Origin of the sequence: Paenibacillus glacialis, from assembly GCF_001637205.1 — a bacterium.
Lineage (GTDB): Bacteria > Bacillota > Bacilli > Paenibacillales > Paenibacillaceae > Paenibacillus_AQ > Paenibacillus_AQ glacialis.
Genome location: NZ_LVJH01000006.1, coordinates 115,344 through 173,014, shown reverse-complemented (window position 1 = coordinate 173,014; position 57,671 = coordinate 115,344). Strand labels below are relative to the sequence as shown.

Genomic DNA, 57,671 nt, shown 5'->3' with positions numbered 1-57,671 from the left:
GCAGATTATGAACGACTTATAGACCCAGGTCGATTATCTGCCATTGTGATTGATACGATTACCTATGAAGCGGAATCAGAGAAGAAATTTGTTGAAACGAAGGCCATTCACATGAACATTGGTCAAAGCATTGATCTAATCAATAAAGATTGGGAAACAGAAGAAGAGACGCATTTAGGCAAAGTAGAAATCGCCGCATTTACAGATCAATACCCCATGGGAATTCGTATGGTAGGCCTAGGCGTAGGTGGGTTAAATATTATCGTCTCTGAACAAGTCATGGATCAATTAACAACGAAGAAAAGTATTAATGAAATACAGTCTTATCTTTATCTAAATAGTTCCGATCCTATGGCCACACAACAAGAAATTGAAGAGATGAAAGAGAATAATATATATGCTCATAATGTGTATCAAAAGAGACAAAAGGAAGAACAGAAGATCATGTTAATGTCGGTATTCACGTATGGCTTCATCGGATTAATTACGTTGATCTCAATAGCGAATATTTTCAATACGATATCGACGAGTATCTCACTTCGAAAACGAGAGTTTGCGATGTTGAAATCTATGGGTATGACACCAAAAGGCTTTAATAAAATGATTAATTATGAAAGTATATTTTATGGCATAAAGTCATTACTCTATGGGCTTCCAATCAGTGTTATCATCATGTATCTGATCCACAAGGGATTAGGGAATAGTTTTACCTATGAATTCTCCCTTCCTTGGATAAGTATTGGATATGCCATCGTTGCCGTATTTATCATCGTTATTTCAGCCATGTTATACGCAAGCTCCAAAGTGAAGAAGGAAAACATTATTGATGCGTTAAAACAGGAGAGTATTTAATCCTTTATTTAGTAGGTAGTAGTTGATATGAAAACCTGGTAGTCGAATTCTGCCAGGTTCTTTATTATGCTTCCTTGAACACGAATAGATAATGTCCTATAATGTGCTTATCGAAATTGCAATAAAATAGTGATGCATTTACTAAAAACTTCACTTTATATTAAATAAGACGACTTTCAATTGAATTGTTAAATTGAAGGTCGTCTTTGCTATGGATTCCTCAGACACTTTTTCAAAACCATATTTCGTCGGCAGTCTCCGTTTTCTAGCAATTTATATAAAAACGTAAAAGAATCATATATTCTCATAAAATTTATTTAATATTAATATATACAAATAATTGTAATAAATGGTATATTTGGTTTAGGGACCTATTGCACTGAAATAAATGTTGGCCAGCGTTTACTTACGTGCTCTAAACTCCCACAATATATGTACACGAGAGGATGATTTTAATTGAAAAAGAGTGCCTTATCAATTTTTCTAATGTTCTTACTAATATTCACTGTAGTTCCGTTAGCTTCTGCTGCTTCAACTTCAGATGTCAGTGTTCAAATTACAGGGCAGGGTACTTTATCCTTCTCGGGTAACTTAATCGGCGGGAATCCTGGTGTCTATGGACCTGAAGGCATATTCAAAGTTACAAATTCCAGTGGACAAGTTGTCTTCAGCGAATATCGGGCAAGCAGTACTTCTCCTGGATACTTTTCATTTAAAGTAAGTAATTTACCTAATGACACGTATACGATTACTGGAAAAGCAGAAACTCCTCATACTTCAATTAGCTTCTATCAGCCTTCATTTTGATCTGTATACGAATCTAATGCAACAAAATAAATTAAGGCTTCAATATAAGACGACTCTCAATTTGATTATTAAATTGAGAGTCGTCTTATTGTTTAGGTTAGGGGTCTCGTAGGGATGTGTGGACAATACTAGTGACCACCTATAAGCTAACCTTTCTTTTATTACCAATTACGAGGTTTATATTATGTTATAATAAAAACCACTGAGTTTACGAGAGATGGAAATGTCTTTTTTATGTGTGAATGTTAATGGTTAAGTGAAGATTCGTTTGAGAGAGGTGTACATCATGATTTCTTTTTTACTAACAGTGAAACGCCTTTTGAGCGGCATATTTCATGCGTTTAAGCTTAAAAATTTTCAAGTATTATTCTTTTTGATTGTCCTCATGCTTATTTCAGGTACGCTCTTTTATAGCAAAGAGGAAGGACTCTCCATAATGGATGCATTGTACTTTTGCGTGGTTACGCTTAGTACTGTGGGGCATCCAAGCTTTGAACCGCAGACATCCCTTGGTAAGATTTTTACCATGATCTATATTATCGTTGGAACAGGCTTGTTCTTAGGAATGATGGGTCATATTGCTTACGCGATTATTAAAAGTAACCAGAAGGAAGAAGAAGTATTTCTTCAAAAGAAAAATAAATAGGCAGGCTCCTTTTATAATGACTCACTTTTACCGCGAATTTCGCGGTTTTTTTATTGTCAGATTAACGTCACGATCTGTATAGTATTTCCGTTAAATCCCTATGTTATAATGTACTCAATTGTATTGAAACAGCTAATAGCGATGGAAGCAGGTGTCATGAATTTGAGAACAGTCGTCGTCATCGGCGGGGGAATAACTGGATTATCCACCGCTTACTACTTACAGAAGAATATACAGCATAACAACTTGGACGTTAACATCGTTCTGGTTGAAGCAAGTGATAGATTAGGTGGCAAGATCAGAACACTGCATGATGGAGAATTTACGATGGAGTCGGGTGCAGATTCTATTGTTACGCGTAAGACCAATGTCGCTCCCCTAATCGAAGAGTTAGGCTTTCAGGATGAGGTCGTTTATAACGCAACTGGGATATCTTATATCTATACTGAAGGCAAGCTTAAACAAATTCCAAAGGATTCTGTTTTTGGAATACCGCTAAGTATCGAGTCACTTGCCAAGACGGAACTGATCTCAGCCGAAGGAAAAGTGGAAGCTCTGAAAGATTTGTACACCCCGAATGATACGTTCACCAAAGATGATTCTGTGGGAGATTTCTTAGAAGCATTTTTTGGGAAAGAACTTGTAGAAAAGCAAATTTCACCGGTTCTCTCCGGTGTATATTCAGGAAATCTGGATGATCTTACGATTGCCTCAACGCTACCTTATTTAATCGATTATAAGAATGAATATGGCAGTATTATTCAAGGTCTATCCGCTAATAAAGCTAAATTCCAAGGGAATGGCGATAAGAAGTTCATGTCTTTCAAGGGCGGGGTATCTGCTCTGATTGACGAGATGGAGCATCATTTGTCTGAGGCGGAGATTATCAAGGGGATACAAGCAGAACGGGTTGAAAAGCTAGGAGATCAGTACCGTGTAACTTTAGTGAATGGCCGCACTTTGGATGCCGACATGATTGTACTAGGAACCATGCATTCCACTGCACAGGCACTACTTCAAGATGAGAGCCTGAATGAGGATTTCAATCAGTTATTTAACAGTTCGCTAATCAGCGTATACCTTGGATTCGATATCCCTGATAGCCAACTACCTGCGGATGGAACAGGATTTATCACAGCTAATAGTGATGATGTGAAGTGTAATGCCTGCACGTGGACAAGCCGTAAATGGGAGCATACATCTGAAAAACAACGTTTGCTCGTTAGACTCTTTTACAAGAGTTCAGGAACTCATTATGATACGCTAATTAAGCTCTCAGAGGAGGAACTAGTGAAGGTAGCTCTACAAGATATTCAGATCAGTCTAGGCATTACAGGTCAGCCGATAACCTACGATGTGACCAAATGGCACGATACAATGCCTAATTATCATATTCGACATCATCAGATCGTCGAATCTCTGGAGAAGAAGATGGCGAGTCACTATCCAAATGTTATCCTTGCTGGATGCTCTTATTATGGTGTGGGTATTCCAGATTGTATTGCGAACGGAGAGAAAACAGCAGAGATCATTATGGAGCAAATTAGCTCGAATACAATATAGAATGTTAATAAGTTACATGATAAGAGCCGGCAGATGCCGGCTCTTGTCATGTACTGGGAGGAGTACTGTAATATATATCATGTCCTAATCGAAAGCTTCAAATTCTTAGAGAAGGGGTTTAATCATATGGTAATACAAATGATCTGAGATATGGAACGAAGACTCCGTTACAAAACCGTGTCTTTCATATAATTTCTGAGCATTGGGATTGTCTTCGGATACATTTATCGAGAACTTATGATGTCCTTGTATACGCGCAATCTGTTCTGCTGCAGTCAATAAACTCGACCCAACACCTTGCCCACGGAATGCTTCAAGCACAGCCAACGTATCGAGATGGAATTCATCATGTTGAGCCTCAGTACTTTCAAATTCATCCTCATCATTACCAAAAAATTCCTCAACGGAAGGCTCCCACTGTTGTTGGAATTCCGTGTTCAGTTGTCCATCATACCCTAAGGCGATGCCTGCTACCTTAGCGCCTATTTCTTGAACAAGAATAAATTTGTAACTGAAATAACTCATGTCCTGAACATATAAATGTTCAATGAATGACATTACTTTATCTTTAGGGAAATTTTCAGTGAAATAGGATTGCTTGTCCTGCATAATGAAATAAATCAATTCACATACTTCATTCATATCTGTTATTTGTGCGGATCGGATCATGTTGTGCCTCTTTTCCATAGGATAAATCTATTATACGCACTATGTACTAAGACTCAAAATATACGTTTTACCGTAACATAGGAGAAGGATCATTTCTCAAGGGAAATGGTAACCACCTTAATCACTGTGTAGGGTATTAAATATGGGGCTAAAGATCATAACTTTAATCATGACCATAGGCTTTATTATCAACCGAATAAAAGGAGTGTTAAGATGCGACAAATCGTGCTCGTACGTCATGGTCAAAGTGAGTGGAATTTAGAAAATAGATTTACAGGCTGGACCGATGTTGATTTATCGGCAAATGGTTTAGTTGAAGCAAGAAGAGCCGGAGAGATTTTAAGAGACAATGGCTACTTGTTCGATGTTGCTTACACTTCAGTTCTCAAACGAGCCATAAGAACGTTATGGATTATACTTGATCAAATGAATTTGATGTGGATTCCTGTACATAAATCATGGATGTTGAATGAAAGGCATTATGGTGCACTGCAAGGTTTGAATAAAGCGGAAACGGCTACAAAATATGGGGAAGAACAAGTCCATCTCTGGAGAAGATCTGTTGATGTAAGACCACCTGCACTTGAACGAAGTGATACGAGATATGATGGCCTTGATCCAAAATATAAAGATATAGATGGCCAAGTTCCCTTAACTGAAAATTTAGAGGATACAGAGCAAAGAGTACTAAATTACTGGCATCAAGTCATTAAATCTTCGGTACTCTCTAACCAAAAAATAATCATTTCTGCACATGGAAATACCATTCGAGGACTAGTTCAATACTTGGATAACATCCCATCAGACGGTATTACAGACTTGAATATTCCAACAGGAATACCACTCGTGTATGAATTGGATGATGAATGTAAACCATTAAGGCATTACTATTTAGGAATGTAATGGATATTGGAATTTATTTCAGGTAAGTTGACTTAAGTATATTACCGGAATACAATAGTTGTATGACTATCGAACAATATTCTTTAAAAGATGATGAAAAACGGGCAAAGATTTTCAAAGCATTAGCAGAAGTGAAACGAATTGAAATAATTCGATATCTCCATCTGCATCGGGACAACAACACATGTGGATCCATCGGTGAATCGATGGGAATGGATAAATCCAATGTGTCATACCATCTCAAGATTTTATACGAAGCTGATCTAGTATCTGTCATTCGTAATGGGCAGAACAAAAAGGGTCAGCTAAGAGAAGATACGTTCACCGAATTTTTACCGGGTTTCTTGGACAGTTTATAATACGTCCGGAAACCCATCATTTTTGAATAATAATTTGAAAGTTTTAAAACTATCTAATAATTAATTCGCGTTGATAGTCACTATATTTGCGGATATTCAATTTTAGGTAAGGATGGTTGTAGTATTAAAAATCAAAATAAATGGAGTAGTGATCATATGAATCAGCAATTAACCAATAAACAAATTCTATTAGCAACACGACCAGTAGGAATGCCAACAGAACAAAACTTTGAATTTAAAGAGATTCCAGTGGCTGAAGCACAAGATGGACAGGTAGTTGTACGCACCTTGTACTTATCGGTGGATCCCTACATGCGTGGAAGAATGAGCGATGCTAAGTCATATATTCCACCGTATAACCTTAATGAAGTGATTGTTGGTGGAATTGTTGGAGAGATAGTTGAATCTAATTCGGATCTGTTCAAGGCTGGCGATAAGGTTATCGGCATGCTGGGTTGGCAGTTATATAACACAGTGGATGCTATGACTCTTCGCCAAATCGATGAGTCGATTGCTCCTGTGTCAGCATACCTAAGTGTTCTAGGTTTGACAGGTCTTACAGCTTACTTCGGTTTACTTGATATCGGTCAGCCGAAAGAGGGCGAGACGGTCGTCGTGTCGGGAGCCGCGGGATCGGTAGGTATGTTTGTCGGTCAGATTGCCAAAATTATGGGAGCTCGCGTTGTGGGTATCGCAGGTACCAATGAGAAATGCGACTATTTGAAGAACGAACTTGGTTTTGATGCAGCCATTAATTATAAAACAACAGATAACATCGGTGCTGCTTTGGAACAAGCTTGCCCTAACGGAGTCGATGTCTATTTCGACAATGTAGGTGGAGAGATTTCTGATGCAGTAATGAATTTATTGAATGATTACGCACGAATTCCGTTATGTGGAGCCATATCTTCGTACAACAGAACAGATGGAGATATGGGCCCACGTATTCTAACGAAAATGATCAAGACACGCTCCCTTATGAAAGGCTTCGTACTCGGCGATTATGCAGATCGGCAGTTGGAAGGACTTCAGGAGCTTGGGAAATGGTTATCAGAAGGTAAATTAAAATATGAAGAGACGATTGTGGATGGTTTCGATAATGCGATTGATGCATTTCTACAATTGTTCCAAGGTGCTAATATTGGCAAAATGCTAGTTAAGGTAAGCGATGCTGAGAAGTAATATAACGAATAATGGATAATAAATATAAAACACTGATTAACATATTATTATCTGATGAGCAACGCAAAGTGTTAACTAGACTTTGTGTTGCTCATTATTTTTTATATTTAACTTTGTATTTTTATTGCAACTTATGGAAAATAAGACCGTCCTATATTATAGGGGGTAGAATATGAAAAATTTTCTTTTAAGAAGTATTATGATTGTTATATTCGTATCTTTAATAGGCTGTCAGCAAAATACAACCCAAACAGAAAACCTTAATACCAAAGCAGAAGCCAAAGTAGAAACGAAAGCAGATATGGTAGGTTTTGTAGAGCCAGAACCATCGGATTGGGTGAAATATACGAAGTCTGTGAGAGAGTACATGTATTATAGAACAAAAGCAGTGGTTAACAAGGATATTAATATTCTGTGGGAACATTACCCTGAGCTAAAAGATAATACCGACCGTAAACAAGGGGTCAATATTGAGAAAGATGAGGTTGAATCCTTAAATCAAGATTTTGATTTGTTAGATGCCAATTATAATATTGAAAGTTATGAACCAATGAAAGTGAAAACAATAAATGACAATGAAGTGGTCGTTCTTATTCATGGAAGTATTATTTATTTGAGAAATGATTTCGATGAGTCTGGAGGAGAATATTTAATGAAGGTCTTCTTAGAGCTTAAGAACAATCATTGGACGGTTGTAAGAACTGACGAATACACTTTACCAGAATACAAAGAATGGTTGAAGGAAAAGGAATAGATTTAAACCTTCTGCAAAATCGTCTATTGATTGAGGTGATGGAAAGTGATATTGGTTAAGCGTATGGGTAAGACTTTGTTTTTGCTTCTTATTATGCTGGCAGTGTCCGGCTGCGGTGCGATGAACGAAGTAGAAGTAAATCCGTCTTCTCAGGGTGATGCAATGGAGTTATTTTCAGAGAATGCAGCGGAACCATGCATGGCGATTATCGACTGGGTCGATTTTCTGATGATCAATAACATTAAATATTATCAGAACTACGACGGAACGAAGGAGGTAACTGCCAAGCAACTCGGAGACAAGGTAGGTGAAGTCTCCTATATGTTGAATGAACATGCCTGTACGGATCATGTGGAGAAGAACGGGGATGCGGCATTCCTTCCGATTGGTACCGGTATCTACGCCATGAAGGGTTACAAGAAAGAGTTCCGTGTCATAGCAAACAACAAGATTTATGAAGTAGAAGATAATCCGAATGCGGCAACAATGGGTGATTTATTGGATATTAACGGAAGAGTGGAGAAAGTAAGTCTAGAAAGCGGCATGGACGGCAGTCCGATCGGCGACTTTAGCTTGGAAGCATCATCTGAATTTATACAAGAGTTGCTGCCTTTGTCGCATGTCGGATTCAATACAGTTTATGAGAAAACAAAGCATGGAAATGGCATTTTTCTGCGTGTTCACCTTCAGGATAGTACATCTTTTCGGATCGTCTATTATCCAAATGCGAATGCCTTTACAGCAGGTGCGTTCGGGACGGAAAGATTGAAAGAGTTAATCATGACTCAAAGACAACAGATTAAAGCAGCGGCTGGTTTGTAGAAGCGTAGTACCTCTCGAGAGGATTGTTTGAAATCACAAAATTGTAAATGAAGTTAGTACAATGGATAGAGAATCAGATTTATTCTGATGGCTCTATCTATTTTATTTTTTAGCTCATGAAGTAAGTAACATGATAATCTTTGAACTCGGAAAATACATCGACACAGATAAATTCACGAATATATATTGACGTGATATATATCGAACTGATATATTAATGTTGTAATAATTTTCAAATATTTCTAAATGACAAGGAGGTCCTATTGTGAACAGTCAGGATGTAATTTTGGGCATGCTCATGAAAGAATCGTTGACTGGATACGAAATAAAACAGAAATTGGAGGACGTATTCTCAAATTTCTATAGTTCAAGTTATGGAACGATTTATCCCATGCTTACCCGAATGGAGAAAGAGGAATTGATAACTAAGGAAATTGTGCTACAGGACGGGAAGCCTAACAAGAATGTTCTAAACATAACTGATAAAGGACGAGCATGTTTTAATACCTATTTAGAAGGTCCACTAGAGGGAGACAGTATAAAAAAATCGGATTTTATGATGAGGCTGTACTTTGGTGAATTTGTTGGGTATGACAAAGTGATTATCTGGTTGAAGCAAGTACAGGAGGATTCACAAAAAAAGTTAAATCAATTATGTGAGCAGTATTCGCTTCATAAAGATGAAATGCATCCAGCACAGATTATCTGCATCCAGATTGGGATAGAAGAATATAAAGCAAAACTTGAGACCATTGCCCAGGGATTGTTAAGTATGGAGCAGTTAGACCAAGAGTAGTACTCATAAACCTTAAAGAAAATGCTTACGAAGTGAGTTTTATTCGAACCATAATCAAGGAGTAGCGCTCATAAAACTTTTAGGAGGAATTGTAATGAAAACAATATTTATCACGGGTGCGTCATCAGGTATTGGAAGAACTACAGTAAAACATTTTGCAGCAAGAGGATGGAACGTAGTAGCCACGATGCGTACTCCTGAACAAGAAACTGAACTCAATAGGTTAACCAATGTTCTGGTATTAAGACTAGATGTTGAGAAAAATGATACGATTCAAACTGCGTTAGAGGAAGCGATTCAACGTTTTGGAACAATTGATGTTCTTCTCAATAATGCCGGATATGGAACGATGGGGCTCATTGAAGTGGCTACGGATGAGCAGATTAGAAGACAATTTGAAGTAAATGTGTTTGGGTTGATCAACATGACGAAAGCCATGTTGCCACATTTCAGATCTAATCAAGAAGGGATGCTAATCAATATTTCTTCTATGGGAGGCAAAGTCACTTTTCCTACGATGTCACTGTATCATTCAACTAAATTCGCAGTAGAAGGCTTTTCCGAATCCGTATCTTTTGAATTAGCTTCACAAAACATCAAAGTAAAGTTGATTGAACCAGGTGCTATTAACACGGATTTTGGTGGAAGATCAATGGAGTTCTTTTTTAATGATGCATTAACGGACTATAAGTCGTTTACTACGACATTTCTGAGTAAATTGGGAGAAATGGAAAAAGACCCAGCATACGCTTCGCCTCCAGAACTTGTTGCTGAAACAATTTATCAAGCTGCCACAGACGGTACAAGCCAATTCCGATATATTGTTGGTGAAGATGCCAAGATGCTTATTAATATGAAGGCAAATACGGATGAGGAAGAGTATCTACATAATATAACTCAGCACTTTTCTTGATCAAGACAATTATAAATTATTGTTTACAAAAGTGACCGCCAATGGATGGCGGTTTTTTTTGTTGTATTTCTAATGTGAGCTATATAATTGTTCGATCACTTTGGATCGTCTACAGATCTCGCCAAAGGTCCAATAGAAGACATGGAGCTATCCTCTTTTTGGATATGAGAGATCCCTTTAGGAGGATGTTGTAGAATACTTCCTGGTGTAGGTTTCAATCCACGAATTCCACAAAAATGTGCGGGCGTTCGTATGCTCCCCCAATATCCGTGCCTAAACCAAGTGTGAACACATGTATGCTATAGTGGCACCTTCTCCTCCAGAAGTCCTCTCCAAATTCCATAGATTATTGGTCTACCATAAATCGGGTTAAATGTTTCGCAGCCCATTAATAGTTGCATGGCATTGGTCATGGCGCCTGCTTGTTTAAGTCTTGCTACAGCGGGGTCATCTTCCTCTAACAATTTATCTTTACCTTGTATTCCCCAAAGTAGAAGGGTTTCTGCAACATGGATACTTTCTTTGATGGTTACAGGGACACCATGAAGCGGTCCTAATCGTACCCCTTTGACAACCATAATCGAGGAACTCAGTCATTTCTTGGATGCATGAAGACGATTCAAATATTAGATTGATCCTGTTAAGGTCAGTACCATGAGAATATACATTAATTTGAGTAGATTAAAAATTTGAAATAGAAGCGATCATGGGGAGAATCACTTATTTGACGATTCAACAGTGAGATAACGATTACATTAATTTCCTTTAAATATCATTATGTGACAAATGTAATAGTTAATCCCTGTTAATTAGAATATATTACCATTGGATGCGAAAGTAAAAGTAAACATAAATAATCATTAACTCAGTTACTTTCTTATAGTTTTTCAAAATGAATTATTATGAATTTCAGAAAGGTCATATTACTTTTCTGGAACTCCAGGTTAGGGAGGTAATAGCTATAATGATGGTACATATATTTGTGACAAATGATTGCAATCTGAATTGTGATTATTGTTACGTAGCATCTCAAAGAGAAAAAAAAGAGTTTAGAGTGGAATCAATTAGCAATTTAATTAGTTTTATAAATAGGATGTTGAGTCTTAACAAATCAGAAGTGGTAATATTCGATTTTTTTGGTGGCGAACCTTTACTTAACAGAGAATGTATCGAGGAAATTATTGTTCAAGCAAAAGAACGCATTTCTGTAAGGCAGAAATATATCATGACCACTAACGGTACATTACTTACTCAAAAAAATGTGGATTATATTATTAGTAATAATATAGATCTTTCAGTGAGTCTCGATGGACATCCGAATACTCATGATAAACACAGGAAATTCAAAAGTGGTATGCCATCTTGGAATCATATATCCCAAAATATTGAGTATTTATTGAAAAAGATACCACATGTAACTGCTCGTATGACTTTTGATTCGCAAACAGTTTCTGAATTGTATAATAATGTGAAGTTTTTGGAATGCGAAGGATTTAAAATAATAAAACCAATTCCGGATTTTTTTGATGAAAATTGGTCCGATGAAAATTTTGAGATACTAAAGGAACAATTTAAAAAACTTCGTCTTAATAGTAATCCTGAGATTCAAGTAAGCTTAATTAAAAAAAGGATTTTTATTCAAAGTGATTGTTCTGGTGGAGTGGATAGTTTCTCTATCAACGTAAATGGTGATGTTTATCCGTGTAATTATGCGGTTGGAAATAAAGATTTTTGCTTAGGAAATATAAGTGAATTTAATAAATTTGAATTGCACTCTTTTCATACAGATCATTCTAAAAGAAATGAGTGTAAAGGGTGTGCCTATTTTAGCTCATGTGAAAGTGCAAGATGTGTTTTTGTGAATTATAAAATGACTAATAATTTCCATACTCCGAATGGGTTCTTCTGTAGTTTTGAACGATTAATTAGTTCTGTGAAAACACCTTAAATCTGGTGTCAAAGTGACTTCTTATATAAGAAGTCATATTGATATAAATAAATTAATTGAAGGGAGAATGAAAAATGAAAATCAAACCGGAACAAAAAAAAGAGGATCTTAAACTCGATGTGAAAGGTAATGGATGTTGGTCTGATTGTCACGTGTATTATGCAAATAATGATAATAGCTCGTCTTGTCGTGGGTGGGATTGGACTTCGCATGACAATATATTGTACTAAAATTTAGTTTGGAAACGTAGATATTACTTTTTGTCAGAAGGTCGTCTCATTCGAATTGAATTCTAATATTAGGATTCAATTCTAAAGAAAGAGCGACCTCTTTTTAATTTAAGTGTCATTATCCAATAAAAAGGGGATGGTATTTCGTGAACGACGCAGGTTTCATAAAGTTTCATAGGTATTTCAGAAGTCTGAATAAAAATTCTCGAGTTATATTGGGAAATATTTTGAATGGCCAATGGATTAAATGCCCTGACTATATCTATGAGTTTTTAAGTAATTGTATTAATAAAAAATATACCATTGAGAGAATGCTTGGAGAGTGTGAAGATCCAAATACGTATGAATACATTAAAAAGTTTGTAGAAACACTGATAGAAATCGAAGTAATATCTATCGAGGGAAGTTTGAATTCAGTTGAAGAGAAGATAAGTAGCATTACTATTGAATTAACAACAGCTTGCAATTTGAATTGCATTCATTGTGGAGCTGAGTGCGATCAGTATAAGAGAGAAGATATAAACTTTGATTATTTGAAGAAGGTAGTGCATTGGTGTGAAGTGAATTCTATTGATCATATCGCACTATCGGGTGGTGAAATTTTAGTTAGGACTGATATATGGGGAATATTAAAGTATGTAAGATCAAATTATAGTGGTGAAATAGAAATAATGACAAATGCAACATTACTTACGAAAAAAAATATTGAACGGATAGTTCCGCTTGTCAATTATATTTCAATAAGTTTGGACGGATATGATCAAGAAAGTGTTACAGAAATACGTGGAAGTAAAGTGTTTGATAAAGTTCTAAAAGTGATTGAACAGCTTCATGAGCATGACTTTATGGATATAAGCTTATCCATGATCCTAACCAAAAGAACAAATTTACATAGGAAAGATTTCGAGGATTTATGCTCTTCATTAGGTGTGAAACCTATAACTAGAAGGCTGACACCCAATGGCCGGGCAGATAAAAACTTAGATTTGATATATCCTCGCGTTAAAGGGAAGAATCTACATGATTTTACGGGTGAAAAATTAAATGAAATGCAAAGAAATATGAGTTTTAAGTGTGTTTGCGATCTTTCTTCAAAACTTTACTTATGTGCAAATCATGAAATCTATTCGTGTTTTTTAATAATTGGTCCGGATTATATAAAAGGAACAGTAGATGACCTTTTGTTGAATAGGCTAGAAGATGTACAAGTGATCCCTGTAACTGATAGGGTAGAATCTTGCAAGAATTGTGATGTGAGATATTTTTGTTCTAGTGAATGTCCAGGACATGATAACTTTGTATATAATAATGAAAATATTAGGAATGAATTATGCAATCAGATGTACAATTTTTATAGTAAAATCGTTTGGAATTCGTAAAAATGAATCAATTAAAGAGTATTATTAATGTTAAACCTGTTGTTATTGCTGTTATTGACAGTGGAATAAGCAATGAATTATTACTTTCTAACACTTTAGTGATAGAAAAAATAACACTTACTGAAAAGGGTACAGTATGGGGAAATGCAGTTGATGAGCACGGTCATGGAACAGCTATAGCAGGTATGCTTAGTGAATTCTGTGGCAATTCCATCGAGCTTATTATTATTAAAATTTTAAACGAAAATTGCAGATCGACTTCAATTCAAATGATAAAAGCAATTGAAATGGCAATTGAAATGAAGCCAGATATTATTAATATGAGTCTAGGAACGGAAGACTTTACTTATAAGGGTGACTTAGTACGTCTGTGCAACCTGGCTCAATTAAATGACATATTAATAACAACCACTACATCAAAAAACAATATTAGTACTTTACCCTATATACTTGAAGGAACAATAAAAGTACTAACTCATTCTCAGCTTAGAAACGATAAATATTTATACTCAGATCATATAGATAGGTTCTATACCTTAGGTGCAGCACATATTGTGCCATGGAAAAATGGAAGAATAGTATTTATAAATCAAAATAGTTTCGCTACACCATACTTTATTAAGGAATTTATACTTATTAAGAAAAACGAAGGATTTAAATCAAATTATGATGCATGTAATGCTCTTCTTACCAAATGCAAAAATATAAGTAATATTGAAAATAATATAATTAACAAAGAAATGCCGATCAATCGTTTGATTTTTAATGAAATCATACAAATTGTAAGAAGGAACTACAAGGATTTCAATGAGTCCCATAACTCCTTCATACAAGATCTCGATTCGAAATTTTGTGTTGAGTTGTTACAAGTTATTAAAAATGAATTTGCCTACGAAATACCTGTTTCTTATTTTAATATATATGATTTTGAATATATTAGTAATCTCTCTAATAAAATCGATGCAATATTAAATGGAACAATTAATTAGTTTTAATTTTCCATTAAGGAGAGTTATTCATGATAAAGAATTATCAATTTTTAAAAGTTTATTTAAAGAACATTAAATTGGAAATAATAATAATAATATTATTAGGACTTATAGTGGCTTCGATTGAAATATATATGCCTTTGTTAATCCAGCAGATAGTAGATAAAGGAGTACTCAAAAAAGATTTTAATTATGTTGCAATTATTTCATTGTATTTGGCTTTGTTGTATGTATTTAATGCTCTCGTAAGTGCTTCTCTAAATATACTATTTTCAAAGACAAGCATTAAAGTAGTTACAAATATTAAAAAAGATATTTTTACTAGAGTCTTACGATTCCCAGTTTCATTTTTTGATAAAAATAAAACTGGATATGTAATATCAAGAATAGATGAAATAGATACACTTAATTCTTTGTTTTCTCCTATATTCATGAATTTTTTGAAAAGCGTGTTCGTATTTGTAGGAGTTTTTATTATTGTATTAAAGATAAAGTGGGAACTGCTATTAATTGCTCTTTTATTTATGCCGCTATTTTATTTAATTACAAAAAAAACATCTAAGGAAATAAATAGTAGTTCGCGTGAACTTAATGAGTTTACTGCTGAAGCAACTGGAGAGTTCCATGAAAGCATATCAGCTCTAATAGAAGTGAAAAGTTTTAAATTAGAAAATAAAAAAGAGAGTAGAATAAAGGAGTATATTTCCTTATTATCGAATAAAATACTACAGCGAAATATTGTTTCTGTTATTGGTAATGAATCGATAGTAGTATTGGTGATGTTATCAAAATGCATCTTTATAATGCTCATCGGTTATTATATTATTGAGGGAGAATTAACAGTAGGGTCTTACTTTTCTTTGTTAGCTTACGTATCTAGTCTATTTATACCAATTCAGATGCTATCATCAATCAACTTATCAATTCAACCCGCAGTCGCAGTATTGTCTCGTCTTAACTTTTTTTTGGATGCTGTCACTGAGGATGAAATGAAAGGTACGCATTCCATGAATGAGATACACGAAATTAAATTTGAGAATGTAACTTTTATTTATCCAAATTCAAAAAAATATGTATTTCAGAATATTAATTTTAGTTTGAACACCAAGAAAAATTTATATATCTATGGACCAAATGGTAGTGGTAAAACAACAATTATTAAATTGTTGCTAGGTTTTTATAATTCTTATGATGGAAAAATCATGTTAAATGAACACGATATAAGAGATATTGATTTATCTTCCTTGAGGAGAGAAATAGGGGTGGTTTCCCAAAAAATCCAACTATTTTCTGGCAGTTTAATAGATAATATCACATTATGGGACGAGGAAATAACAAAAGAGGAACTAGTCCACATTCTTGATGGATATGGACTGTCAAATATAATAACGGAAAATAAGTATGACAATATTTCGGAACTGGGAAAAAACCTTTCAGGAGGTCAAATTCAAGAAATAGCTCTTGCAAGGGTTATTTTTAAAAATCCTAGTTTGTTCATTTTTGATGAACCAACTTCAAATTTGGACTATCAAAATAAACTTAAGTTCATTGAGATACTTCATAAATTAGAAAATAAAATGTGTATCATTATTACTCATGATGATTTTTTAATTTCTAATCTGGATAGAGAGAGAAATATGATCTTAGACATAACTAATTTGGAACGTAAACTTGTATATTCGTAGAAAAATTGGAGGTGCACGATGATCATTCTTGAGGGAAAGTCGTTATGCAAATACTACGGAGAAGGAGAAAATAAGGTAAGAGCAGTAGACAATATAGATTTCTCCGTTCATAAAGGCGATTTTATATCGATTATCGGACAGTCCGGTGCCGGAAAAAGTACGCTCATGCACATCATTGGCGGTCTTGATCGTCCAACGAGTGGTGAAGTGATCTTAAACGGAACTTCCATGTATTCGTTACCGGATCACAAATTGGCTATTTTCAGAAGAAGGCAGATAGGTTTTGTGTTTCAAGCCTATAATCTGATTCCTGTGCTAAATGTATGGGAAAATGTGATTCTTCCATTGGGATTAGACGGACAAGAAGCAGATGTCCAATACATTGAAGATGTATTAGATACCTTAAATATCACGGAGAAAAAAGGAAGTCTGCCCAATACGTTATCTGGGGGTCAGCAACAGAGGGTGGCCATAGCCAGGGCATTGGCGTCCAAACCATCTATCATCTTGGCGGATGAGCCCACAGGAAATCTAGATAGCAAAACAAGTGAGGATGTACTCACGATGTTGCAATTATCGGTAGCGAAGTATAACCAAACCTTAATTATTGTGACTCATGATGAGCAAATTGCATCGCGTGCAGACCGAATTGTGAGAGTACAAGATGGAATCATTGTGGGGGGGAGCTTACATGAAACCCACCATTAATATCCGTGACATTGCTCTAAAGAATTTACTTCTGAATAAAATGAGAACATTACTGATGATAATGACGGTAGCTCTTTCTGTAAGTCTCATTGTCTTAACGTTAACATACTTTTATTCGGATGATGTTCGGCAGAAACAATCTGCGATCAATGAAATGGGACCCTACCATCTTCAGTATGATTCCCTTACGGAAGAGCAATTGCGAAACATAGTCGCTAGTAAATCAATAAGCCGATCTTATAAGTCTTCACTTGCTCGTGAGATTGAAGTGAATCCATTCTCAGAGCTTGACATTAATATGGCTGTATTGAACACGGAAGGTATAAATACCGGGTTACTTGAATTAAGCAAAGGACGAGCACCTACGGCGGTCAATGAAATCGTGTTGGATGAATGGGTGATACAGACTTTAGGGTTACCCCTCGAAGTCAATCAGAAGATTCAGCTAACGATTAAGGCCCACGAGACTGAAAGTTTCGTTATTGTCGGAATTATGGGAGATATTGCAGTTCGGAAAGCTGCTAATGCTGGATTAATGTTAGTAAGTGAACGATTTATTGAGAAGTATAGCCCCAAATATGAAACTAATCTTTTTGTACTGCTCAATACGGATTATAATGCATCCCAATTAGGGAGAAGTATCGGAGAAAAGGCTGGGCTTAACAGCAAGCAAATAAAGATCAATGAAAGATATACGGGCGCATATGAAACGGACGCGAGCACGATCATTTCCGCCATATTCCTACTATTTTTTATTGTGATTGTAGCGGCAACGGTGATTTTCAATATTTTTTACATCTACATATCCCAGAAGATCAGACAATTTGGCATCCTTAAAGCGATAGGGGCGACACCTTGGCAATTAAGAAGTCTAATCTATCTCGAAGGAATGTTTATAGGTTTGTTAGGAAGTATTGCGGGTCTTATGGGAGGTAGCGCATTAGGATATCTCTTTATCCCTTTCATGGGGAATAGTTCTAATCTGGGTGCAACACTGTATGTAGCTACATCCCCATATATTTTGTTGTTTGCCTTTATACTCGGTGTAATCATGGTGTTGATATCTATAGGATCACCTGCGAGGAAGGTTGCACGAATATCTGAAATCGAGGCTATTCAATACAACCCTACACAAATAATGACTAAAAAGATGAATACATCCAAATTTAATCATAAAGTTACAATGATGACGTTAATTGAAGCTAATTTCTCCAGGAATCGAAAGCGGACGGTTATTACGATCTTATCTTTAACACTCACAGGGCTTATTTTTATCGTTGCCGCTAGTATTTTAAGCAGTATGAATATCGGAAATATGGCTGCCAGTATGGTTCAGGGTGATTACAAGCTAAGTGGTAAGACAGCATCCAGAACGGATAATCCTTTAAACGGCAGCTTAATGAATGAAATTAAAAATATGGACGGCATCACAGATATACATACAGAAATGTATGATGATCTTATTTATAATGCTGAGGATGCTACCCGGCATATTATTTTACAAGATCAACAACAAAGTTACGCACAAGTACGTGCAAATTTATATGGTTATAATGATTCTTTAGTTCAGATTGCTCTGAACGGTTTGAATAACGGAACAACGACATTGGACGAGATGAGAAACAATCATAATGTGATAGCCCTTACCGATGAGAACCGAAAGTACAAGATTGGAGACAAGGTTAGAGTAACTACTTTTGAGGATGTTGGAAAAGAGATTGAATTAACCATTGTAGGTACCGTTCCCACCTATATCACGTATAAAGGATCTGAATCTGACGGAGGCATTCTCATTGCTCATCAGAATCTGTTTAAAGAGTTATCTTTGGACCAAAGAGTACAGCAATTATCAGTAAGTGCAGATGGATCCAATAAAGAACAAGTTGAACATGCCTTGAAAGAGATAGCGAATAGCCAACAACATATTCAATTCACTTCTTTCGAGGAATCGTTCAACGAATTTAATACAATGAAACAAGTGATTCAGACGGCAGCGTACTCCTTTGTGGCAGCGTTGATATTAATCAGCATATTTAATCTTGTAAACTCGAGCGTGTCGAGTGTGCTCTCTAGAATTCGTGAGATTAGTATGCTCGAAGCCGTGGGCTTATCTAACTATCAATTGTTTAGAATGCTGCTGGCAGAAGGTCTAGTTTATATCATTATCAGTTTAGGACTGATCTTAGGAATAGGACTACCTGCCGGTTATTTTCTGGTTCAACTGTTCAAAAAGGAAGCTACGTATGCCGTCTACCAATTTCCCATCTTGCCGATCGTCATTCTTATTGCTTGTTACGGATTAACACAACTCTTTGTAACGTTATATTTACAGAGAATGTTATACAAGACGAGTCTGATTGAACGTATGAAATACGTGGAATAGAAAATGTTTGGAGGATTGAGTGCAATGGATGTAAAAAAGACTGTATTGAAAGTAGTCGCCTTATTGTTATTGTGCAATCTATTCGTTGCATGCAGCCGTAGTGAAGACGGAGTATATTATCCATCAGATGATGGGATCGCCTATACGGGAGAGGGGAGCACGGAGACGTTTGTAGATGTAGCCATACAAAGTACGGAGGGGATCATCTATTTCGGAAAAGTCAAGATAATAGATGATTCCCCGACTGTATGGAAAGCACTGAAAGCAATCGTCGAAAATGATGTGGATGATGTTGATCGAATTGATAAAGATGAGCAAGGATTGATTATCCAAATCAATGAATTTGTAAATAATGAACACGAAAAGTGGTCCTTGTTGGTTGATAATGTTGAGCAAGATCAGAATGTTGAAGATATTGAGGTATTCAACGATCAGGGAATTACACTGTTACAAACGAGCAATTGATTGTAAAGTGAATGCGACTATGCTTGCTCTTGGAGGATAATCACTTCTTAATTAAGATGTTTGTTCTAAATGTGCCATTATGGAAAGCACAATATGTTCGTGATTTGGCAATGAGACGACTTGAAAACCGACTGGAAGTCCTAATGAATTCTTTTCTGCTTCCATTACTGCTTTGAGTACAAAATCTGTTGTATCTCTTTCCATTGTTTGTTCGCCCTCTTTGACAAAGCTATATGAAAAAGCTCCTGATGGAAAACCTAAAAAATTAATGAGAGAGTTGTATGCACCCTCATATGATAGATTCTTAGATCCATTGTGAAATAGAGCTGACGTAGGGAAAATAGGACAGATAATGGCATTAATATTCTTTTCACGTAAATCATTTGGTATTAAATTTTGATACTGTCCACGTTTGGATACAAGTTCTTGATATTCTTGATTTGTTTTATTTCCAGTAAATGGTATGATAACAGAACTGACAATTTTTTGTTTTAACAATTTAAGTACCGATACAGCTAATTTCCTTTTAATTTTCCCCATTTTCTGAACCTCAAGAATTTTGGTGATCGGGTGTTCTTGTGTAGATAGTACCAAAGTGTTCTCGATACCCTTGCCCCCATCTGCACACATCATCCCATAAAAACACTGCATATTCTCTTTAACCATAGGAAGTTCATATGGGACTAATTCTGCCCCGGCATCTTCTAATACTCTTGTAATAGAAGGTGAGGGGGAGAAAATGTGATCGGTCATCCACATTCCGATTGTCAAGTCCTTAACCATTTGAAGGTTCATTGTTTGCGTGATAAAATCTCAAATGCCAGCTTTAAATCGTCTACAGTTCGCGCCATTGGACCAATAGAAGACATGGAGCTAGCTCCTTTTTGGATATGAGAGATCCCTTTAGGAGGATGTTGTGGAATGATCCTAGGAGTAGGTTTCAATCCATGAATGCCACAAAAATGAGCGGGCGTTCGTATGCTCCCTCCAATATCCGTACCTAAGCCAAGTACTGAACACATATATGCAATAGCCGCACCTTCTCCTCCTGAACTCCCTCCAGAAGTACGCTCTAGATTCCATGGATTATTGGTTCTTCCATAAATAGGATTGAATGTTTCACAGCCCATTAATAGTTGCATGGCATTGGTCTTGGCGAGAATAATAGCGCCTGCATTTTTAAGTCTTGCTACCGAGGGGTCATCTTCCTCTAATAATTCATCTTTACCTTGTATTCCCCAAGTAGAAGGGGTTCCAGCTATATGGATACTTTCTTTGATGGTTACTGGGACACCGTGAAGCGGTCCTAAACTCACGCCATTGGCAACCAGTTCGTCACAACTTTGTGCTTCGGATAGGGCATTTTCGAACATCATAATGGCAATAGCGTTGATATCTTTATGGACTCTTTGAATTCTTTCAATAAACGAATTGACCACTTAGACTGAAGTAAACTCTTTATTTCGTATACCTTTTGCAAGTTCATTAGCTGACAAAGTGTATAATTCCATGAGTGACCTCCTAGTTTACAATCCTACAACACCTAATTAATCCCAAATATGAATAAAGATTCTATATTTTAAATTGTTTAAAAACAAGTGATGTTATTACATTCTTATTTAATAAATCGAATATATAATCTAATTTATTAGAATATATCGGATCTTCATGAAATAGCCATTGCGGGGGATTGTGGTACTGCTATAATAGTTACGATATTATTTCTATTTAAAAGATTATTAATCATGAAGAAGACTGAGATACACTAGTATTCAAATTACTAATAATGTATAAGAAATGGAAATATATGTTTACATTCCTGTTTTAGTGTGATACCTTATGGGTGGGGATTTGAATATTTAATAGAAACGCTGGCCAGCTATCGATCTTCTCGGATTTTACTCCTTCCCCCATTAAATATACTGAGAGGAATGATGTTAATGAAAAGAAAATCACTATCCATTCTTATGCTCTTCATCCTAGTGTTTACGATGCTTCCTCTGTCGGCTTTTGCGAGTACTACGGGTCAACAAATTCAAGGCCAAGGGGAACTCGTTATTATTGGTCAATACGCTGGACCTTCTGGTCATTATCCTTACGGTGTTATTGTTTATAATGAAAGTGGACAAGTCGTGTATAACAATTCTCATTACACGTCCGGGGGTATTGGAACGGGTGATTCGGGTACAGATTCGTTTGTTGTACCTAACTTACCAAGTGGGACATATACGGTTGTAGCCACGCAAACCTTAGCATCATTTAGGATACAGAGCCTATACTTTAGATGATTACTGATTGATTAAAGTAGGAGGGGGCAGTTAGCCCCCTAACTACAACTATACGTGATCTTCTTGTCAAGGAGGAATGTATTCTCGAGGAAGTACTTGACGCATACATATAACCAAGTCGCGGGCTCCATTGCTGAGGCCTTTTTTTTGCGAAAAAAAGTATAAAGTCAATAGGAAAGCACGAATAATTGGAGGAGTCAAAAAAGGATTCCAGATTGTGATATTTTTGAATGAACTATTCTTTGAAGCTTTACATATTACTTTAAGTATAGTTTATGGCATTAGTATGATGGGTACATTAATAGAAACTTTTTTAAAAAAAGAGATATTCTTAATAGTAGTGTTAGTATCCAGAGAGCCCGCGAATATTCCTTCGAGGGTTCTTCTTGTTTACTTTCATAAACAAATACGATAGTATGGGTATAATGTAGATAATGATTATCCGCGTTAGATGGTAATGTCTAGAACACGAAATGATTTTGATTCAAATCGTGCAAATGCTAATAGAGGTGATTATAATGCATATGAAAACAGGCGTTGAACAATCTGCATATGCCATTCTTCTACTTAATATGCTGCCAGACAAGGCGGTATTACCTGGCGAAGCAATCAGTCAACAATTAGGAGCGTCCGCAACCTATTTTCAGAAACTGTTAAGAAAGTTAGTCAGTGCAGACTTGATTACTTCTGTTCCAGGCGTAAAAGGCGGGTTTAAATTAAAGAAGAAACCTGAAGAGATTCGTATATACGATATCTATATTGCGATTGAAGGACAACAGACGCTGTATTCTTCTAGTGGTATTTTTAACGATATGCTTGCATTACATGATGAAGATCAGTGTTGTTTGTTAACAGAGTTAATGGAAGAAGCCGAAACTTCTTGGAAATCTGTACTGAAAAGAGAAACCGTTGCATCGATGTTCGATGACAATCATAAAGATCGTTTTAAAACAAAAGTAGAATGTTTACAAACTTGGGTTCACGAAAAAATGGTCTTGTAAACGGGACAGGAATTGGATTCGACAGAGAAGGGAAGTTAATCACATGAGATTGAGTGTATTGGATCAAGCACCCGTTACGAAGGGGAATACGGCACAAGATGCCTTGAAAAAGGCGGAAGAACTTGCTATATTGGCAGATGAATTAGGATACGTTAGAATGTGGATGGCAGAGCATCATGGTTCTAACACGTTTGCAAGCTCGGCGCCTGAAGTGACAGCAGCTCACTTGGCTGCCAAAACAAACAACATTCGTATCGGTACGGGTGGCGTTATGATGATGCATTATTCTCCATTGAAACTTGCTGAAGTGTTTAAAACACTAAGTGCCTTCTCCCCTGGGCGGATTGATTTTGGGGTTGGTCGCGCTCCCGGAGGAGATACCAACGGTATGTACGCTTTATCTGAAGGTCGTCAACTCATGTTGAACAACATGTATACTAAGTTTGATACAGCATTACAGTTGATCAATGATATCGTACCGCAAGATCCCTTATACGATAAAACACTTGCGACACCGACTCAAATCGTATTACCTGAAGCCTGGATGCTGGGATCTAGTGGAAGTAGCGCGTTGAAAGCAGCTGAGATGGGCGTAGGCTATTCTTTCGCACAGTTCTTCAATGGTGCTATGACGAAAGAGATTTTAGATACCTATAAGAATAACTTTAAACCTTCGGCATTTATGGAGAAACCTGAAATTAATGTGAGTTACATGGTAACAACAGCTGAAACGAAAGAAGAAGCTGAGTTTGAAGCGTTACCACAAGATATTTTTCGTTTAAGTATGATGAAGGGTCAGATCACACAATTGCTAACACCTGAAGAAGCCCAAAATTATTCGTTGACCGAAATCGATCGCATTCAAATGAAAGAAAGTCGGAAACTTCATCTCGTGGGATCCGTTAAAGACATAGCGGCGTTGTTACAAGAAGAACAAGCGAAATATGGATTTGATGAGGCTATGATTTGTAGCATTCCACATTCGCAAGAGAAACGTTTGGAAGTATATCGCTTATTGGCACGGGAACTATTTTAGAATAAAATAAAGAATCATAATATATAAAAGGATGGGGAAAACAGATGATAAACAGTATAGATCGTATTAATGAATTAGCAAGAAAACAGCGTGGAGAAGGCCTAACCAATGCAGAAAAGGTTGAGCAACAAGCATTACGTGAAGACTACTTACGTGAAATTCGCGGTCAAGTTCTCAATACCATTACAGGATTAACTGTGGTCGATCCACTTGGAAATGATGTTACACCTGATAAAGTACGTGCAGTGAAAGAAAAGGCTTCGGATAAAAAAGACTAATTATGAGATTCAAATATGATTACGAATCAATTTTTTTTGACAATCTGATCAATATAGAGTAATATCCACATGTGATAAATATTATCGTTAGCTGAAGCTTCAAAATACTGTGGACGATGCGAATGGTCTGAACTCAAGGTTCTCTCTTAACAGGGAGATCTTTTTTTTTTTTGATAGGAATCCAATTATAGGGGTGGGAATCGTGGACACATCAAATCGTAATCAAGTACTTATTGTTGAAGATGACGATAATATAAGACGGTTTATATCGATTAATTTAACAAATAACGGATTTGTGGTAAAAGAGGCTGCATTTGGAGAAGAAGCGTTACAGAGCTTCACAGCGAATAGACCCGATGTGGTTGTTCTGGACATTATGCTACCGGATGCCAATGGATTTGAAATCTGCCGAAAGCTTAGAGAGAAGGACCCTGCAATCGTCATCGTCTTCTTAACTGCACGCGGCCAAGATCTGGACAAAATCAAGGGACTTGAAATCGGTGCCGACGATTATATAGTCAAACCATTTAATCCGTTAGAACTTGTAGCACGAATTAAAGCGATATTGCGCCGTACTGAAGGTTCCTTTAAACAACAAAAACGTATACTTCAATCTGGTCCAATTCGAATGGATCTGAATTCGAATAAGGTGTTCAAGCATGATGACTTCATTGAATTAACACCGAAGGAATTCCAAATGATTAGGATTTTCTTAGAACATCCCGATACAGCACTAACCAGGAATGAATTATTGAACCTCGTATGGGGAGAGGATTATATTGGAGACCCTAAAACGGTGGATGTCCATGTGCGAAAATTAAGAGAGAAGATTGAAGACGATAGCTCCAAGCCACTTTGGATCGAGACGGTATGGGGTTTGGGATACCGCTTCAGGAAGGATGGTTGAATAAATGGGTATACAGAAAAGATTAGTAGGTAGTTATGTTGTGGTCATTTTTCTTACTGTTCTCATTCTTGAGATTTTTCTCATTGTTTCTGTGAGATTTTATTACTTTCATAATGTAGAGCGAATTCTGATGAATCAAGCGGAGTTATCCGCTTCTTTTTTTCAGCAATATTTTGCAGATGAGGATCTGGAGAAACAATCAGACCGATTGTTGAAAGGGTTCTCACACAATTCTGATGCCCAAGTGCAGATTATTAATCTATCGGGTCGACTTCTTCAGGACTCTACAGGACTTCATGATGATAACAACATGATCAAGTATCCAGATGTGCAAGTAGCTATTCAAGGAGAACCAGGTATTTGGAAAGGGAAGGACCCTTCAACTCAAGAAGCCATATTAGCGGTATCTTTTCCCTTACAAGTAAATGACGTCACCGTGGGGGGAGTCAGGTTCGTTACTTCGTTGACTGAAACATTTAATACGGTTAATCAAATTACAGTCGTACTGATCTGTGTCGGTATGCTTGTTATTGCGATTGTTACCGTGCTTGGACTATTGCTGTCATGGACCATTACTAGATCAATAAAGGACCTTAAACAGGCAGCAGACCGGATGACAGAAGGAGACTTCAGCAAAAGAGTACCTAAGCGATATCAGGATGAGCTCGGTTCTCTGGCAGATACGTTAAATATGATGGCAAGTAGAATTTTGAAGAGCGAACAGCTTAAAAATGATTTTATTTCATCTGTGTCGCATGAACTACGTACGCCATTAACGTCGATTAAAGGTTGGGTCATCACGTTGAAATCGAATAGGATTGATAACAAGCAATTGCTTCATGAAGGCCTTGATATTATCGAATCAGAAGGTGACAGGTTGACTCGTATGGTAGATGAACTGTTAGATTTCTCTAAATTGGATAACGGAAGAATCGCCATACACTTCGCACCTGTCCATCTGCCGGCATTACTACATCATATTGGCAGACAACTTTCTCCCAGAGCTACCCGGCAAGGGATCTTACTTGAAATACAAGTAGATGAGACCATTCCTACCATTCAAGCTGACGAGAACCGATTAAAGCAAGTACTGATTAATTTAATTGATAATTCGCTCAAATTTACAGACGATTCAGGGCGAATCCTTGTTCATGCACACACCACTCTCGGACAAGTCATTATTACCGTCGAGGACACAGGCTCAGGAATCGCGGAGGAGGATCTAGAGAATGTGCTACATAAATTTTACAAAGTAGATCAACATACTTCTGGAAGCGGTTTGGGTCTATCGATATCCGATCAGATCATAAAGCTGCATCGTGGAGAATTGCGAATAACCAGTATGGTAGGTAAGGGAACGATAGTTCACATTCACCTTCCAATATAAAGGAATTTAAATTTAACTATTTCATAACCACTTCATTCCCTTCTGAAGATAGAATAGTAAATATGACAAGCGAGGAGTAGGTATTCAGAATGCTCAATAAGCTGATTAATATAGGCATGATATTAGCTACGTTATTGTTGCTCGAAGGATGTGAGATGCCTGCAACACCAATAGATATGATTAAACCTCCAATATCAGAAACAAGCATTCAGCGACATAAACTCAGCCATGAACTTATCAAATTACTGCCTGATGAAGTCCAATTGTTAGCCCCTACGCAAGGGAAAGAGGGCAATGAAATCTCATTCGGAGATATGGACGGTGATGGTATCGATGAAGCTGTGGTTGTATATGAAGTGAATAAAGCGACAGGTAAAATGATAAAAGCGGCGTTGTTTAAGCAACATCGTGAGGAGTGGCGAATGATTTCGGAAGTTGATGGTTTTGGTTATGGCTTGGAGTATGCTGGATTTCCAGATATCGATCATGACGGTCGATCCGAGCTCGCGCTTGGCTGGTCATTGGGTGCTGCAGGGAATGGTCTGGATATTTATGGGCTGAACGAAGATAAGTTGAAGTTGGTATCCAAGAAGGAGTATACCGGTAATCTCGATCTTGAGTAATCAGTCAACAAGGTAGTAGTTAAAGCGATGGTGGTGTCCAATGATTTGAAAGGTTCAATAAGATGCTGTCCTAATAACACATAATAGTCCGTGGCACTGCGTCATGAAACAAGGCGTATTTCCGCTCATCGGATTATTTGTGATGTTCGTTTTTACCGAAATTCAACAAAATAGAGGTTGTCAGATGATTAACATTCGCAAAATTGCAAAACTGGATAAATCCATTCTGCTCATTATGTGTTGTCTTGTTACCACGGGCACCATTGCTATTTATGGAGCAACAACGGATACGAAATTGGAAGGGCTTCACATTAGTAATTTATATCTATTCGGTGCATTTTGCATTCCGATGCTAGTTCTCGCATTGTTTGATTATAGAATCCTGTTAGGTAAGCTGTCATACCTATTCTATGGAATAGGTATTGGGATGTTAGTTCTTGTCAAGTTTACTGGAGAGAATATTAACGGCGCGGTTCGTTGGCTAAGTATTGGGCCATTTCAGCTTCAACCTTCTGAATTAGCTAAAATATGTACAATACTGCTGATTGCTCATTTATTGGGTAAGCGTGAGGGAGCGAAGCTCCGTCCTTTGCAAGATTTATTACCGATAGGTATCATTTTTATGATACCTATCATCTTAATTATGCAACAGCCAGATTTAGGTACTTCTCTCGTCTTTGTGGGTGTATTGCTTTGTATGCTGTGGATGGGTAACATCCGTGCTATATATATGATTCTGTTCATCAGTATGATGATGATTACGATTGGGACAATGTTATGGCTTTACTATGCCAACTTCGAATTGTTGTCCAAGATTGTAGAGCCACATCAAATGTCAAGAATTCAGACTTTTCTTGACCCAACCAGCGATCCTGATAAATCATGGCATGTTAAAAATGCGATGCATGCGATCTCTTCTGGAGGATTGACTGGAAGTGACGGATCTCTTTTACGTAGAGGATATATTCCTTATGCGTATTCCGATTCGATCTTTGTGGTCATAGGTGAGGGATATGGTTTTATTGGTTCTTCCATATTGTTGATACTATATTTACTGCTCGTGTATCGTATGGTTCATATCGTCATGGAAAGTAGAGAACTTGCAGGATCATATATTGTTATCGGGCTTATTGGAATGTTAGTCTTTCAAGTTATGGTTAATATTGGCATGCATATCGGTTTGGTACCCCTGACAGGTATTTCCTTACCATTCATAAGTTATGGAGGTAGCTCACTTCTTTGTAATATGATTGCGATCGGTTTGGTGTTAAGTGTCAATGTTCATAAAGACGAAATTGATTAGGATTATTACAGGAATGGAAAGAAGGTTAGAAATTGGGCATATCCACAACTGAGGTTTACTTATTTCAATTGATCAATGATTTGGCAGTATCATTCTCTGTATTAAATCCATTTATGCGATTTTTATCAGAAAAAGCGGAATACTTATTTTACCTAGGGATTATTGTTTATTGGTTTACTCGCATTCATATAAACAGGAAAATGGTGATCATAACTCTCTATTCTGCTTGTATTGGATTTGGAATGGGTAGTATCCTTTCACACTTTTTCTATAGGGACAGGCCTTTTGTCTATCATACGGTAAATCAATTAATTGAACATGCCGCTAATGCTTCATTTCCAAGTGACCATTCGATTGGTGCTTTTGTTATCGCAACAGGCATTTGGTTGTTTCGTAAAAAGGATGGAATCATTTGGCTTGTATTGGCAGGGTTGATTTCATTCTCCCGAATTTGGAATGGCGTACATTATCCTACCGATGTCCTCATGGGTTCATTCATAGGTGTTGTCAGTGCAATAATGATTTATCAAATTGTTAATCGATGGTCTGTTGCTAATAAGTGTGTGAACGCGGGCTTATATTATTATGAAAAAATCGAGAACAAAATTTGGGAGAATAATAAAAGAGACCGATCTAATTTCAATAATTGAATGTTATTAGGACTGAATGGAGGAAATCATGTCTGTAAAACGCAAAAGGATAGCATTTCGTAAAGTTATGATGATCATGTCTCTAGTCATAGTGGCCCTCTTACTTGGAGCTGGAATATATGTGGGGTATATATATTATAAGGCAGATTCTGCGATTCAAAGCATGGCAGCTCCAGAAACCTTTAAGCCTAATAATTCTCTAGCTGGTATTCAAAAAAAAGAATCCATTAAACCTATGATATTTCTTATTGCTGGTATAGATAGTCGCGAAGGTGGCGGTGGGGTGATGAATACAGATGTTCTTATGCTTGTCAGTTTTAATCCGCAAACCCATTCAGCCAGTCTCTTATCACTGCCGCGTGATTTGCTGCTGAAGCCCAAATCATTACCATCCCGCAAAGCCAATTATTATTATGCCTATTACTATATAAAGGATAAGTCAGAAGTTATTCCGAACACAAAACGTTTTTTCGGCGATTTGCTAGATCTTCCGATTGATCATATGGTCGTGGTAAATTTTGATTCGATACGGCAGACGGTGGATGTGCTTGGCGGCCTTAAAGTGGATGTTGACATGGATATGAAATATAATGACTCCGCAGACGGGACTCATATCAATTTGAACAAAGGATTGCAGACTCTTAATGGTAAAGAAGTACTCGACTTCGTGCGGTATCGCAAATCGAATCAAGGAACCCAGGAGTCCTCCGATTTCGCACGTAATGATCGGCAGCAGCAAGTGATCAAGCAGATCATTGATAAATTGGGGGCTTTTCAAGGGATCTCCCAATGGGGAAATGTATTGGACATTATCGGAAAAAATGTGAAGTCTGATATTCCTGAATCAGATCTTCAACAATGGATCTTCAACTTCCCAAAAATCAAACCGAATGATATTCGTTCATTACATTTGGAGTCCCGTTGGAAAAGTCCCTACGTTTACGTGGAGAAAGAGGAATTGCAACATGCATTGGATGCTCTACGTGAGGAGGTAGGTGTCAGCACAGAAAGTTCGATTACCTTGGAAGCTGTTGGCGTGCGGGATTAAAATATTAAAAGGAGCCATATGGCTCCTTTTAATTTAAGCAAAGTAATTGTAAAGGGTTAAACCTGTCTTTAGATACTCCATAAACATTAAGGTTTTAATTGTACTAGATAGAATTATCTGATTTATTCACTGAACTCTTCCACAGTGATCGTGTAACTATTGGAGTGGACTTTGCCTACATTCGTGCGTTCATCTAAAATGAACTGGTAAATCGCTGATGAATAACCTTTGAGAAAATGGCTAAGTAGATACTCATTAACCGTAATAAAGTAGGTGATGCATACTGTAGTGCCAGCATTCACCGTACCCAAAGGGATTGTTCCTTTAAATGGCGTCTGTGGAGAAGGAATACCATCGATCGTGATTATATTCGAATCCAGCATGGTTCCCTCAGGATAGAGCTGGATGAGTGAAACATTTGCAGGCCAATTCCCTGTATTGCTCAGTAATAGCTCGAACTTCACACGTCCACCTATTTCTACACAGGTAGGATCGACACAAATTTCAAGAGAAATGAGTGGTGTGAATATATACGTAGATACGACGTTGGAGCGGGCGATTTGTCTTACAGTACGCCCGTCAGGTAATAGAAAAGTGTAATGTAACGACCCTTGATTCTTGATTTCTGATATTTCATGAATATTTATAGCTGTAGCTATCGTTACCTTGAATTTCACTACGGTTAAAGATTCTGGGCTTAAGGTGGATAATGGAATTCCTGAATCGGGTAGAACACCTTTCATAATAACTCCATTTACCAGTACGCTATCCCATACGAAAAGAGTACCTGATGGAAAGACATCAAATAATATCGCATCCACCGCTATATTTCCATTGTTTCTAACTGTAAGTTCGTACCATAATGGGTCTCCAGGAGCTGCACGGGATAGCTCCACCATTTTACTAATCGTAACATCAGGCGAGACGACGGCTACCACAACAGTGTTGCTCTCCGTATTGTACTGATTTCGATCAACTACATAAGAGACCTTAGCAGTATTAATCAACGTTGAGGTTGGAGGAACCTCCACAATACTTACACGAAAAGATATTTCAACGGTTGAGCCTGAACCCAAGTTATCCAGGTATATCTCTTGATTTGGGTCCGATTCCGGATAATACACGCCCGACACGATGACGCTTCCGGTAATGAAGACAGCTCCTTCAGGGACCGGAATCACCACTATGACATCCTGCAAAGATTGAATTCCTTCGTTCATAATTGTTAACGTATAGGTTACAACATCCCCGACAAAAGTAGTCGATGTATTCGCAGTTAATGAAGTGTAGATCTGAAACGCTATTAAGGAGATGGTTACCGTATTAGAGTAAAGTTCGTCTGCTATTAGAAGGCCTTCTGGTATAACAAAGGTGAATTTACAAAGTGCCTTATTGAGTAAGGTCAGGCTTGGGGGTAACGATACAACGATAACTTGAAAAGATATGATAACTTGGGTCTCAGGTGTTAGCGTTCCCGCGGGTATTCCTGAAATTGGATCCACTCCTGGCAATAGAATGCCGTCTCTTAGAACGCTGTTGAGAATAAAGGATACCCCTTGGGGTAGCGTATCATAAATAGTTAACTTAGCAGCCGTATTGCCGATATTGTCGGCAATAATGGTATACACAATAGTCTCATCCAAGGAAGCGCGGACTTTGTCCGCGCTTTTGATCAATGAAGGGACTGGGCCCACGACCGGGGTGTCGACGATATTCGAATAAGCGATGCTTTCAACACCCGCTGCCGAGCTGAAGAGTACCCTAGACTGATTAGTTACGACAGGATAAGGACGTGAGCCGCTAGTCATACGCTGATTACCTGAACCTGGAATATAACAGTTGTGGAAGCTCCTGCTGCAATGCTGCCGATGATGATGCCAGATGCCGGATTTCCAGTAGGACGGGCTATTCCATCTACGATTACACTACCAGCAACAAACTGACTGCCTGCTGGAATCGGGTCAATGAGAATAACGTTGCTAACAGCTTCTATGCCGTTATTCGTAGCAACAATCGTGTAAGTGATGATATCTCCAACCACTGCGTCGGTTGCCGGAGTACTTTTAACTACGGTTACGTTAGGAGACGAGACTGGAATGACCAGGACGTTTGAAAGTGAAGTGCCGGAGAGAAGACGTCCGTCTGGTGGAGTGAATGTAAAGGTTCCGGTTGCTTGATTCACGAGTTGTTGTGGAGAAGGAAGTGTCTCTACCGTAACTTGGAATGTGATTGTTACGATAATCGTATCAACCGGAGCAATCGTGCCAATATTTAACCCACCCGCTGGATCAACTCCAGGTAGGGGTACACCATTGACGAGAACACTGTTCGGAATAAATATGGCTCCAGGAGGTACTGTATCGGCGATCGTTACGTTTGCAGGCAGGTTGCCGGTGTTCGTGACGTTTAAAGAATAAGTAACGGTATCTCCAACGGTTGCGTTGGTTGTATTGGCACTCTTGAGAATAACAACAATTGGCTGATATACAGGAATAACTAGCGTATTGGAAAAAGAAGAACCAGAGAAAATACCGGATCTGAAACTGATAGAAGCCTGATTACTAAGTGATGCAGGATTAGGAAGTACATTTACAATCGTATTGAAAGAGACAACGAATGATGCACCTGGGGCGAGTGTACCCAGTGAAATACCGTTTGCCGGATTTGGATCTCTGACATGACTACAAACAAATCGCTGACATAAGGCATTACTCGGCTGGCCATCACAAACTCAGCGGTATTGTCTGGCAGTGGGATACCTTGATTGATGTCGCAGACAATATCTACGTCAGGGCCCTCAACGAGATCAATCCCTAGATAACCTTTTTCTTTGTTGGAACTGCACCCTATATCTATTCTCAAGATGACCACTCCCTTTGTGAGGTAAATAGGTTCATCTTTATTGTATTAATACCCGCGTGTCGTGCATCCGACTGATGCCTAATAGAATCGGAAGTTGTAGAGAAGCGTGGTATTATAGAAGAATGAATTCCGATATTAATGAAGATACATAAGAAAAGGCGATATGCTAGTGAGAAGATGGAGGTTGGTATGGCTAATATTAACGAGATAGCTAAATTGGCCGGCGTGTCAGTAACGACTGTATCAAGGGTGTTGAATAATCATAAATACGTCTCTGATGAAAAAAGGTCGGCAGTTCAGAAAGTGATCGCTGAAATGGATTATACGCCTAACAAAAACGCAGTCGATTTAATTCGAAGGGAAACAAGAATGATTGGTGTAATCATCCCGTATAACAACAATCAAGCATTCGATCAACTGTTACATGGTGTGCTTAATGTATCTATAGAAAATGATTATTCTGTAACTGTACTCCCAACTAAATATAATAAAGATAAAGAATTAGAATATCTTGCTATGCTCAAAAACAAATTGCTAGACGGCATAATCATTACTTCGCGTTCAAATGAGTGGGAATCCATCATACCGTTTACAAATTATGGACCTGTGGTTTGTTGCGAATATACGGAGCATCCCGAAATAGGTTGTTCCTATATCGATAGATACGCATCTTATCTTGAAGCATTTCAGTATCTTAAAGAAAAAGGACATTCAAGAGTAGCTATAACTAGAGGAAGAGGTATGGAGAGCATTAGCACACGACAGACACTGGATGCATACAAGGATACATTTGGAGAACTTCCTTCAGAACTTCACATTTCCGACTGTTATAGTGTTGAGGATGGGTATCAGGCTGGAAAGCAATTACTGAACCTAGATGCGAGACCAACAGCAATCTATGCCAATGGGGATGAGGTTGCAGGTGGTATTTATATGTACGCACAATCGATTCATCTGAAAGTTCCTCATGATATAGCGATCATGGGACAGGAGAATCAACCCATTGGTGTGGGATTAGGTCTTTCCTCCGTAGATCATCAATTAATTAAAGTGGGTGAGCAAGCTTTCGATCTTATCATGAGTAAATTAAAACATAAAATTGAGATCCCTTATCAAATTATTCACCGCTCATCCATTTAAGTGTTGACATGAAATCCATTTCATACTTTATCATGGTCTAAACAGATAGATACTATGGGAGGATGAAGTGGAATGTACAATACGATTATTTTTGATGTAGATGGCACACTAATGGATACAGAAAGAGCGGTATTGGGTTCACTTCAAAAGATGCTAAAGATAGATTATGACAGAGATATTGAAACACATGAATTATATTTTGTACTAGGAATTCCTGGTGTGTACTCATTAAAAGAGTTAGGGATTCATGATATTCATAAGGCACATGCGCGATGGGAGCACTTCATGAAGGATTTCTATCATTCGATCGAGGTATTCGGTGGGATTTCTGATTTGTTAATTACTTTGAAACAAAGGAATATCAATCAAGGGATAGTTACTTCAAAGACAACGCAGGAATTACAAGATGATTTTGTCCCATTTGGTCTTATGGATCAGTTAACACATTTCGTCTGTGCAGATGATACGTTGAAGCACAAGCCTAATCCGGAGCCACTGTTGAAGTTCTTGGAGATATCGGGTGCTGATCCTGTAACGTCTATATATATTGGGGACACTATTTATGATTATGAATGTGCTAGAGATGCTGGGGTGGATTTTGGTCTCGCACTATGGGGATGCAAAGATCATACCAAAATACCAGCTAAATATAAGTTTGAACAACCGAATGATATCATCAAGTTACTCTCGAACTAATCAATCCTTTTCATGATATCCATAGGGAGGGAATTGTATGGTCAAAGATGTAACCATTGAACAAATCATATCCATCGAAGACTATGTTGATGAGCTTGCAGTCCTTCTAATAGAGGTAGTTGACGGTGGGTCTTCGATGGGTTTCTTACCATCATTGGACTTATTGGGGTCTCGAGCATATTGGGAGAATGTATTAGGACCTGAAGTGATTCTATTTGTTGCTAAAATAAATGATTCCGTCGTCGGTAGTGTACAGTTACATTTATGTAATCAAGAGAACGGTGATCATAGAGTTGAAATCGCTAAATTAATGATACACCCTAATTATCGACGGAATGGTATCGGAAGGCTATTAATGCAAAAGGCTGCGGTGAGAGCTAAGAATGAAGATAGGTCTTTATTAGTTCTCAATACAAAAGCAGGTGACCCAACAAACCAACTTTATACTTCATTAGGCTACATTCAAGTTGGACGAATTCCAAACTATACGATGTCAATAGATAGAGTGTTACATGCAACTTTTCTATATTATAAAATCCAAAGACTCGAAATTTGATAGTAGTAAACAATAAGCAATCGAACAGAGACCAGCGTTCGATTGCTTATTTGTGATTAGAAAGAGGTTTGAGATCACTCATAATGTAACATTATAATAGTATTAGAGTTACACTATTAACTTGATCTCTTTACATAGCACGACCAATTGATGAACACCATGGAACTGCTGACGATTACGTTCATTGATGCTTAACAGTGCATTCTCAGTGACTAATTTGGCTTGATCGATGCTCTGATGTTCCACGGTACGAACAATTTCCTTCATATTCTCCAAAAAGTAGACGGTCCTCCGTAATGTGCGTATAAGCAAAATTTGCCGTATATGTATTGATGTGAAGATTCGGTATCCATTCTCTGAATCTCGTTCTGGTGATATTAGTCCTTCTTTTTCCCAATGTCGAATGGCGGATTCTTGCACATCGGTGAGATTAGCCACTTCGCCAATGTTCATGTGACTTTTTAGCTTCTTATTTGAAATGAGTGATAGTTCCGTATCTTGAAGTAACTCAAGCGTCTGGTCGGCTATGACTTTTTCGTGTTGTAGATTGGCTTGTTCTTTGTTGATAATCCAGAAAGCTGTGTCCATATCACCCGCTTGAACATGGCGCAGTACGTTACAAGTGATCGCGACACCAAATCCGGTGAACATGGTGCGCAAGCAACGAAAATAAGCTAAATGTACATTTGTATAAAGGCGATAACCATTCGCAGCACGAGCAGGTGTCGGAATGACTCCCCATGATTCATAATGTCGCAAAGCAGATGTACTAATATTTAGTTCTCTAGCAATCTCAATTGGCTTAAAGTATTCCATGTCCAGTTCCCCCTCAAGTAGATTTACACTATACCAAACACACTTATAATAAACAAACGTTAAACAAAAAGATTAAAGTGCTATTACAGGGTTTTGGCTTCAAACCCACGGGGATTTATAAAAAACCTTATCACATGCGTGAATGTTGTAGAATTAATGATGGAGGTACGAGAGTACGCTTTAAATTGAAGAAAATGGTTACGAAGTAAGTTTTGTATGAAGATTAGTCGCTGAAGTAACTCTAACAGAACTTTTAGGAGGATTATTTATGAAAGATTTCATTCATATTCAAGGGGCTAGAGAAAATAACTTAAAAAATATCACGCTTGATATTCCCAAACACAAACTAGTTGTGGTTACCGGTCCATCTGGATCAGGAAAATCGACACTTGCGATGGATATCCTACAACGGGAATGCCAGCGTCAATATATGGAGTCTAGCGGATTGTCTGCTGAGTCAATTCAGAAACCTAAGGTAGATTCGATTGTTGGTCTTTCTCCATCGATCTCAGTAGGTCAACATGTGACGAATCGTAATCCTCGTTCAACAGTTGGAACAGTGACCGATATGTATACGTATTTGCGACTTGTATTTCAGAAAAAAGGGGTAAGACGGTGTAATCATTGTGATACTTTGATCCCACCCCCAGTTGTTGATAATGCAGATCCTATCCTGTGTCCAGAATGTAAGCATACGCATGCCCCATTAACCAAATCGGACTTTTCCTTTAACACACCTGACGGTGCGTGCCCGACTTGTAGCGGTCTAGGTAACGTTGTTGATATCAATATAGATGCTGTCTTTGACAAAGAGAAAAGTATCAGGGAGGGTTCAGTAACTTTTTGGAATGGCATGTTTATTGATTATCAAATCGCGATCCTTGAGGCAGCAGGCAAACACTATGGTGTTCCAATGAGTGGAGATCAGTCACTTAATACTTATAGTGAAGTTCAGTGGGATATGCTGCTATATGGTGTGGAGGCAGAGGAGTTCACTCGTCATTTCCCTGACGTCACGCCACCAAAGACGGTAACAAAAGGTAAATTCGAAGGTGTGTTAACCGCCATGTGGCGACGTTACAAAGAAAAGGAGGGTCAATCTAGTGACTCATCTCTATTCCTCACTCAGACATGCCATGATTGCGGAGGAGAACGATTAAATAAGGAGAGTCGTCGTGTAACTGTGGAAGGTGAAACCTTACCTGGATTATCAATCCTGTCGTTAGATGAGTTTTGTATCTGGATTAATCGTGTACAGACTAAGTATCAACAGGAGGGCGACACATTACTTGAGACGGTGCTGCATGACTTACTTATCAAAGTAAATCGGATCATTCACGTTGGGCTTGGGTATTTGTCCCTTGATAGAAACACTGTGACGCTATCTGGTGGTGAAGCACAGCGCTTAAGACTTGCTTCAATTCTAGGTTCAGGACTGACCGGAGTCTTGTATTTGCTGGATGAACCTACTTCGGGATTGCATCCGAAGGACACGGATGGACTTGTACACATCATGAAGCAGTTACGTGACCTTGGTAATACAGTACTGGTTATTGAGCATGATGAACGTGTCATTCAAGAGGCAGATCATGTCATTGATGTAGGTCCAGGAGCGGGACGTTTTGGAGGAGAAATTGTGGGTCAAGGAACACTTGCGGAGCTAATGAGTCAGCCTGATTCTGGTACAGGACGATATCTTAAAGCCAATGACAAGCTAGCGTCGAAGGAACGTAAGGGCAACGGAGACTTGATTTCGATTCATGAAGCAACACTACACAACTTACAAAATGTGACGGTAACTTTTCCATTAGGCTCCTTGATTGCTGTATCTGGTGTATCTGGATCAGGGAAATCATCTCTTGTTTTTGATTTATTGGCTAATACTGACCAAGGCAAGGTGAATATCCCGGGATGTCGTACGATCACAGGACTAGATGCGATCAACAATATGATCACAGTCGACCAATCGCCACTTTCCAGAATGCAGCGTTCCAACGTCTCCACGTATATCGACTTGTTTACACCGTTGCGTAAGATCTTTGCGGCATTGCCAGAAGCCAAAGTTAGAGGCCTGAAGGACAAGAGCTTTTCCTTTAATACGGCAGGGGGCAGATGTGAGCGATGTGAGGGCTTAGGACAAGTATCCGTGGACATGCACTTTCTCTCTCATTTGCAAGTCGAGTGTCCTGAGTGCCATGGTAAGAGATTCAAGGAAGAAGTTCTAGCTGTTACGTATGAAGGCTATACGATCTCAGATTTTCTTGAGCTGAGTATCGAAGAGAGCGTTCCCTTATTTATGAAGCACAAGAAAATGTTGAAGTTGTTGGAACTCTTATGTGAGGTAGGGCTTGGATACTTACAATGGGGTCAGTCGTTACCTACACTTTCTGGCGGCGAAGGACAGCGATTAAAACTTGCACGAGAACTGAGTAAATCAGCTATGGGGCATACCTTGTACCTGCTTGATGAACCTTCCACTGGATTGCATCCACTTGATGTGCATAATCTCCATGTACTGTTGAGCAAACTTGTCGATGCTGGAAATACAGTAATAATGGTAGAACACAATACGGATTTAATAGCAGCTTCGGATTGGGTAATCGACATGGGACCTGGTGGAGGAACGGCAGGTGGGCAGCTTGTTGCAAGTGGTACTCCTCGTGAAGTGGCATTGGTTAAAGAATCGTTTACAGGTGCGTTTTTAGTTCCTTATATGGTTTAATGCCGTGACTCACGAAGTTGATGCTTCAGTTAAAGAGTGTGAGAATTAACTCACACTCTTTTTGTTATGACGTAACTCTTACCACATTTATCTAACTCTTCATGTTTAGGTTAACTTCTTCAAGCGAAGGTATAAGAAATTTATGATCTATAGGCGATGACATCACGATTAGAATTGTATAGGTACCGTATTTATCACATTGATTTCCGAATTCCTCGAGGGCTCGTGTTGAATCGGACATTACTTTCAATAAGTAGTTGTGTTCTCCACTGATACGGTAACATTCGACGACATCTGGAGTTGAGCGGCAGAAATCAAGGAATGCGTTACAATCCCTTGAATGAACCAGCATGTAGGCAGCAGCATGTTTACCAATTTTTTCAGGGGAAACTATGGTGCGATATTCGCTTATGATCCCTTTTTCCTCCATACGCCTAACTCTTTCTGTTACTGCGGGTTGTGATAAACCGACACATTTTCCTAGTTCCGTCATAGATATTCTCGCTTGGTTTTGAAGGTGAAAAAGGATTTGCTTATCAACGTGGTCCATCGAAATCTACTCCTTTAAATTTAAGGATTTCCCTATAAACTAACTTGTAATTAATCGTTACAAGGCTAATTCAACTTAGTTTCCTTATGTAATCGAGATAACTTATTTTATATAATAAACCTACAATAGTAAAGTGTTCAAGGCTTTAACTATTCCGAAAGGATGAAGACTGTTGAGTATGTTGTATTCAAACAAAATTAATCCAGAATGTTTACCAGGTCGCATCGATGAAGTAATCGATCGAACGCTTGCCGACAAGCGGTTGGTTGGAGCTGTCATTAAAGTGGCGATAGATGGGGTACTGGTTTATAGCCGCGCTGCTGGTCTTGCCGACCGCGAGATGAACCAGCTCATGCGAGAAGATGCCTTATTCCGACTCGCCTCGGTTACCAAACCTATCGTTTCAACGGCTGCCCTAGTACTAGTCGCGCAAGGTCGCTTACAGCTGGACGACCGCGTTGATCGTTGGCTTCCAGAGTTTCGGCCACGTTTGCAGAACGGCGAGTTCGCGACATTGAGGATTCGTCACTTGATGACGCACACCGCGGGTCTGTCTTACCGTTTCTTTCAAGAAGAGAATGGTTCCTATCAGCGAGCAGGGGTATCGGATGGTATGGATCAGCCCGGCATCTCGTTGGAAGAGAACCTGCGTCGTCTAGCCTCTGTACCGCTCATCTATACACCAGGCACCGAGTGGAAATATTCCATCGCGACAGATGTGCTGGGAGCAGTAATTGCAAAGGTCACAGAAACATCGCTCAGCGAGGCCATACATTCGCTGGTGACAAAGCCGCTCGGCATGAGTGACACCGGGTTTAATGCAGTGGACCCAGAGCGACTGGCGACGGCCTATACAAATGATGTTCCAGAGCCACGGCCTATACATGATAACGACAGCATTGCCTTTGTGGATGGCACAGCGGGCTTCCAGCTAGCCCCTAGCCGGGCACTTGACGGCACTGCCTATCCTTCTGGGGGAGCTGGCATGGTTGGCAGCGCCGGGGACTTTTTGCAACTGCTGGAAACATTACGTAAGGGCGGAGCACCCCTGCTGCCGGAGTCTATGGTTCGTGAAATGACTACCAACCAGATCGGTGATATGCCAATGGCCTATTGGCCAGGGCGAAGCTTCGGCTTGGGCATTACGTTGCTCGAGGACCCTGTCGCCGCAGACACTCCAGAATCCCCGGGTACATGGCGTATGGGTGGGACCTATGGTCATTCGTGGTTCGTCGATCCTAAGCAGCGGCTTAGCGTCGTGGCGTTCACCAATACCGCTCTGGAAGGCATGTCTGGTCAGTTTACTGTTGACCTTTGTGAAGCCGTTTATGGCAGGATCAAGAAATAGAGAACGAACACAAGAGCCTTGGTCCGGTATGAACCGGTCAAGGCTCTCTGTATAGTAAGATACTGAAAGAGTAATTATTTTGTTGCAAATAGAATCTAAATCTAAATCTAAACCCTTAAAACCTTTATTCTTAATTGATCTGGACTTATTCGGTGTGTATATCATTGTGTTTGGCGTTGTCGGCATACTTCCGGCTACTATTGAAATTACAACGTCAGTATGTCTCAGGCCGGAATGTTCGTCGATGTGCAGAGTGCTTAACTAATTCGAAAATGAGTGAGTGCGATTTTACCATTTCGTAATCAAGTACACACGTTATAATCATTCAGGATTATTTTCAATTACTTAATCGTTCCGGTATTTATAATGGTGCAGAACATAAAAGAGGAGGGGTTTTCTTGCTTTTTATCGGTGGATACCTTTTGTACCTGGTTTTTGGGAGTTAGGTGAAATTGAAATTTCACTCGCCTCGATAACCTTAATGACGGTTCGCATTCTAGGATTGTTTTTCCGTTGGCTATAATTAGGTGAGAAACTGAGCATATGGGTGATTAATCGCTTTGCAGTGGATCATATAATCTACAATTTATACATGAGAGGTGCGTCTGAAATGAGCCGAAACACAACTTCTACCAGACAGAGTGACTCCAACACGCCCTCTTCTGAACGTCTCCCATGGGCTGGATTACTCGCCCTTGCTATGACGGGGTTTATTTGTATTCTTACCGAAACGATTCCGGCTGGTTTGTTGCTCCAGATAGGTGAGGGGCTTGGAGTCTCGGAGGCTCTTGCGGGTCAACTTGTCACCTTGTACGCCCTTGGCTCACTATTGGCCGCGATTCCCTTGACCACCGCGACGCGCGGGTGGCGGCGGCGACCACTGCTACTAATGTGTATCCTTGGTTTTCTTGTGTTCAACACCGTCACCACTCTTTCTTCCGACTATACAATGACGCTGGCAGCTCGTTTCTTCGCGGGAGTATCCGCTGGTGTCTTATGGGGTATGTTAGCAGGCTATGCCCGGCGCATGGTGCCGGACTCGCTTAAAGGACGAGCCATGGCGGTGGCGATGGTCGGCACGCCTCTTGCCCTAGCGCTCGGTATCCCTGCAGGAACACTTCTCGGTGATCTTGTGGGCTGGCGCGCTGTCTTCGGGATCATGTCGCTACTGGCTCTGATACTGGTTGCCTGGGTGCTTTGGAAGCTACCGGACTATCCAGGAGAGGCTGCAGACAAGCGGCTCCCTCTCCAAAAGGTCTTCGTCACTCTGGGGGTGCGGCCGGTACTGTTTGTCGTTCTGGCTTGGGTGCTAGCACATAACATCCTGTATACCTATATTGCACCGTATCTTGCCCAGGCTGGGTTTACCCAGCGCATTGACTTGGTACTGCTTATTTTCGGCATTACAGCGCTTGTTGGCATCTGGATCATCGGTGTTTTGATCGACCGCAAACTGCGACCATTGGTTCTGATCAGCCTCGCTGCTTTCGCCTTGGCGTCCGTGGCACTAGGCATAAGCAGCAGCCAGCCCGTCGTAATCTACCTAGTGGTTGCTGTGTGGGGATTGACGTTCGGGGGCGCGGCGACTTTGCTACAGACAGCAGTTGCTGAAGCTGCTGGCGAGAGTGCAGATGTAGCCCAGTCGATGCTGGTGACGGTATGGAACCTAGCTATCGGTGGTGGCGGTGTGATGGGCGGTATTCTTATTGAAACACTTGGTGTCGGATCCTTCCCGTGGGCATTGTTCATTCTACTGATCTTTGCACTACTAGTAGCGTGGCGCGCTAGAGAACACGGATTTCCTTCAAAGAGGTGCTGACGCACACAAACTTGCAATGACATCATAGTCAGCTGGATAGTCTAGACTTTTAGAATTAAACTAACGAGACACTATATTTAAAACTGGAAGGGCTACCACTTGGCAGCCCTTTTTCAACTTCCATGAAAATTATATCCGCGAAAAACCTCAAAAAGACAATAATCGAATGATTTTAAAAAAAAGGCTGAGCCTGAGAAGAGTTATGAAAATAAAGTACCAAAGACCTTTTAAAGCTGAAAATAAAAAATGAGGCTGGTGCAACGACCAGAATAGACTAATCTCCCATGTGTGCTTCCCAAAAGGGAGCGATAATCTGTGATGCACCGGGGTCATTGGAGTCAGACTAACGGATGGGCCTCTAAGGCACTATAGTTCATCGATCTTCTTCGCCAGCCGTAGTAGCAGTATTGACTTATTTTAACCATTTTCATCATCTGTGGTACGGCGCTTGCGCTGCATATATCTAACGGGAAACTATAGCGCAATGACAAGAGGCTGTCAGCATCTTCGGCAGTCCTTTTTCAACGAACTGGGCAGCTTAATGGAACAAAACGCTTGTTGAAAATTTCCCTGTAAATGGATACCCATTTCCTGTATACTCTTGTTGAGTACAGCCTATTTATTATTTAGTAGATAAGTCAAATGCTCTAGCAATAAAAGCTGGATATGAACTGATATGGGAGGCTTCTCGAGTTTTCTGTTTAGATTTTTTTTATAGTTTTCTATAAGAGGAAGTGGCACATGATTTTGGAGAGACAGACGGTCAATGAAAGTACGCAAGTGCTAGAAGGAAAAGCGGTGCTGGCTACATTAGAGCAATCACTGGCTATGATTGAGTTTAATACGCAGGGAAATGTGCTGTGGGCCAATGAAAATTTTGCTCGGGCGATGAACTATCAAGTGTCCGAGCTGTCGGGATTAAACCATCGACAATTTTGTACGCCGGATTTTGTTGAAAGTTCGGAGTATGGGGTGCTTTGGGGCAACCTGAGGAGTGGCAAGAAATTTCAAGAAAAGATCATTCGCGTGACGAAGGATGGAAGGATTGTTTGGCTCGAAGCCACGTACATGCCGGTTCACAATGATGATGGTCAAGTAGTGGCTGTCCTGAAGGTGGCGACGGACATTACAGCAAGGGAAACGGCTGCAAGCCAAGTGACGAGCGAATTACAGCAGATGGCTGAGGATTTGCTCAAGCGTACGGAGGAAGGGGTCGAACGTAGTCAGCAAGCGGCCTCGGCAATTGAGCGTGTGGTGAACGATAATGAGAGCAACTTGAATTTTCTTCAAGACCTGGAGCAGCAGGCCAAAGCCGTTCGCGGTATTGTACAGACGATTCGGAATTTCGCTTCGCAAACGAACCTGCTCGCCTTGAACGCGGCGATTGAGGCGGCGCATGCCGGGGAGCACGGACGCGGCTTTAACGTTGTGGCGACCGAAGTGCGGAAGCTAGCGCAGCAGGTTCAGGAAGCGGCTAAAGAAATTCAAGCCAACGTTGAGGGGATCTTCGAACAGGTAGACCGGGTTAGCGGGGGCACGAAAAGTTCCCAGAAGACAATCATAAATAGCCAGCATCAAATTCAGCAAGCCGTCAATGAGTTCGCTGGCATCGGTGAAGCTGCAGGAAAGCTGGATGCACAGGCTAAAACTTTGAGACAAATGATGTAACTTGGAATCGAGAAAGGCCTACGTGAAAGATTTTTTTTGCTTAAGCTTTCATTTTACAAACTCTTTAATTCCGTTTGAATCCAGGGGGGTTAACCCAGCGGTCTCCGTGGGGTTTGGGTACGAAGGGATTTCTTCACGCGAGAAGCTGCATATTATTTCCTTGCTCAGTGCGCGAGCGGCAATATCAATTGTGTTCCTCCCTGGCGGAATTGGGACAACTTATTTCAGATAGAACTTTAGATAAGTAAGACCACATTGGGATATACCTCTCTGTGGTCTTTGATCGTTTTATCGATTATATTCCAATGTCACTGGGACGTCTCGAATACACGAACGTTATATGAAACTTCAGAAGTTATGAAACGAACACAAACCACTGAAAATCTAAGTGTTGAAAGAATAGGAGATTTAGTATTTAAACATTATGATCTTGAGGGAATATTCAAACAAACTAAGGATGATCATAATGTGACTTCAGAAAGAATCTATCAGACTATTACAAACATGAAATAGAATATTAAAAACATCCTTAAAAATTATAAATTTAATGACAATGGAACATAAATACTATATCAGGTGAGCAACTCAGGAAGTTAGCGGCATCATGTAACAGAGCATCCTTACTGCGAGTAGTGCTTAAGAAGAATCTCAAAGTAGCGTAATCAGGCGATACATCCACCCAGCTAAGTGGCAGAGCCATCCGGATCTGCGGTCCCTAAGCCGCTTGAACGTCAGAAATGCGGGTACGTTATACGACATTCCCAAAACAATAACGAGGTGAGCTACGATGTTATCAATTCCATCTAAACAACTTATTAAAGAAATTGAAATATCAGAAGTGAATTATATGTATGATCGTATGCTGGCCATTCAAAGTAGAATGAATAATCCCGAAGGGATTGAAGTAAAGCAGTTTGGAAATTCAATAGCTTTATATAGTAAGACAATGCCTTGGGCTACATTTAACACCGTAAAGGGAATAACAAGTGCAGATATTGAATTTATCGATCCAATAATTGAATTTTATAGAACAAGGGATCGAAAAGCTCAATTTGAGATAATACCTTCGCTTATAGATCAGAATTACCTAAAGAATCTGTCAGATCGCGGGTTCTATCAGTCGGGTTTCCATTCATCATTGTATATTGAGCCGAGAGTGTTTAAAAACGATTATAGTAAGAATATACGAATTCAAGAACTTAAAGAGGATCAGTTTATTCAATATGCTATCATTCATTGCAGAGGAACTGGATTATCAGATGATGGTATTCCATACGTAGCAGAGAATAACAAGGTTTTGTACAACCGGCCTGGCTGGAAGTTTTTTATTGCTTACATGAATGGAACGCCTGCTGCAGTAGGTGTAATGCATATGAAAGACGGTATTGCTTCTCTAACTTTTGCAGCTACATTGCCAGAGTTTCGAAATCAGGGATTGCAACAACGGCTCATAGAAAAAAGAATCGAAGAATCATTACAAAATAATTGCAAATTAGTAGTAGGTCAGTGTGCTTTCTTATCTCAGAGCCACAGAAATATGGAACGGATTGGAATGAAAATTGGATACATAAGAACATCGTGGACTGAAATATAACTTGTTTGTAACTGATAGAAGTGGGAACGTCGTATAAACCAACAGAACATTTCTGCATCGTCACTAACACTCCTTGGTCGTCAAGAAGTATTTCGGAAAGTGGAACAGACGATACTTCCAATCGGCCAAGTCTGACGACCTGGCGCGATGCGCCTTAAGCCTCTCGTGTTCGTAGCTATAAGAACATAAATAGGGCTCTCTTCCCAAAATATTGTTGCTACGAATAAATGCGTTGTAACACAACAAAACCACGAGCGAAAGAAGCCTCACGAGTTTGAATTGTAATTAACATTTATGATGGGTAATTAATTTTACCCGTTTCAACTAATTGTTGTAGGTGAAAAGGGCTGTGAAATGATCTTTACACAAGTTATTTTGGTTCCTCGCCAGTAGAAAGCTGTTGCTACATGAATGCCAAGCCCTTCAGCTAAAGATTCAGGGACACATTGGCAAGAAAAATTAATTATAACAATTTTTTATCAGTCGAATATTAGAAATTAATCTATAATAAACAGAATATTGGAATTGAGGTGGACATATGAGTGGAATTACTATCCGTACAATGAATGAACATGATGCTGAAGTTATATCCGATGCATTCCGTAACCAAGGTTGGGAGAAGCCTGCGAACCTTTATCTTACATATGTAGCGGATCAAAAAAATGGGGAAAGAGTTTCATTGATAGCAGAGGTTGAGGGTGTGTTCGCAGGATATATTAACATTGTCTGGCAATCAGATTATCCATATTTCAAGGAACAAGATATACCTGAAATCCAAGATTTTAACGTGCTGGTTAAATATCGTCGTCGTGGAATAGGCGCCTTGTTAATGGATACAGCGGAAGAAATCATTAGAGCACGATCAGATTGTTCTGGACTTGGTGTAGGATTATTCAGTGATTATGGAGCCGCACAAACATTATATGCTAAACGCGGTTATGTCCCTGACGGAAAAGGAATTTATAAAGATGGTGAGTATCTACAATTCGGTCAGCAAGTAGTTGTAGACGACGATCTTAATTTGTTTTTTGTAAAGAAATTAGCTTAATACAGACTTGAACTAACAAGAGGATGTGAGAAGAAAATGACTGATTACTATGGAGAACTTTGCACAAAAATGTATGAAAGCAGTAAAGCCTATGCGGATGGGATAGAGCTTGATTTTTATCTTTCTTTTGTAAAAGACCCGAATATGAACGTGTTGGAACCTATGTGCGGAAACGGTAGAATGCTTATCCCTTTTATGCAAAGGGGAATTCGTATTGAAGGGTTTGACATCTCAGAAGAGATGCTGAAAGTATGTAAAGAGAAAGGCGAGAAACTGAATCTTGAACCAAACGTTTACTATGAAAAAATAGAAGAATTCAAAGGGAATACTACCTATGACTTAATCATAATTCCTTTTGGCTCATTTTCATTATTGCCTGATGCGTTGGTTAACAAAAGCCTCTCTAATTTGAAATCTGTACTTAAAAGTGACGGTAAACTATTGTTAACAATTATGCTAAAATACGATGGAATCGTAGAGATTCCTGAATGGGTAGAGTTGGAGCAGAAACAGTTCGATGATGAATGGATTGTCACATACAAAAAAGTCCATTATAACGAGGAAGAGAGTATGCTTACTAGCAAGTTTAAATATCAATCTGTTAAAAATGGTAAAATCGTAAAAACAGAAATTATGGATTTCCCTCTTCGCCTATACGCTTTAGAAGAATTTGAATATACCCTCAAGTCTAACGGGTTTCATAATATTGTTGTTCATGGTATTAAGGATGGGTATGGAGAAGGTACCTTTTTTTATGTTATTGAATGCTCAACGTAACCTATTATAAAAATACATTCTTGAAAATAGTAGTAGCTAAGTGTTTGCGAATTTTTAACTCAACATTGGAAGAGATTTGCACGAGAAAAAACCGGCAACCTAAGGTTGGCCGGTTAATGGTATTTCAAGGTATTTAAAGAAAATTAACTCGCAAATATATGTTTCCCTATTTTTAAATTTTGAGGGCGTGTCCAGATCCAAGGACTAGTAGCTGTATCTGGATTGAAATAATAGAGTGAATTCTTACTTGGGTCCCACCCACGAACAGCATCTAACGCAGCTAAATAAGCAGTTCGGTTTGGAGTAAGCCAGTACTGCCCATCATCTACGGCTGTAAAAGCTCCCTTTTCAAATACGACATCTTTGATGGTATTTGGAAATTGGTTAGATTGTATGCGGTTCATGACAACAGCACCAACAGCCACTTGTCCGGTATAAGATTCCCCGCGAGATTCGGAGTATATCGTTCTAGCCATAATATCCATTTCATTGATATTTAAAGAGTGTTTTTTCAACACACTCCAAGTTCTAGAACCTGTGATTCCATCTGCGCTCAATCCATAATCCTGTTGAAAACGATACACAGCGGATTTAGTGTGTGCTCCGTACTTCCCATCTAATTCTTGAGTATAGAAACCATGTGTTTTCAATCGATATTGCAGATCCCATACGTCTCCTGAGGAACTCCCCGAATTTAATACCGGCGCCGCACTAGCTGAATTCATCATAGAAGCCATGCTTATAAGACCCAAAAGAAGCAACATAGTGAATATTTTTTTTCTAATCATAGTAGCCTCCTTTTCTCCAAACATTATAGATTCGCCCATACATGGAGACAACAATCAGTTATTGGCGGATTATTTAATAATTCCCATTTCCACGCCATGCACCAAAGTAGACTAAAGACCATAAGATTTCATTAGGGTGAAAGATATAAGATATAATATCTAGTATTCGTTATTTACAATTTCTACTGATAGGAATATAATTGTGTAAAAGTTGCCTTGGGTAAAAACAATTGTATGAAGACAAACTAATTTCGGAGGACCAACTATGTCTGGACAAATAAACATTCAAAGTGAAAATCAAATTATAATACAAAAGCAAAGGGATAGACTGAATACGGAGGCCATATTGAAGGGAAGGGGCATATCCAAACTGCTTCCATTCCTTGGTCCGGCTTTTATAGCTTCTGTTGCCTATCTAGATCCAGGTAACTTTGCCACCAATATTACAGCGGGTTCGCGATATGGATATCTTTTGTTATGGGTCATTGTCTTTTCCAATTTAATGGCGGTATTAATTCAATCTTTATCAGCCAAACTTGGAATTGCCACTGGAAAGAACCTTCCCGAAGTTGCGCGTGAACGCTTTCCGAGGAAAGTCTCCTTATTTCTATGGATCCAGAGCGAAATAGTAATCATTGCAACGGACTTGGCAGAATTCATAGGAGCGGCATTAGGACTTTACTTGTTGTTTGACATTCCTATGTTGCTGGCAGCCTTTATTACAGCCGCAGGCTCGTTTGCTATTCTGGAGTTACAACGCCGAGGTGTCCGTGCACTTGAAGCAGGGATTAGTGCCATGATCCTCATTGTTGCATTAGCCTTTGCTTTTCAAGTCATCCTCGCTAAGCCTGATATCGGTGCTGTAGCATCAGGAATGGTGACACCAAAGTTTCAAGGGGTAGACAGTATTTTACTTGCTGCTGGGATTCTTGGAGCGACGGTCATGCCGCATGCTATTTACCTTCATTCATCACTTACACAAAATAGAATTGTTGGACGAAATCCAAGTGAGAAGAAGCGGATTTATAAAATGGAGCTATTCGACATCGTCATTGCTATGGCAATTGCTGGAGCTGTTAATCTGGCTATGGTGGTTATCGCTGCCGCATTATTTTTCAAGAATGGTCTGGATGTAGATGATCTAGAGGTAGCCTTTAACCAGTTTGGACAATTAATTGGCCCTTCTGCTGCGATCCTGTTTGGACTTAGTCTACTTATTGCGGGTCTGGCTAGCGCTTCTGTAGGAACGATGGCAGGAGATGTGGTTATGCAGGGCTTTATCAAAAAACGTATTAATTTATATCTACGCAGAGCCATTACGACGATACCTCCATTGGTCATCATTTGGAGTGGTATCGACGCTACCAAAGCTCTAATTATGAGCCAGGTTATACTGTCATTTGGTATTGCCTTCGCCTTGATTCCACTCATTATATTTACAAATAATAAAAAGTTAATGGGGGATTTGGCCAATCATTCTTTCACTAAAGTAGTGGCCTGGATCATTGCAGCCATTGTTGTCTCATTGAACTTATTCCTAATCGTAGAGATGTTCATTTAACTTATGGATGTACTAACAACATCTAATCCCTTACCGTTTATTCAAAAGAGGTGAGGGATTTTGATTTAAATTCATAGTCTCGTTCCTATTTGTTTACAAAAAAAGGGTATCTATTTATAATTGACGAAATAATATACTTCTAACGATATTAAAGGAGATGTAAAGATGAATCCGGAAGTAACAGATTTTATTGAAGCTATACAAGAATCGTGGAAAAAGGAACTTTGTTCCCAGCTTAGAGCCATTGTTTATGATGCTATTCCAGAAGTACAGGAGCGTATTCAGTATAAGAAACCTCATTTTTTGAAAAATGGAAAATACGCAGCCGTCATCTCAACGTCAAAAGATGCAGTAAGTTTTACGATCTTTAACACAAGTGAACTTGCACTTCCTGAAGGACTATTCGACGGTCCATTGGAACGAAAGACTATGAAACTTCGAGAAGGGCAATCGTTCGATTCCAATCAACTTTCGTCGCTAGTAAATCAGGCCGCCTCGGGGTTATAGGTTAGACAAAAAGACTAAGTACCCTATTTCCAAGGTACTTAGTCTTTTTTGTGATCAATTAGACGGAGAATTATGAATGAAATTCTTCTAGGGTAATTCGTAGATTGAATGAGTTCACATCGTCTTTTTATAGATAGGTGACTTATGAACGATTGTGATTGATTTGTTATAAACCATTAGGATATACACTACGTCCACTATAAGGATGAGAATATACAACATCGTTAATAAAATCGATTGCGGGAAGAATGAAAAGCAAAGTATGGAAGCGCATAGGGTTCCTATCATTTTCAAATAAGCGATCGTTAGGGATTGCCCTTGCAGTTCTTTGGTCAGTAGCATTTTAATAAAGAGGATGGACATCACTAAATTGATGCCAAAGGCCGAATAAAGAGACATGGTATCATGAAATTCAATTGCCATTGTATACTGCACCAGAAAAGCTATGACAATTAAGGAAAAGACAGAAGCATAAAGCATTCGTTTGTTATAGGTTTTTTTTGAATAATAGAGAAATTGGAGCAGAATGATGCAGTCTAATAGAAACCATACTAAGGTTACGATTTGCTGAAGCGGATGGAAAGGTAAAATAAAGGTTAATAGAAACTCCCAAGAAATGTTTAAACAGATAGCGGCTAGGGGCACTCCGTAAGATTGATCCTTAAACCCTTTATAAATAATGAGTACATAGGCAATAGTCCAGAATAGGGAGATCCCAAACATAAGGATGAATTCTACTTTTTGAGGTAATAAGTGATCAATTATAATGGTAATCACATCCTTTTTACGAGAATTGTTGTCTATCAAGAATCAGCCTGTCTATGTATATGAAACAAGCATTCTATGTAGACCATACTTGTAAAGTTTGGAAACTATGATATATTGATATTCCTTCCTTATTTTCATCATACGGTTCTATCTATGTACGGTTTGAAATTTATATACAGGAGGACGACCTAAGTTGCGCTGGTTACAATGGGATCTTAATTTGAAAATCAGGCTGATGGGGGAAACGCTTTTTAATATGCTTTTCTGGATGTATTTTCCTTTCATGATCTTATTCTTTAGTGATGCTTTTGGCAAAACCGTAGCCAGCATGTTGATGACTGTGCCACCTCTTATTGGGATTATTGGGGGCTTGTTTGGAGGATATTTATCTGATCGGTTAGGTCGTCGTCCCGCTATGCTGCTAGGATCATTCATGCAGGCAGTCATGTTTGGTATATTTGCTGTCTCCTCGTCTCACTGGCTCGAGTATTTCGCATATATCGGGGTTGGGTTAGGCGGATCAATTTACTCACCAGCCAGCTCAGCGATGGTAGCTGACATTACACCTGAGAAGGATCGAAGAATGGTATTCGCTACTTTTGTAACAGGAAAGAATATTGGCGCCGTATTTGGTCCGCTGCTCGGGTCCATTTTTTTCATTCATTATCGAACGGAGCTTCTGTGGACCTGTACAATCGTGACGTTGCTCTATTCCCTAGTGATCTTGTGGAAGATTAGGGAGACGCTACCGAAGACATCCATGATGCCACAGGAATCGTATAATATGAGTATGGTATTTAAGGAGCAATGGCATAATTATGGCGTAATTTTAAGGGATAAAGTCTTTGCTCTATATATTGTGGCAGGTATTCTGGTCACCATAGCATTTATGCAACTTGATATGTATCTTGCTACATATGTCAAAGAATATGTTCCAGCGCAGACGGTACTTGCGTTCAAGAATTGGTCTTTCTCTCTTAGCAATACGGAGATTTTCGGATGGATGCTTGGCCTAAATGGTCTAATGTTTGTCCTTTTAGTCCTGCCTGTGACGAAGTGGTTCGAACATTGGAGTGACCGAAATATATTTATTACATCCTCGATAGTGTTCGGGCTAGGTATGTTTTTGATCGGCTTAGCCACCAACGTTTGGTTATTATTTATATTTACTTTTATTTTTACCATTGGGGAACTATCCCGCTCACCAGTGACTCAGAGCTTTGTAAGTGAGTATGCACCTGCTCATGCAAGGGGGCAGTATATGGGGGCATCCAACCTGCAATATACGATTGGTCGCTTTTTTGCCCCACTAACCATTTTTCTTTCTTCTTGGCTTGCGCCTATTGGGGTGTTTGGCTTCATTTTCCTAGTTACACTGATAAGCGCTGCGCTTTATGTAAAGCTTTTTCAAATCATTCCGAAAAGCTGAATTACATATTGAAGGGTAGCGAATCCCACATACTTTTCTGTGCAATTCTTTGTATACTGATTTTGTCGGAGTGCTTGGTTTGGATTCAGCCTTAGCTACAGGTGAACTGAGAATTTACCCTGGTGATTGGAAATTTAATACGGTGACGCGTAATGATCTAGCTGTAGGAATAGCAGCTGTTCTATCCGAATCGGGTCATGAAAATAAGACGCTTAGCTCCATCGTTTAATGATAAATTAGAAATAGCGCAGGATGGAAGTTGTATTATCTGGTGAGGAAATTGTACGGCTGAAGCAATATATTGAACACAAGCACCTTGGTCTTGATCCGTTGCAACGGGCATCCATTTTAGGCGATTCCGTCACGCGAGAATTTATAGTTTATCCCCTCCACTCAAGTGCTACATGGGCAAGAATGACTTTCTCTCCGTCTTAATGTTATTCAAGTAAAGAATAACCAGATTTTAATGAAAATATGGGATCGAATATCATTCGACCCCGTCTATACTTTATTTTTTTAAAACTATTAATGTTTTACTCCCACGTTTGCTAGTTTTTCTGGTTCGTGTTTGTAACGGAAAGTGAAGAAGAAAAGGATTCCTAATAGCATGGCATATGCAGCAAAAAGGAGCCAAATGGTCTGCCAATCTTTCATGCCATCTACAGTGAAATAATCCACTACTTTACCACTTGCAATGGATCCTACATAAGCACCGACACCATTAACCATTGTCATAAATAGTCCTTGTGCACTGGCACGAATATCAGAGCTAACTTCTTTTTCGATATAGATGGAACCCGAAATATTAAAGAAGTCAAAGGCACAACCATAAACAATCATAGATAACATTAGTAATACAAAGCCAAATGGTGAAGGATCACCGAATGCAAATAGGCCAAAACGTAATGTCCATGCAAGCATACTTATTAACATAACTTTTTTAATGCCGAATTTTTTCAAGAAGAAAGGAATGGCAAGGATAAAAGCAACTTCAGCTATTTGTGAAACGGATAAGAGAATGGATGGATATTTTACAACAAAACTATCGGTATAAGCCGGATTTGATGCAAAATCATGTAAGAATGGATTGCCAAATGTATTGGTGATTTGTAATACAGCACCAAGTAACATAGCGAATACGAAAAATAGTGCCATTTGTGGTTTTTTAAATAAAACGAAAGCATCTAAACCAAGCATGCTGACCCAGTTTTGATTTTTCTTTTTTTTCGCAGTTGGAACAAGAGGCATAGTAAGAGAATAAAGAGCCAAAACAAGTGATGCACCAGCTGCGATATAAAGTTGCATGTTACTCAGTTCGAATCGGAACAAACTAATTGCCCACATCGCTAGGATAAAACCGATTGTCCCAAAAACACGAATGGGTGGGAAACTTGTGACTGTATCAAAATTATTCTTCTCTAAGCAGGTGTAAGAAATGGTATTAGATAAAGCGATAGTTGGCATAAAGGCCATCGCATTTACAAGCAAGACCCAGAACATTATTGTGGGATCACTTACTGAAGCTGCATAATAGAGCGCTCCCGCACAAATCAGATGAAGGATGATGTATAGACGATTGGCAGGAATCCATTTATCGGCTACAATTCCTATTAAACTTGGCATAATTACAGCAGCAATACCTTTTGTACTATAAACCATCCCAACTTCTATACCCGTAAAACCGAGTGTATTAATCATGTAAGAGCCTAGGGTAACAAGCCAACTTCCCCAAATAAAGTATTGTAAAAACGACATGATTTTTAAACGGTTTTTAATCCCCATGTTGTTCCTCCTACATTGTATCAATCGTTTTTATCATAATGATAAAAAGTGGATAAATTAAAACCGGGAAATCACTTCTGTAACCAGTTTAAGGAAAGTTCCTTTTACACGCTCTGCCGTTTCAATGACTTCATCGTGACTAAGTGGTTGATCAAGAATACCGCAAGCCATATTAGTTAAGCAAGAAATTCCTACAGTATCCATTTTGGCATGAGTTGCAATTAAAGCTTCAGGTACCGTTGACATCCCTACAGCATCAGCACCTAGAGTACGAATCATCCGAATCTCAGCAGGTGTTTCATAAGTTGGACCCGTCCACCAAGCATAAACACCTTCACGCAAATTCACGTTTTGTTCCGTTGCAACCTCTTTAACGATAGATCTTAATTTTTTATTATACACTTCCGAAACATCAGGAAAACGAGTGCCTAAATCTGCATTGTTAGGGCCAATCAAAGGGTTATTAGCTGTTAAGTTGATATGGTCGGTAATTAGCATCAAATCACCAGGATTGAAATCGGTATTAATTGCGCCACAAGCATTGGTTACGATTAATTTGTCAACACCTAGCGCTTTCATAACACGAACAGGGAAGGTAACTTGATCAAGTGTAAATCCTTCGTAGTAATGGAAGCGGCCTTTCATTGCAACGACGTTCTTTCCTGCAATCGTCCCTATGACAAGTTCATTTGCATGGCCAACCGCGGATGATTTAGCAAAATGAGGGATATCATCATAAGAGATATGTACCGCATCCTCTAATGTGTCGGCGAATGGTCCAAGTCCTGAACCTAAAATGATACCAATGGTTGGTTTAACTTTCGTAAATTTCTCCACATAATGTTTAGCTTCTAAGATCTCTTCTGTTTTGTGCATGTTTGTTTCCTCCTATATGGATAAAATTATTAAGCGCTTTCACGAGTTATTTTAGCATGCTCAAAATTAAAAGTAAACGACTTTTTATCAAATTGATAAAAAGTGGCTGATCCACTTATAATCTGATCTTGATTTTTAGGAGGGACTCCGTTACCATTTTCACTAGAAGATTGTGGCTTTATGAAAGGAGCTTCTTCCTTATGAATGAGATGTTAATAGAATTTCAGACAACTAAAAACTCCAAAATGAAAAAATTAAAATTTCTATATACGTTAATTAGAAATTACGGTCCGGTTAAAGTAGAAACGTTAATTGAAAAAACACATATGAAACCTGCTACTTGCGCCCGTATGCTCGACCAATTAATAAAAGGAAAGCTTATTTCGGGTAGTGAGTTTGGTGAATCTACGGGGGGGAGAAAACCAATTTTATATCGAATTAACCCTAATGAAGCTTATGTGATTGGTATTGAAGTAACGAATCTTTATTCTACTATTTTAGTACTCAATTTAAATTTAGATATTCGTGGCCAAATTAAAATGAAGACGACGAATATTCATTCGATCTATGAAACATTAGATGTTTTGATTCCCAAAATAGAAGACTTGCTGTCAAGTCATCATCTTGGGGTAAAGGATATACTTGGAATTGGAATTTCAATTGATGATCTTTTTAATCAAACCGATCAAACCAACGAAAGTGTTTCTGTACAAATAAAAAAAATTCAAAATTACATTCACAGTAAAATTCCGATTTATGTAACACTTGGAAGTGGTGTGAATTTTGCAGCACTTTCAGAACATCGTTTACACTTTTCAGCTTTAAGCGACCGGTTTTTATTTACGATGTGTGATATCGAAATTCGCATTTCTACAATTACAGGGGGGGATGTTCCTTATACAGAACCTCACAAAACGAATACTTTTGGTCATGTCACAGTTGATATTAATGGATCAAGATGTCAATGTGGTTCTTATGGTTGTTTGTACACCTTTAGTTCCTTGGCAGCAATAAAAAATAAGGTTATTCAATTCGTTAAAAGAGGCAAGCCATCCATTCTTTTGGAAATGGTGGACTCAATTGAAGAAATTGATTATCACCTCATTCTGAAAGCCATTGAAAAAGGTGATGTATTATGTACAGAGGTTCTTGAAGAAGCAGCGTATTACTATGGAATAGCATTATCAAATATCATTTTAACTTATCAACCGGATACAGTCGTATGTGGAGGAACATTGGTCCCGAAGGGTTCGTTTTTTGAAGTAACCAAGCAAACCGTTGAACAAAAATTGAAGATGTATCCGCAGCTTAAAACTGCTATTTTTCCAGCAAATGATTCGTATGAAATTGTATCACAAGGAGCTGGAGGAATGGTTTTAAACCATTTATTGGCATGACCCTAACATCCAATCCAACTGTGTCTACAGCCCCTAATGTAAGGCAACTGTTCCAGATAGGTTTGTGACCGACATAATACTTTATGTAGACCATAAGGGGAGTCGGCTGTCAGATGACAAGATATCAATTGATGCCCAACGCCTTATGGATTCTCCCGAGCCTAGAATAGAGTTCGGATTGAAACAATGAAACAGCATTATGAGCTTTTTTGCTTGCTATTTTATCAATTGAGTAGTAAAGTGATATTAAGCTTAGCGATGTGGAGGAAAACGAATGCGTAATAATACGATGGGATCGTTAATCTGGTTACGATTAATGCGTTTTACGAACCAAAGTAACCAGATGTCGAATGACTTTCTGAAACGTTTTGATTTAACGACTGCTCAATTTGA

At 38.8% G+C, this 57,671-nt stretch carries 56 protein-coding genes and 3 pseudogenes (2 of these 59 cut by a window edge); 45 read left to right on the top strand and 14 right to left on the bottom strand.

Annotation, left to right across the window (positions count from 1 at the left end):
• The 4 genes and pseudogenes from PGLA_RS05250 to PGLA_RS05235 all read left to right on the top strand — a co-directional run.
• Positions 1 to 852, top strand: a pseudogene (locus PGLA_RS05250) (FtsX-like permease family protein); it begins 1,764 nt to the left of the window's first position.
• A 456-nt stretch (positions 853 to 1,308) separates the two neighbouring features.
• Positions 1,309 to 1,659 (top strand): hypothetical protein, encoded by a 351-nt coding sequence (locus PGLA_RS05245; RefSeq protein ID WP_068529756.1) that lies wholly within the window; start codon positions 1,309 to 1,311, stop codon positions 1,657 to 1,659.
• A 286-nt stretch (positions 1,660 to 1,945) separates the two neighbouring features.
• Complete coding sequence (locus PGLA_RS05240; protein WP_068529753.1) at positions 1,946 to 2,305, top strand: potassium channel family protein; 360 nt, start codon at positions 1,946 to 1,948, stop codon at positions 2,303 to 2,305.
• Between the two features lie 162 nt (positions 2,306 to 2,467).
• Complete coding sequence (locus PGLA_RS05235; protein ID WP_068529832.1) at positions 2,468 to 3,868, top strand: protoporphyrinogen oxidase; 1,401 nt, start codon at positions 2,468 to 2,470, stop codon at positions 3,866 to 3,868.
• Positions 3,869 to 3,973: 105 nt separating this feature from the next.
• Here the strand turns inward: PGLA_RS05235 and PGLA_RS05230 are convergent, their stop codons facing one another.
• The gene (locus PGLA_RS05230) at positions 3,974 to 4,537 is read right to left on the bottom strand and encodes a GNAT family N-acetyltransferase (protein ID WP_068529751.1); all 564 of its coding nucleotides are present in this window, start codon (positions 4,535 to 4,537) and stop codon (positions 3,974 to 3,976) included.
• Positions 4,538 to 4,750: 213 nt separating this feature from the next.
• Here PGLA_RS05230 and gpmA point away from each other — a divergent pair, with 213 nt between their 5' ends.
• From gpmA to PGLA_RS05195, 7 genes are all read left to right on the top strand, one after another.
• Positions 4,751 to 5,440: a 2,3-diphosphoglycerate-dependent phosphoglycerate mutase gene (gene gpmA / locus PGLA_RS05225; RefSeq protein WP_068529748.1), complete on the top strand. Its 690-nt coding sequence runs from the start codon at positions 4,751 to 4,753 to the stop codon at positions 5,438 to 5,440.
• 62 nt (positions 5,441 to 5,502) lie between these two features.
• Positions 5,503 to 5,799, top strand: a complete 297-nt coding sequence (locus PGLA_RS05220; RefSeq protein WP_068529745.1) for an ArsR/SmtB family transcription factor — start codon at positions 5,503 to 5,505, stop codon at positions 5,797 to 5,799.
• A 156-nt stretch (positions 5,800 to 5,955) separates the two neighbouring features.
• Positions 5,956 to 6,981, top strand: a complete 1,026-nt coding sequence (locus PGLA_RS05215; protein WP_068529743.1) for an NADP-dependent oxidoreductase — start codon at positions 5,956 to 5,958, stop codon at positions 6,979 to 6,981.
• A 172-nt stretch (positions 6,982 to 7,153) separates the two neighbouring features.
• A complete protein-coding gene (locus tag PGLA_RS05210) occupies positions 7,154 to 7,735 on the top strand; it encodes a hypothetical protein (RefSeq protein WP_068529740.1) in 582 nt (193 codons plus the stop codon).
• Between the two features lie 63 nt (positions 7,736 to 7,798).
• Positions 7,799 to 8,557, top strand: coding sequence for a hypothetical protein (locus PGLA_RS05205; protein ID WP_068529830.1), 759 nt, complete (start codon positions 7,799 to 7,801; stop codon positions 8,555 to 8,557).
• 265 nt (positions 8,558 to 8,822) lie between these two features.
• A complete protein-coding gene (locus PGLA_RS05200) occupies positions 8,823 to 9,353 on the top strand; it encodes a PadR family transcriptional regulator (RefSeq protein WP_084410760.1) in 531 nt (176 codons plus the stop codon).
• A gap of 94 nt (positions 9,354 to 9,447) precedes the next feature.
• Entirely contained in the window at positions 9,448 to 10,266 is an 819-nt protein-coding gene (locus PGLA_RS05195; RefSeq protein WP_068529737.1) for an SDR family oxidoreductase, read from the top strand.
• 95 nt (positions 10,267 to 10,361) lie between these two features.
• Here the strand turns inward: PGLA_RS05195 and PGLA_RS27310 are convergent.
• Positions 10,362 to 10,844, bottom strand: a pseudogene (locus PGLA_RS27310) (amidase family protein).
• 386 nt (positions 10,845 to 11,230) lie between these two features.
• Between PGLA_RS27310 and PGLA_RS05185 the strand changes: the two are divergent.
• The 8 genes from PGLA_RS05185 (at position 11,231) to PGLA_RS05155 (ending at position 20,053) form a co-directional block, all read left to right on the top strand.
• On the top strand, positions 11,231 to 12,214 hold the full coding sequence (locus PGLA_RS05185) for a radical SAM/SPASM domain-containing protein (RefSeq protein WP_068529731.1): 984 nt from the start codon (positions 11,231 to 11,233) through the stop codon (positions 12,212 to 12,214).
• A 74-nt stretch (positions 12,215 to 12,288) separates the two neighbouring features.
• On the top strand, positions 12,289 to 12,444 hold the full coding sequence (locus PGLA_RS27880; RefSeq protein WP_161487847.1) for a hypothetical protein: 156 nt from the start codon (positions 12,289 to 12,291) through the stop codon (positions 12,442 to 12,444).
• 146 nt (positions 12,445 to 12,590) lie between these two features.
• Positions 12,591 to 13,823 carry a radical SAM protein gene (locus tag PGLA_RS05180; protein WP_068529728.1) on the top strand — a complete coding sequence of 411 codons (1,233 nt, stop codon included), beginning with the start codon at positions 12,591 to 12,593 and terminating at the stop codon, positions 13,821 to 13,823.
• A gap of 2 nt (positions 13,824 to 13,825) precedes the next feature.
• Positions 13,826 to 14,812, top strand: a complete 987-nt coding sequence (locus tag PGLA_RS05175; RefSeq protein WP_068529726.1) for a S8 family serine peptidase — start codon at positions 13,826 to 13,828, stop codon at positions 14,810 to 14,812.
• A 29-nt stretch (positions 14,813 to 14,841) separates the two neighbouring features.
• Positions 14,842 to 16,497 (top strand): ABC transporter ATP-binding protein, encoded by a 1,656-nt coding sequence (locus tag PGLA_RS05170; RefSeq protein WP_068529723.1) that lies wholly within the window; start codon positions 14,842 to 14,844, stop codon positions 16,495 to 16,497.
• Between the two features lie 18 nt (positions 16,498 to 16,515).
• On the top strand, positions 16,516 to 17,205 hold the full coding sequence (locus PGLA_RS05165; RefSeq protein ID WP_068529720.1) for an ABC transporter ATP-binding protein: 690 nt from the start codon (positions 16,516 to 16,518) through the stop codon (positions 17,203 to 17,205).
• Positions 17,189 to 19,588: an ABC transporter permease gene (locus tag PGLA_RS05160; RefSeq protein ID WP_068529717.1), complete on the top strand. Its 2,400-nt coding sequence runs from the start codon at positions 17,189 to 17,191 to the stop codon at positions 19,586 to 19,588. The genes PGLA_RS05165 and PGLA_RS05160 overlap by 17 nt, the downstream gene beginning before the upstream one ends.
• Positions 19,589 to 19,612: 24 nt before the next feature.
• The gene (locus PGLA_RS05155) at positions 19,613 to 20,053 is read left to right on the top strand and encodes a hypothetical protein (RefSeq protein ID WP_068529715.1); all 441 of its coding nucleotides are present in this window, start codon (positions 19,613 to 19,615) and stop codon (positions 20,051 to 20,053) included.
• Between the two features lie 51 nt (positions 20,054 to 20,104).
• On the opposite strand, the gene PGLA_RS29360 is transcribed toward PGLA_RS05155, so the two are convergent.
• The gene (locus PGLA_RS29360; protein WP_068529713.1) at positions 20,105 to 20,848 is read right to left on the bottom strand and encodes an amidase family protein; all 744 of its coding nucleotides are present in this window, start codon (positions 20,846 to 20,848) and stop codon (positions 20,105 to 20,107) included.
• Positions 20,845 to 21,492 (bottom strand): amidase, encoded by a 648-nt coding sequence (locus tag PGLA_RS29355; protein ID WP_068529710.1) that lies wholly within the window; start codon positions 21,490 to 21,492, stop codon positions 20,845 to 20,847. The genes PGLA_RS29360 and PGLA_RS29355 overlap by 4 nt, the downstream gene beginning before the upstream one ends.
• A 501-nt stretch (positions 21,493 to 21,993) precedes the next feature.
• Between PGLA_RS29355 and PGLA_RS05140 the strand changes: the two genes are divergently transcribed.
• The 10 genes from PGLA_RS05140 (at position 21,994) to PGLA_RS05095 (ending at position 30,574) form a co-directional block, all read left to right on the top strand.
• A complete protein-coding gene (locus PGLA_RS05140) occupies positions 21,994 to 22,341 on the top strand; it encodes a hypothetical protein (protein WP_068529706.1) in 348 nt (115 codons plus the stop codon).
• Positions 22,342 to 22,859: 518 nt separating this feature from the next.
• Positions 22,860 to 23,342, top strand: coding sequence for an RrF2 family transcriptional regulator (locus PGLA_RS05135; protein WP_068529703.1), 483 nt, complete (start codon positions 22,860 to 22,862; stop codon positions 23,340 to 23,342).
• Positions 23,343 to 23,385: 43 nt separating this feature from the next.
• Positions 23,386 to 24,378: an LLM class flavin-dependent oxidoreductase gene (locus PGLA_RS05130; RefSeq protein ID WP_068529700.1), complete on the top strand. Its 993-nt coding sequence runs from the start codon at positions 23,386 to 23,388 to the stop codon at positions 24,376 to 24,378.
• A 44-nt stretch (positions 24,379 to 24,422) separates the two neighbouring features.
• Positions 24,423 to 24,656: a DUF896 domain-containing protein gene (locus PGLA_RS05125; RefSeq protein WP_068529697.1), complete on the top strand. Its 234-nt coding sequence runs from the start codon at positions 24,423 to 24,425 to the stop codon at positions 24,654 to 24,656.
• Between the two features lie 202 nt (positions 24,657 to 24,858).
• A complete protein-coding gene (locus tag PGLA_RS05120) occupies positions 24,859 to 25,563 on the top strand; it encodes a response regulator transcription factor (protein WP_068529694.1) in 705 nt (234 codons plus the stop codon).
• A 4-nt stretch (positions 25,564 to 25,567) separates the two neighbouring features.
• Complete coding sequence (locus PGLA_RS05115) at positions 25,568 to 26,950, top strand: sensor histidine kinase (protein ID WP_068529691.1); 1,383 nt, start codon at positions 25,568 to 25,570, stop codon at positions 26,948 to 26,950.
• 89 nt (positions 26,951 to 27,039) lie between these two features.
• Complete coding sequence (locus PGLA_RS05110) at positions 27,040 to 27,573, top strand: hypothetical protein (protein WP_068529689.1); 534 nt, start codon at positions 27,040 to 27,042, stop codon at positions 27,571 to 27,573.
• A gap of 184 nt (positions 27,574 to 27,757) precedes the next feature.
• Positions 27,758 to 28,876 (top strand): FtsW/RodA/SpoVE family cell cycle protein, encoded by a 1,119-nt coding sequence (locus tag PGLA_RS05105; RefSeq protein ID WP_068529687.1) that lies wholly within the window; start codon positions 27,758 to 27,760, stop codon positions 28,874 to 28,876.
• 32 nt (positions 28,877 to 28,908) lie between these two features.
• Entirely contained in the window at positions 28,909 to 29,526 is a 618-nt protein-coding gene (locus PGLA_RS05100) for an undecaprenyl-diphosphatase (protein ID WP_068529685.1), read from the top strand.
• A gap of 28 nt (positions 29,527 to 29,554) precedes the next feature.
• Positions 29,555 to 30,574 carry an LCP family protein gene (locus PGLA_RS05095; protein WP_068529683.1) on the top strand — a complete coding sequence of 340 codons (1,020 nt, stop codon included), beginning with the start codon at positions 29,555 to 29,557 and terminating at the stop codon, positions 30,572 to 30,574.
• 122 nt (positions 30,575 to 30,696) lie between these two features.
• Here PGLA_RS05095 and PGLA_RS05090 read toward each other — a convergent pair whose 3' ends face one another.
• The 4 genes and pseudogenes from PGLA_RS05090 to PGLA_RS05080 form a co-directional block, all read right to left on the bottom strand.
• Positions 30,697 to 32,382: a DUF11 domain-containing protein gene (locus tag PGLA_RS05090; RefSeq protein WP_068529680.1), complete on the bottom strand. Its 1,686-nt coding sequence runs from the start codon at positions 32,380 to 32,382 to the stop codon at positions 30,697 to 30,699.
• The gene (locus PGLA_RS05085; protein ID WP_068529678.1) at positions 32,379 to 32,756 is read right to left on the bottom strand and encodes a DUF11 domain-containing protein; all 378 of its coding nucleotides are present in this window, start codon (positions 32,754 to 32,756) and stop codon (positions 32,379 to 32,381) included. The genes PGLA_RS05090 and PGLA_RS05085 overlap by 4 nt, the downstream gene beginning before the upstream one ends.
• Before the next feature lie 33 nt (positions 32,757 to 32,789).
• Positions 32,790 to 33,041 (bottom strand): annotated as a pseudogene (locus tag PGLA_RS29665) (DUF11 domain-containing protein); the annotation flags it as partial.
• 122 nt (positions 33,042 to 33,163) lie between these two features.
• On the bottom strand, positions 33,164 to 33,436 hold the full coding sequence (locus tag PGLA_RS05080) for a class I SAM-dependent methyltransferase (protein WP_068529676.1): 273 nt from the start codon (positions 33,434 to 33,436) through the stop codon (positions 33,164 to 33,166).
• 138 nt (positions 33,437 to 33,574) lie between these two features.
• On the opposite strand from PGLA_RS05080, the gene PGLA_RS05075 reads away from it, so the two are divergent.
• From PGLA_RS05075 to PGLA_RS05065, 3 genes are all read left to right on the top strand, one after another.
• On the top strand, positions 33,575 to 34,576 hold the full coding sequence (locus PGLA_RS05075; protein ID WP_342671681.1) for a LacI family DNA-binding transcriptional regulator: 1,002 nt from the start codon (positions 33,575 to 33,577) through the stop codon (positions 34,574 to 34,576).
• A 72-nt stretch (positions 34,577 to 34,648) separates the two neighbouring features.
• On the top strand, positions 34,649 to 35,272 hold the full coding sequence (locus PGLA_RS05070; protein WP_068529670.1) for an HAD family hydrolase: 624 nt from the start codon (positions 34,649 to 34,651) through the stop codon (positions 35,270 to 35,272).
• Between the two features lie 37 nt (positions 35,273 to 35,309).
• Positions 35,310 to 35,828, top strand: coding sequence for a GNAT family N-acetyltransferase (locus PGLA_RS05065; protein WP_068529668.1), 519 nt, complete (start codon positions 35,310 to 35,312; stop codon positions 35,826 to 35,828).
• Between the two features lie 108 nt (positions 35,829 to 35,936).
• Here PGLA_RS05065 and PGLA_RS05060 read toward each other — a convergent pair whose 3' ends face one another.
• Positions 35,937 to 36,644 carry a MerR family transcriptional regulator gene (locus PGLA_RS05060; RefSeq protein ID WP_068529665.1) on the bottom strand — a complete coding sequence of 236 codons (708 nt, stop codon included), beginning with the start codon at positions 36,642 to 36,644 and terminating at the stop codon, positions 35,937 to 35,939.
• A gap of 268 nt (positions 36,645 to 36,912) precedes the next feature.
• Here PGLA_RS05060 and uvrA point away from each other — a divergent pair, with 268 nt between their 5' ends.
• Positions 36,913 to 39,366, top strand: coding sequence for an excinuclease ABC subunit UvrA (gene uvrA, locus PGLA_RS05055; RefSeq protein WP_068529660.1), 2,454 nt, complete (start codon positions 36,913 to 36,915; stop codon positions 39,364 to 39,366).
• 91 nt (positions 39,367 to 39,457) lie between these two features.
• Here uvrA and PGLA_RS05050 read toward each other — a convergent pair whose 3' ends face one another.
• On the bottom strand, positions 39,458 to 39,916 hold the full coding sequence (locus PGLA_RS05050; protein ID WP_068529657.1) for an Lrp/AsnC family transcriptional regulator: 459 nt from the start codon (positions 39,914 to 39,916) through the stop codon (positions 39,458 to 39,460).
• Positions 39,917 to 40,094: 178 nt separating this feature from the next.
• On the opposite strand from PGLA_RS05050, the gene PGLA_RS05045 reads away from it, so the two are divergent.
• The 6 genes from PGLA_RS05045 to PGLA_RS05020 all read left to right on the top strand — a co-directional run bounded on the left by PGLA_RS05045 (position 40,095) and on the right by PGLA_RS05020 (position 48,170).
• Positions 40,095 to 41,264: a serine hydrolase domain-containing protein gene (locus PGLA_RS05045; RefSeq protein WP_068529826.1), complete on the top strand. Its 1,170-nt coding sequence runs from the start codon at positions 40,095 to 40,097 to the stop codon at positions 41,262 to 41,264.
• A 610-nt stretch (positions 41,265 to 41,874) separates the two neighbouring features.
• Entirely contained in the window at positions 41,875 to 43,083 is a 1,209-nt protein-coding gene (locus PGLA_RS05040) for an MFS transporter (protein WP_068529654.1), read from the top strand.
• A gap of 741 nt (positions 43,084 to 43,824) precedes the next feature.
• The gene (locus PGLA_RS29350; protein ID WP_068529652.1) at positions 43,825 to 44,751 is read left to right on the top strand and encodes a methyl-accepting chemotaxis protein; all 927 of its coding nucleotides are present in this window, start codon (positions 43,825 to 43,827) and stop codon (positions 44,749 to 44,751) included.
• A 787-nt stretch (positions 44,752 to 45,538) separates the two neighbouring features.
• The gene (locus PGLA_RS05030; protein WP_068529650.1) at positions 45,539 to 46,345 is read left to right on the top strand and encodes a GNAT family N-acetyltransferase; all 807 of its coding nucleotides are present in this window, start codon (positions 45,539 to 45,541) and stop codon (positions 46,343 to 46,345) included.
• 538 nt (positions 46,346 to 46,883) lie between these two features.
• Positions 46,884 to 47,393, top strand: coding sequence for a GNAT family N-acetyltransferase (locus PGLA_RS05025; RefSeq protein WP_068529647.1), 510 nt, complete (start codon positions 46,884 to 46,886; stop codon positions 47,391 to 47,393).
• Positions 47,394 to 47,429: 36 nt separating this feature from the next.
• Complete coding sequence (locus PGLA_RS05020) at positions 47,430 to 48,170, top strand: class I SAM-dependent methyltransferase (protein WP_068529644.1); 741 nt, start codon at positions 47,430 to 47,432, stop codon at positions 48,168 to 48,170.
• A gap of 143 nt (positions 48,171 to 48,313) precedes the next feature.
• Here the strand turns inward: PGLA_RS05020 and sleB are convergent, their stop codons facing one another.
• Complete coding sequence (sleB, locus tag PGLA_RS05015) at positions 48,314 to 48,958, bottom strand: spore cortex-lytic enzyme (protein ID WP_068529641.1); 645 nt, start codon at positions 48,956 to 48,958, stop codon at positions 48,314 to 48,316.
• Between the two features lie 265 nt (positions 48,959 to 49,223).
• Between sleB and PGLA_RS05010 the strand changes: the two genes are divergently transcribed.
• Together PGLA_RS05010 and PGLA_RS05005 are read left to right on the top strand one after the other, a co-directional pair.
• Positions 49,224 to 50,519: an Nramp family divalent metal transporter gene (locus PGLA_RS05010; RefSeq protein WP_084410752.1), complete on the top strand. Its 1,296-nt coding sequence runs from the start codon at positions 49,224 to 49,226 to the stop codon at positions 50,517 to 50,519.
• 165 nt (positions 50,520 to 50,684) lie between these two features.
• Positions 50,685 to 51,026: a DUF1801 domain-containing protein gene (locus tag PGLA_RS05005; protein WP_068529638.1), complete on the top strand. Its 342-nt coding sequence runs from the start codon at positions 50,685 to 50,687 to the stop codon at positions 51,024 to 51,026.
• A 114-nt stretch (positions 51,027 to 51,140) separates the two neighbouring features.
• Here the strand turns inward: PGLA_RS05005 and PGLA_RS05000 are convergent, their stop codons facing one another.
• Positions 51,141 to 51,833: a transmembrane-type terpene cyclase gene (locus PGLA_RS05000; protein WP_084410750.1), complete on the bottom strand. Its 693-nt coding sequence runs from the start codon at positions 51,831 to 51,833 to the stop codon at positions 51,141 to 51,143.
• Positions 51,834 to 51,987: 154 nt separating this feature from the next.
• Here PGLA_RS05000 and PGLA_RS04995 point away from each other — a divergent pair, with 154 nt between their 5' ends.
• Complete coding sequence (locus PGLA_RS04995; RefSeq protein WP_068529636.1) at positions 51,988 to 53,223, top strand: MDR family MFS transporter; 1,236 nt, start codon at positions 51,988 to 51,990, stop codon at positions 53,221 to 53,223.
• Between the two features lie 49 nt (positions 53,224 to 53,272).
• Complete coding sequence (locus tag PGLA_RS26545) at positions 53,273 to 53,452, top strand: hypothetical protein (protein WP_211269502.1); 180 nt, start codon at positions 53,273 to 53,275, stop codon at positions 53,450 to 53,452.
• Between the two features lie 296 nt (positions 53,453 to 53,748).
• On the opposite strand, the gene PGLA_RS04990 is transcribed toward PGLA_RS26545, so the two are convergent.
• Together PGLA_RS04990 and PGLA_RS04985 are read right to left on the bottom strand one after the other, a co-directional pair.
• Positions 53,749 to 55,005, bottom strand: coding sequence for a nucleoside permease (locus tag PGLA_RS04990; RefSeq protein ID WP_068529634.1), 1,257 nt, complete (start codon positions 55,003 to 55,005; stop codon positions 53,749 to 53,751).
• 57 nt (positions 55,006 to 55,062) lie between these two features.
• Positions 55,063 to 55,881, bottom strand: coding sequence for a purine-nucleoside phosphorylase (locus PGLA_RS04985; protein ID WP_068529632.1), 819 nt, complete (start codon positions 55,879 to 55,881; stop codon positions 55,063 to 55,065).
• Between the two features lie 200 nt (positions 55,882 to 56,081).
• On the opposite strand from PGLA_RS04985, the gene PGLA_RS04980 reads away from it, so the two are divergent.
• A complete protein-coding gene (locus PGLA_RS04980) occupies positions 56,082 to 57,278 on the top strand; it encodes an ROK family protein (protein WP_211269501.1) in 1,197 nt (398 codons plus the stop codon).
• A gap of 274 nt (positions 57,279 to 57,552) precedes the next feature.
• Positions 57,553 to 57,671 carry the 5' end (the start) of a MarR family winged helix-turn-helix transcriptional regulator gene (locus tag PGLA_RS04975; protein ID WP_068529631.1) on the top strand. The gene runs 325 nt beyond the window's last position, so only the first 119 of its 444 coding nucleotides appear in the window; its start codon is at positions 57,553 to 57,555; its stop codon lies beyond the right edge, outside the window.

Bases quoted from the DNA above. Each gene is read 5' to 3' on its own strand.
- PGLA_RS27880 (WP_161487847.1), top strand. From the start codon at position 12,289: ATGAAAATCAAACCGGAACAAAAAAAAGAGGATCTTAAACTCGATGTG.
- PGLA_RS05160 (WP_068529717.1), top strand. From the start codon at position 17,189: ATGAAACCCACCATTAATATCCGTGACATTGCTCTAAAGAATTTACTT.
- PGLA_RS05135 (WP_068529703.1), top strand. From the start codon at position 22,860: ATGCATATGAAAACAGGCGTTGAACAATCTGCATATGCCATTCTTCTA.
- PGLA_RS05070 (WP_068529670.1), top strand. From the start codon at position 34,649: ATGTACAATACGATTATTTTTGATGTAGATGGCACACTAATGGATACA.
- PGLA_RS05210 (WP_068529740.1), top strand. From the start codon at position 7,154: ATGAAAAATTTTCTTTTAAGAAGTATTATGATTGTTATATTCGTATCT.
- PGLA_RS05165 (WP_068529720.1), top strand. From the start codon at position 16,516: ATGATCATTCTTGAGGGAAAGTCGTTATGCAAATACTACGGAGAAGGA.
- PGLA_RS05105 (WP_068529687.1), top strand. From the start codon at position 27,758: ATGATTAACATTCGCAAAATTGCAAAACTGGATAAATCCATTCTGCTC.
- PGLA_RS05095 (WP_068529683.1), top strand. From the start codon at position 29,555: ATGTCTGTAAAACGCAAAAGGATAGCATTTCGTAAAGTTATGATGATC.
- PGLA_RS05170 (WP_068529723.1), top strand. From the start codon at position 14,842: ATGATAAAGAATTATCAATTTTTAAAAGTTTATTTAAAGAACATTAAA.
- PGLA_RS05175 (WP_068529726.1), top strand. From the start codon at position 13,826: ATGAATCAATTAAAGAGTATTATTAATGTTAAACCTGTTGTTATTGCT.
- PGLA_RS05140 (WP_068529706.1), top strand. From the start codon at position 21,994: ATGAAAAGAAAATCACTATCCATTCTTATGCTCTTCATCCTAGTGTTT.
- PGLA_RS05110 (WP_068529689.1), top strand. From the start codon at position 27,040: ATGCTCAATAAGCTGATTAATATAGGCATGATATTAGCTACGTTATTG.
- PGLA_RS05230 (WP_068529751.1), bottom strand. From the start codon at position 4,537: ATGATCCGATCCGCACAAATAACAGATATGAATGAAGTATGTGAATTG.
- PGLA_RS05040 (WP_068529654.1), top strand. From the start codon at position 41,875: ATGAGCCGAAACACAACTTCTACCAGACAGAGTGACTCCAACACGCCC.
- sleB (WP_068529641.1), bottom strand. From the start codon at position 48,958: ATGATTAGAAAAAAAATATTCACTATGTTGCTTCTTTTGGGTCTTATA.
- PGLA_RS05205 (WP_068529830.1), top strand. From the start codon at position 7,799: ATGGGTAAGACTTTGTTTTTGCTTCTTATTATGCTGGCAGTGTCCGGC.
- gpmA (WP_068529748.1), top strand. From the start codon at position 4,751: ATGCGACAAATCGTGCTCGTACGTCATGGTCAAAGTGAGTGGAATTTA.
- PGLA_RS05010 (WP_084410752.1), top strand. From the start codon at position 49,224: ATGTCTGGACAAATAAACATTCAAAGTGAAAATCAAATTATAATACAA.
- PGLA_RS05215 (WP_068529743.1), top strand. From the start codon at position 5,956: ATGAATCAGCAATTAACCAATAAACAAATTCTATTAGCAACACGACCA.
- PGLA_RS05030 (WP_068529650.1), top strand. From the start codon at position 45,539: ATGTTATCAATTCCATCTAAACAACTTATTAAAGAAATTGAAATATCA.
- PGLA_RS05065 (WP_068529668.1), top strand. From the start codon at position 35,310: ATGGTCAAAGATGTAACCATTGAACAAATCATATCCATCGAAGACTAT.
- PGLA_RS05050 (WP_068529657.1), bottom strand. From the start codon at position 39,916: ATGGACCACGTTGATAAGCAAATCCTTTTTCACCTTCAAAACCAAGCG.
- PGLA_RS05025 (WP_068529647.1), top strand. From the start codon at position 46,884: ATGAGTGGAATTACTATCCGTACAATGAATGAACATGATGCTGAAGTT.
- PGLA_RS04990 (WP_068529634.1), bottom strand. From the start codon at position 55,005: ATGGGGATTAAAAACCGTTTAAAAATCATGTCGTTTTTACAATACTTT.
- PGLA_RS05240 (WP_068529753.1), top strand. From the start codon at position 1,946: ATGATTTCTTTTTTACTAACAGTGAAACGCCTTTTGAGCGGCATATTT.
- PGLA_RS05125 (WP_068529697.1), top strand. From the start codon at position 24,423: ATGATAAACAGTATAGATCGTATTAATGAATTAGCAAGAAAACAGCGT.
- PGLA_RS05090 (WP_068529680.1), bottom strand. From the start codon at position 32,382: ATGACTAGCGGCTCACGTCCTTATCCTGTCGTAACTAATCAGTCTAGG.
- PGLA_RS05130 (WP_068529700.1), top strand. From the start codon at position 23,386: ATGAGATTGAGTGTATTGGATCAAGCACCCGTTACGAAGGGGAATACG.
- PGLA_RS04985 (WP_068529632.1), bottom strand. From the start codon at position 55,881: ATGCACAAAACAGAAGAGATCTTAGAAGCTAAACATTATGTGGAGAAA.
- PGLA_RS05020 (WP_068529644.1), top strand. From the start codon at position 47,430: ATGACTGATTACTATGGAGAACTTTGCACAAAAATGTATGAAAGCAGT.
- PGLA_RS29350 (WP_068529652.1), top strand. From the start codon at position 43,825: ATGATTTTGGAGAGACAGACGGTCAATGAAAGTACGCAAGTGCTAGAA.
- PGLA_RS05185 (WP_068529731.1), top strand. From the start codon at position 11,231: ATGATGGTACATATATTTGTGACAAATGATTGCAATCTGAATTGTGAT.
- uvrA (WP_068529660.1), top strand. From the start codon at position 36,913: ATGAAAGATTTCATTCATATTCAAGGGGCTAGAGAAAATAACTTAAAA.
- PGLA_RS05220 (WP_068529745.1), top strand. From the start codon at position 5,503: ATGACTATCGAACAATATTCTTTAAAAGATGATGAAAAACGGGCAAAG.
- PGLA_RS05115 (WP_068529691.1), top strand. From the start codon at position 25,568: ATGGGTATACAGAAAAGATTAGTAGGTAGTTATGTTGTGGTCATTTTT.
- PGLA_RS05075 (WP_342671681.1), top strand. From the start codon at position 33,575: ATGAAGATACATAAGAAAAGGCGATATGCTAGTGAGAAGATGGAGGTT.
- PGLA_RS05045 (WP_068529826.1), top strand. From the start codon at position 40,095: ATGTTGTATTCAAACAAAATTAATCCAGAATGTTTACCAGGTCGCATC.
- PGLA_RS29360 (WP_068529713.1), bottom strand. From the start codon at position 20,848: ATGAACCTTCAAATGGTTAAGGACTTGACAATCGGAATGTGGATGACC.
- PGLA_RS04980 (WP_211269501.1), top strand. From the start codon at position 56,082: ATGAATGAGATGTTAATAGAATTTCAGACAACTAAAAACTCCAAAATG.
- PGLA_RS05060 (WP_068529665.1), bottom strand. From the start codon at position 36,644: ATGGAATACTTTAAGCCAATTGAGATTGCTAGAGAACTAAATATTAGT.
- PGLA_RS05155 (WP_068529715.1), top strand. From the start codon at position 19,613: ATGGATGTAAAAAAGACTGTATTGAAAGTAGTCGCCTTATTGTTATTG.
- PGLA_RS05195 (WP_068529737.1), top strand. From the start codon at position 9,448: ATGAAAACAATATTTATCACGGGTGCGTCATCAGGTATTGGAAGAACT.
- PGLA_RS05005 (WP_068529638.1), top strand. From the start codon at position 50,685: ATGAATCCGGAAGTAACAGATTTTATTGAAGCTATACAAGAATCGTGG.